We start from the raw sequence: 57,671 nt of genomic DNA, 5'->3' as shown, positions 1-57,671 counted from the left end.
ATAGATTAAAATAAATATAATCATAAAAGTAATTGGAATAATATAAGTTAACTTTTTCATTGCTGATTCTAAATATTCACTTTGCCCTGCCCATTCAAAATAGTAACCATCTGGTAACTTTATCTCTTTTAAAATCTTATTTGCTTCATCTTTATATTGTTTTGCAGAGAAGCCATCTTTTGGTGTAATATAAATAAAATTAACATTTAATGCTTTTTCTGATTTTATAACTGATGGTCCTTCTTCATATTTTAAATCTGCAAAAAGTCTTAATGGCTGATAACCTAATTTTGTTTTTATTTGTAAATTTTCTAAAGCTTTTATATCTTCTCTTTGAGTTGTTTCAAATCTTAAACTTATAGGATATCGTTCTAATTTATCTAAATAAGTAGAAATTTGACTTCCCCCTACTCCTAATGAAACTACTTCTAATACATCTTTTTTGCTTATTCCATATCTTGAAATCATTTCATCATTTATTTCAATATTCAAATAATATCCTGAATTCATTTTATCAGCTGAAACAGATAAGGTTCCTTCATATTTTTTTAAAGCTTGTTCTATCTTTGAAGCTGTAGTTTCAAGTAATTCGTGATTATTTCCATATAGTTTTATACCTAAAGGTGTTCTAATTCCTGTTAAAAGCATATCTATACGTCCACGAATTGGATATGTCCATGAATTTATAAGTCCATTAACTTGAAGATTTTTATCCATCTCTTCCATTAGTTTTTTATATGTCATACCTTCTCTCCACTCATTTTGTGGTTTAAAAGTAATTATTGTTTCTATCATCGCAAGTGGTGCTGGATCTGTTGCAGTTTGAGCACGCCCTACTTTTGCAAATGAACTTTCAACTTCAGGAAATGATTTGATTACCATATTTGTTTTTTGTGCTAACTCTTTTGCTAAATCAATCCCAATTCCATAAGGAGTTACAGGCATATACATAAAAGTTTGTTCATTCATCATAGGCATAAATTCCCATTTTTGCTTTTCATAAACTGTTACAGCAAAAACTAAAGTTCCTACAAATATTGCTACTATTAGATATTTCAATTTTAAAGAAAGATGTAAAAGTGGTGAATAAAGTTTTATAAAAAATCTATTTAATAAATTTTCTTCCTCTTTTAATATTTTCCCTTTTATCAAAAATATCATCAAAATAGGTACTAATGTTATTGATAAAATTGCTCCACACATCATTGCAAATGATTTTGTAAATGCTAAAGGAGAAAATAGTCTTCCTTCTTGACCACTTAAAGCAAAGATTGGTAAAAAAGAGACTACAACAAGTATTAATGCAAAAAATATTGGACGTCCTACTTGTTTAGCTGATTCAATTATGATACTTACTCTTTCTTCTTTTGAAATATTTTCTTTTCCTTGTAGATGTTTATGAGCATTTTCAACCATTACAATAGTTGCATCAACCATTGCTCCAATTGCAATAGCAATTCCACCTAAACTCATTATATTTGAACCTATACCAAAAGCTTTCATTAGTAAAAAACTAATTAAAACGGTAATTGGTAAAGTTATGATGATAATTAATGCACTTCTAAAATGAAATAAAAATAATCCAGCAATAATCATAACAATGATTGATTCTTCAACCAATGTTCTTTTTAATGTATCTATAGCTTTATCAATCAAAGAACTTCTATCATAAACTTCAACAACTTCAACATCAGGAACATTTAGAGTTTTTAGTTTTTCTTTAACTGCATTTATTACTTTATATGGATTTTCACCAAATCTAACTACTACTATTCCTCCAACTGTTTCACCTTCACCATCTAAATCAGCCATTCCTCTTCTATTTGTTGAAGTGATATTAACAGTTGCAATATCTTTTATTTTTAGTGGTGTATTATTTAAAGTTTTGATTGTAATATTTTCAATATCCACAACTGATTTTAAGTAACCACGAGCAGTTATAATATGTTCATATCCATTTTCTAAAATTATTCTTCCACCAGTATCGCTATTGTTTGCTTGTAATACTTTTTTAATTTCATCAATACTCAAATCATATTGAACTAATTTGTCTTGATTTAGAGTTATTTCATAATTTTTTATATACCCACCAATTGATGCAATTTCACTAACTCCATCAACTCCAAGTAGGGCAAATTTATAATAATAATCTTGTAAAGTTCTAAGTTCTTCTAAACTTTTTGTTTTTGATTTTAATGCATATTCATAAGCCCAACCAACTCCTGTTGCATCTGGACCTATTTGAACAGATGACCCCTCTGGAAATGTTCCTTGAAGTGTAGATAATTGTTCTAAAATTCTACTTCTTGAATCATATAAATCTGTTCCATCTTTAAAAATAATATATATCATTGCATTTGAAAATGAACTCATTGCACGAACAGTTTCAATATTTGGCAAACTCATCAAACTTGAAATCAATGGATAAGAGATTTGTTCTTCAATTGTTTTTGGACTTTGTCCACTCCATTCAACTTGAACTATTACTTGAGGAGGAGATAAATCAGGTAAGGCATCTAAACTTGTGTTTTTTACAGCCCAAAAAGAACCAAGTGTTAATATAAAAATAAAAAATAGAACTAAAAATTTATTTCTTACGCTATATGAAATTATATTTTCTACCATGACTTTTTACCAATCTTCGTTGTCTGATTCATATAAATTATTAGTAACCGCATCTGAATCTAATAAGAATAGGGCGTTATTAATAACTTCATCGTTCTCTTCAAGCCCACTTATTATTTGATATTTATTAGAAGCAACTCTTTTTGCATTTATTTTCACTGGTTCAAACTCATCATTTGACGTTGGTTTAAATACATAAAAACTATTTGCTTTTTTTAACACAGCGGTTTTTGGAAGAGTTAAAAGAGTCTCTTTTTTGATATTTATATCAACCTTACCAAACATACTTGGAATTAACTCACCATTTTCATTATCAATAATAAATCTAACATTTACAGTTTTACTTTTTTCATCAAAAATAGGGTAGATAAAATCAACTTTTGAGTTAATCATTTTATTTAATCCATCAATATAAATCATTGCTTCTTTATCTTTTTTAACAAAAGACAAATCCTCTTGATAAATTGATGCTTCAAACCAAATCTTATCAAGGTTTCCTAATTGAAGTAGGGTAGTTCCTTTTTTAACTGCACTTTTATTATTTATATTTTTTTGAAGTAAAATTCCATTGAAAGGAGAAGTAACCACAAAACCACTATTATTTAATTTTCCATCTTTAATTTTTTGTTGATTCTCTTTTGATATATCAAAATTATCAAGCTTTAAAAGCGTTGATGAATAGATATTTTTATTTATATCTTTTGCAACTTGAAGCTCATTTTGAATAGATAATATATCATCAGAATAAATTGAATATAAAACATCTCCTTTTTTTATATTCATATAGGTTTTATTGGCATTTAGATTTGTAATATAACCATCAAATCTACTTACAATATCAACAATTGATGATTCATCAATCTTTGTTATTCCATAAAAACTTTTATTTTCAATAACTTCTTCTTTTTTTACTTTTACAATTTTTTTATTAAATAGTTGTTTTGCATCAATAATTTGAGCATTTAATACAGTAGTTAGAAATAGGGTGATTATAAGTAATTTTTTAATCATTTTATACCTTTATTTGAGTAATAAATTAATCCTGAATAGGCTTCATAATATTTTTGTTGTTCATCAATTGCTTTTATTTGATAAGTGATTAACTCATTTAGATTTTTAATACTCTCTTGAGGTTTTACATCATCAAAAGTGTTAAATGTTTCAATATTTTTTTGTATTTTTTCTTTTAAAGGAATTATCTTTTGACCAATCAAATTGTAATTTTCATAAGCATTATTTAGATTATTTTTAAGAATCTTTGATTGAATATCAAAGTTATGTTTTAATTGTTCTAATTTATCATTAGTTTCATTAGCACTCATTTTTGCCTGAACTCTTGTAACATTTTCTGTATCATAAATTGGAAGAGGAATAGAAACAGCCATATTTACGTAATCTGTAAACTTGTCATCCCTTTGAAAATATGCCAAACTTACTTGAACATCTGGAATCTTTTTTGCTCTTTCTAATTCAGCTATACTTTGTTGTTTTGATGAATTCTCTTCTAAACTTTTAAATTTTGGATGAGAAGAATTTTCAATTAATAAATCAACTTTTTTTATCTCTAATTTCTCATCAATTTTATCTATTTTTGTATATGTTATTTGTTCTAATTTTAAGTAAGAATTATCTATTAGATTTTTTAGATTTTGTTTTTGTATTTTCAACTCAACTGTTGAAATTTGAGAATTTATTATCTCATTTTGTGTTGCTTTTTGATATTTATACAAAGAACCATATAAACTCTCAAGTTTTTCTAGATTTTTTTCAAACTTTTCCAAAAGTCTATATTTTTCTTCAGCTAATAAAATATTATAAACTAACTCATTTATTTTTGATTCAAGTTCTAACTTCTTATCTTCAAAATCATAAAACTTTATATTTTTCTCTTTTGAAGCAATTTTTTCTTTAATTTCAAGTTTATCTCCTGTTGGAATCACTTGTGAAATCCCTATAAAAGAGGCTTGCATTGCCTCTTTATTTCGTGAACTAAAATCATTTATCCATAAATCATTTATTCCCATAGACAATATTGGATTCTGCCATTTTTTTGCTATTGAAATTTGATGATTAGCAACCTCTATGGATTTTTCCACACTTTTTAAATCATAACTATTTTCAAATGTAGAATTAACTAATTCATCAATTGAAATTGCACTTAAAAGTGATAAAGTTAAAGATGAAGTTAGAATTATTTTTAACATTAGATATTTACGCTTCCTCTAATTGTATGAACAACATCATCATCTGTTTTAAATTTAAGTTGATATTGCCATGTTCCAGCCATAGAAAAATTGATTTTTGTTCTATAAACACCATCAACTAACTCAGCTTTTCCTTCATATTCCATATAAGGCATTCCTGGCATTTCTGGCATAAAAAATTTTATTTTAACTTTTGCTGTTGTTATAGTTTTTTCATCTTTTGCTAACTTAATTACAAAATCATTATCTCCAACAACAAGTGATTTTTCACTAGTTAAAGTAACATTGTAACCATCTTTTTCACCATTTTGATTTATTGGTTCTGCATTTAAAAAGTTTAATGCTAAAACTAAAGTTAGAATTGTTTTGAAAAGATTTTTCATAATTTTCTCCTTGAAATATTTATGAAAAAATCTTATCAAATATTGTGTGCAGTTTGTGTGGAGTTAAAAATATAGTTTAAAAATTGTTCCTTCTTTTTCTATAGAACTAACTTCAATTTTTATGTTATAACTTTTACATATCATATTTACGATATTTAGACCTAAACCAAAACCACCATTTTGGCTTGTTGCTCTATAATATCTTTTATAAATATCTTTTAATTTATCTTTTTTTATTCCTATTCCATTATCTTTTACAGATAAAACTCTGTTTTTTAATGTTATTTCAATTTTTCCATTAATTTTATTATATTTTATGGCATTTGAAAAAAGATTGTTAAATAATCTAATAAAATCATCTTTATCTATTTTATAAATTGTTGTTTCTAAATTTGTTAAAACTTCAATCTTTTTTTTCAAAAATAAAGGTTCAAAATTATCAATCTGTTCTTTTATAATCAAAGATAAATCCAGCTCTTTTTTCTCTTTTTTTATCTCTTTATTTTCTAAAAATATATAAGTTAAATCTTTATAAATTTCACTTATTCTTTTAGCACTTAGTTTTATTCTTTCTATTTGTTTTAAAGATAAATTTTCACTTTCTGTTGACATCATAATTGCACTTATTGGAGTATTTAACTCATGTGTTGTATCTTTTATGAAATTATTTAACTTTATTCTTTCATCTTTTATTGGCTTTAAAAATAGCTTTGCAAGATAAAAACCAATTATTGTAACCAAAAAATAAAAACCTAAAAAAATTAAAATTATAGATACTTTTAACTCATAAATTTTTACTTCTAAACTAATATCTTTTAAAACAATATACTCAATTCCAAGATGTCCAACTGTTGAATTATCAACTAAAATTAATGATTTCTCATCAAAGATAAATTTCTGGCTAAAATCTACTTTTTCATTAAAATTACCATAAATTAGCTCTTTATTTTTATCATAAAATGATATTTTGTACTCTTTTGAATTTAGATATTTTTCTTTTTCAAACTTTGTACCCATCATATGGGATACAATTACTTCATTTGAAATTTTTGAAGTTACATTTTGCATATTTGATTTTATTAAATCAATAAATAAAGTTTTTTCATTTTGATAGTAAAAAAATGTTGTAATTAACATCAAAATTAATGAAGAACCTAAATATAAAAATAGAAATCTAAAGAAAGTAATTTTTTCACTTTTTGTTAAATCTATAACCAACTCCTCGTATATTTAAGATTTGTTCTTCCCCTAAAATTTTACGCAAATTTTTAATATATGTTCTAATTGTTGAAGCATTTGGTGTTTCTTCATATGCCCAAAGATTTAGACTAAGTTCCTCAATACTTACTGTTTTTGTTGAGTTATTTATCAAATATTGTAAAACCTCACACTCTTTTTTTGCAATATGAATTTTTTCTTCATCTTTTATAATCATAAGATTTTGGGTGTCAAGATTAACATTTTGTGAAATATTTATTAAAGTTAAGGGATAAATATTAAAAAGTCTTTTTAAGTTGTTTATACGTAAATCAAGCTCTTTTAATTCAAAGGGCTTTTTAATATAGTCATCACAACCACTATCAAAACCTTTTTGCATATCATCTGCCATATTTAGTGAAGTTATAAATATTGCTGGAGTTTTAATGTTTTGAACTCTTAAATCACTTAAAAGTTCAAAACCATTTATATCGGGAACATTTACATCTAAAAGTAATAAGTCAAAAGTTTGAGAATATAAAAGTTCTTGGGCTTCATTTCCATTATAAGTTGTAACAACTTCATAGTTTTGTGAAACTAAATGTTCTTCAATTATCTCGTTTAAAATAAAATCATCTTCAAGCAACAAAATTTTCATACAAATCCTTAAGTCTGAATTGTATTATAAATTTTAATCAAAATTTGGGAAGTAGGGTATACTAAAACTCCTACAATAACTAATCTATTAGTATCTACAAATATAAACTAGTTCTTTGAATAGAAGTATTAGTCTTAAATTTATAGATTTGGATGATTAACTTTTTATAAAAGTTAATTTAAAGCTGTAAAGTTTGTAGTGCAAAAGCACTACATAAACTTAATTAGAATTGTCTTCTTGGTCTTTCTTCTCTTGGTTTTGCTTCGTTAACTCTTAAAGTTCTACCTTCGCAATCATTACCATTTAAAGCTTCAATAGCTTGGTTTCCAGCTGATGCTTCTGCCATTTCAACAAAACCGAAACCTTTTGATTTTCCAGTTTCTCTATCCATAATAACTTTTGCACTTTTCACTGCACCAAACTTTGAGAAGATTCCTTCTAACTCTTTATCATTCATTTTGTATGATAAATTACCTACGTAAATATTCATCTATTCTATCCTTTTTAAAAGTTAGAACATTATGCCTGATTATTTTCAAATAATCAAGAGTTTTGAAAATTTCTTTTTAAAGCCTCGTTTAATCTAGTAGAAACTTCGTCAAATCCAAGTATAGAAATTATGTCATATACCGAAGGAGCCTGTGTTCCACCTGTTAATGCGATTCTTATTGGTTGAAATAATTGAGGGAATTTTAATCCTAATTCAGAAATAAATGGTTTAGTTATCTCTTCAATTTTTGCAACATCATATAAAATTTCTCTATTTTTTTCTAATAAAACAAGATATTTTTCTAAAAATTCTTTTGTATCTTCTTTAACAAATTTTTTAACTCCTGCTTCTTCATAATAAGTTGGAACATCAATAATATCTGTAATTGATTTTTTCAAATCAACTAAAGTTTGTGCTCTTTGTTTTCCTAAATCTAATAGTTCTGTTCTTTTTGGATGATTTGATAAATCTAAATCAAAGAATTTTAACTCTTCTATTAATCTATCATTTGATACAGCTTTAATATATTCACTATTTAACCATAAAAGTTTTTCTGCATTATATGAAGAAGCTGATTTATTGATATTTGAAGGATCAAACAGTTCTAACATCTCTTCCATAGAAAAAATTTCTTGATCACCATTTGACCAACCAAGTCTTACTAAAAAGTTTAATAAAGCTTCTGGTAAATATCCTTGATTTTTATAATCCATAACATCCATAGCACCATCTCTTTTAGATAGTTTTTTACCTTCAGGATTGTTAATCATTGGTACATGATAGAATTTTGGAACTTTAAATCCTAAGGCATTATAAACAACAATTTGTTTTGGTGTATTTGATAAATGATCATCACCTCTAATTACATCTGTCATTCCCATTAATGCATCATCAATAGCAACAACAAAGTTATATGTTGGCATTCCATTACTTCTTGCAATTACATAATCATCAACTTGATTAGCATCAAATTTCATATGACCTTTTACACCATCATCAAACTCTATTGTTCCTGTTGTTGGGGCTTTTATTCTAATTACAGGTTCAACTCCAGCTGGAATTTCTGGTAATACTTTTCCAACTTCTGGTCTCCAAGTTCCATCATATCTTGGTGTTTGTTTTGCTGCTTCTTGAGCTGCTCTTAAGCTATCCAGTTCTTCTTTACTCATATAACATTTATAAGCATTTCCATTTTCTAATAATTTATCAATATATTGTTTATAAATATCTGTTCTTTTTGATTGATAAAAAACTTCACCATCATAGTTTAATCCAACCCATTCAAAAGCATTTATAATTGCTTTCATTGCTTCTTCACTATTTCTTGCTAAGTCTGTATCTTCGATTCTTAATCTAAATTCTCCACCAGTTTTTCTTGCCCATAAATAACTATATAATGAAGTTCTTAATCCTCCAATATGTAAATATCCAGTTGGACTTGGAGCAAATCTTGTTACTGCCATTTATATTATTTCTCCTCTTTTTTATTTTGTATATAAAATCCTACACCCGTTACAATCACTACTATTGCTATAAAAATCAATAAAGATATTTCAAGAATTCCCATTTGCTTCCTTTTCTTTTAATTGCCCACAAGCAGCAGATATATCAAGCCCTTTTGACTCTCTGATTGTACAGATTACACCTTTTTGGTTTAAAAAATCTTTGAATCTTAACATATCTTCTTCAACAGGTCGCTGATATGTAGTTCCTGGATATGGATTAAAGTATATTAAATTTACTTTTGCTTGAATACCGTTTAATAAACTAACAAGTTTTCTAGCTGCTTCTATTGAATCATTTTTATCTTTTATTACTAAATATTCAAACATAACTTTTTTTCTTGTATCCACAGGAAAAGCCTTAACAGCTTCAATAATTGAAGCAATGTTATAAGCTTTATTCATAGGTATTAATTCACTTCTTAACTCATCATCAACAGCATGAAGTGAAATTGCTAATTGGATTTGTAAATCTTTTTCACCAAGTTTTTTAATTTTACTTGCAATTCCTGAAGTTGAAACTGTTTGTCTTCGTCTACTTATTGCTAAACCATCAAGTTCAGAAAAAATTTCTACTGCTTTAGTAAAGTTATCAAAGTTATCAAGTGGTTCACCCATTCCCATATAAACGATATTTAAAGCTTTATTTTCAGCAATATTATTATCTCTTTTGATATTTACAATTTGAGCAATATACTCTCCAACTGTAAGATTTCTTACAAATCCACCTTTTGCAGTTAAACAAAAACTACAGCCAACTTTACAGCCAACTTGAGAAGAAATACAAACAGTATATTTCTCACTTCTTACAATTTGTCCATCTTCATCTATCTTTTTATCTTTCATTAAAAGTAAAACTGCTTCAACAGTATGGTTATCTCTTAATTTAAAAAGATATTTAATACTTCCATCACGACTCTGCTCTTTCTTTACAATTTGCATAATATCTATTGGATAGTTTGCTTTTAAATCTTCTTTTAATTCATTTGGTAAGTTTTTCATATCATCATACGAACTAGCATACTTTTTGTAAAGCCAATTATAAACTTGCTTTGCTCTAAATGATGGTTTTAATTTTTCTTTTAATTCATCTAATGTGTAATCATATATAGATGGTAATTCTTCTTTTGCCATTATAATTTATTCCAATTTTCTATTTTATTATATTTTTTTCTATTAAATAATTTGTTAATTTTGTCATTGCCTCTTTATGATTTTTTATAAAATCTTCATGGGCATTTTCATTTGTATAATTTGTTACTACAAAAATTCCAGCAACTGGAATTTCAAACTCTTTTGCAACACTTAAAATTGAAAAAAACTCCATATTTTCAATTCCAACACCATATTCTAAAAACTCTTTACAAAGTTTTTCATTTGTTGAAATATAGTTTGAAGAGTTTACAATAGTATCATTTCTTGCAAATTTATTTTCAGATTCTAAAACATTATCTAAAGGTGTATATGCACTTTGCGTTAAAAATCCAAGTTCAATATTTGAAGCTCTTTTTGATTCAACTATATCAAAAATTTTATGTTCACCATAACTTCCTGCACTTCCAATAAAAAGTAAAAAGTCAGGTTTATCAAATAGACACATTCTTGTAAGATTTATTGAACTTTCAATTAATCCAACACCAATGGGATGAGCAAATGGAAAAGTTTCATTTCTTCCTGCACATACAATCATCTGCACTCCAAAATAAAGTTTGGATTTACTGTAATATTTTGTTCACTACTAATTGGAGCTACATCCGCAACAGATTTTGACATACTTGATAATGCCATTTCACTTCTTGCATATACTATATTTCCACCGTTAAATTCATTTATATTTATTTTTTTTACTTCACATTTTTTTGATAATTTTGAAGATAAAACATTTGCATAATTTTCAATCCAAGTAATTGCTTCAAATCTTAAATTATCAAAACTTTTATTTTGTAATTCGTCACTTACTTTCCAAGAAACATTTGAAATATTAAGTTTTATATCATCAGATTTTATTCTCTCTTTTATAGCAATTAATTCATCCATAAAACTATTTAATTCTTTTGCATCTTTTGATTCTACTGAATATCTTAGATTTCCAACATATCCTATAAATTCTTGTTTATTGTCATAATATTTGTATTTTGGACTTAAAGTAAAACTTCCATTTTTTATAATTACTTCTTTATTATTTTTAATGAAATCATTAAATTTTTCAATTTCACTATTTACTCTAACTTCATCTTTTTTTTCGACACTTATATTTACATTTGTACTTAATAAATCTGGGTTTACTACTTTTGAAAAACTTTTATTAAATTCTATTTCATATGAAAATGCCAATATTGGCAGTAATAATCCCATAAATAATTTGATTTTCATTTTATATCCTTACAGGAATGTTATTTGCTCTTAAATATCTCTTTAAATCCATAATATCTATTTCTTTAAAGTGAAAAATCGAAGCAGCAAGTGCTGCACTAGCACCATGTTCAAATGCCTCTTTTATATGTTCCATAGTTCCAGCTCCACCACTTGCAATTACTGGAATATCAACTAATTTTGAAATTTGTTCAGTAATGTTTAGTTCAAATCCAGTTTTTGCACCATCAGTGTCCATAGAAGTAAGAAGTATTTCACCAGCACCTCTATCATAAACTTCTTTTGCCCAAGCAAGTGCGTCAAGTCCAGTATCTTCACGTCCTCCTTTTACAAAAACGTGGTAAGAACCATCAGCAACTCTTTTAACATCAATTGCAACAACAATACATTGACTACCAAATCTTTTAGAACTTTCATTTATTAAATCTGGGTTTGAAACAGCTGAAGAGTTAATTGAAACTTTGTCACAACCTACATTTAAAAGTGCATAAATATCTTCAAGTTTTCTAATTCCCCCACCAACTGTTAAAGGAATAAAAACTTCTTTTGCAACTTGTTTTACAATATCAACAATTGTTCCTCTATTTTGATGACTTGCAGTAATATCTAAAAAAGTTATTTCATCTGCACCTTCTGCGTTATATCTTTTTGCAACTTCTACAGGATCTCCTGCATCTCTTAAACCTACAAAATTCACGCCTTTTACAACTCTTCCATTATCAACATCTAGACATGGTATTATTCTTTTTGCAAAACTACTCAAATAAAATCCTTCGTAATAACTAAAAATTATCTTATCTAATTATAAGTTAAAAGCAGATATACTCTTCCCAATTATGGAAAAAGTAAAAGCAAAAAAACAATACGGACAAAACTTTTTAAAAGATACGACTATTTTGGATAAAATCATCCAATCGATGCCCATGAACAATAATTATGTGGTTGAAATTGGGCCTGGATTAGGTGATTTGACCAAAAATTTAGTCAAGTACAAAGATTTAACTGCTTATGAGGTTGATACTGATTTAATCGGTATTTTGAAGTCTAAATTTGCAATAGAGATAGAAGAGGGTAAACTAAAACTGATCCACACTGATGTTTTAGAGGCTTGGGATAAGCAAAAAAGCCTACATAATGGTAAATATGACTTGATAGCAAACTTACCATACTATATTGCAACAAACATTATATTAAGAGCATTTGAAGATGTTTCTTGTGAACATATTATTGTTATGGTACAAAAAGAGGTTGCAGAAAAATTTACTGCATCTGTAAATGATAAGGAATATTCATCTTTAGGTATTATTACTGAATTAATTTCTATTGATTCTAAAATACTTTTTGATGTTCCACCTGAATCATTTGATCCTCCACCAAAAGTAACATCTTCAATTCTTTATATAAAAAAAGATATGTCTAAAAATTTTGATAAAGATTTTAATAAGTTTTTAAAAGCCTGTTTTATTCAGCCTAGAAAAAAACTTTCAAAAAATCTTACGTCACTTTTGAGTAAAGATTGTATATCTGAAATTTATAAAGAATTAAATGTAGATGATAATGTTAGACCTCATGAAGTAAGTTCATCTTTGTATAGCCAAATGTATACAAAGGTAAAGAATGGAAGAAATTAACAAAGAAGAACAAACTACAACAAGTACACAAGTTGAAACTACTGTAGAAACAAATACAAATTCAGGTGAAGCAGTAGAGGGTAAAAAACCTCCTTTCAAGAAAAGAAAACCTAAACCAAAAGTTGCAAAAGATCCACAACAAATGCAAAATAAAGGTGAAGGTTGGGTTAGTGATTTAAAAAAAGCTTACATAATCAATGAAAAAATCCATAGAGATAGGTTAAACCCTCATTATAAACTTAATCTAAATACAACAGCAAAACTAAGAATCACTCCACTTGGTGGATTAGGTGAAATTGGTGGAAATATGATGGTTGTTGAAACTGAAAACCAAGCACTTATAGTTGATGTTGGTATGAGTTTCCCAGATGGTGAAATGCATGGTGTTGATATTTTAATTCCTGATTTTACTTATATTAGAGAAATCAAAGATAAAATTGTTGCAGTAATTATTACACATGGTCATGAAGATCACATTGGTGCAATGCCATATCTATTTAAAGAGATGCAGTTCCCAATTTATGGTACTTCTTTACCACTTGAAATGATTGGTTCAAAATTTGATGAACACAAAATGAGAGAACATAGAGGATATTTTAGAGCAATTCAAAAAAGAACTCCTATAAAAATTGGAGAATTTGAAGTTGAATGGATGCATATTACTCACTCAATTATAGATTCTTCTGCAATTGCTATTAAAACTGAAGCTGGAACAATGATTCACACAGGTGATTTTAAAATCGACCATACTCCAATTGATGGTTTTCCTACAGATTTACATAGACTTGCACATTATGGAGAAGAGGGTGTTTTAGTTTTAACTTCTGATTCAACAAATTCTCATGCTCCTGGATTTACAAGAACTGAAAAAACTGTTGGACCAACTTTTGATAGAATTTTTTCTACAGCAAAAGGAAGAGTTGTAATGTCTACTTTCTCTTCAAATATTCATAGAGTTTCACAAGCAATTGAAAAAGCATTACAATATAACAGAAAAATCTGTGTTATTGGAAGATCTATGGAAAAGAATTTAGAAATAGCAATGAATTTAGGTTATATAAAATTCCCAAAAGACCAATTTATTGAAGCGCACGAAGTAAATAAATATAATGATAAAGAAGTTTTAATTGTTACAACAGGAAGTCAAGGTGAATCAATGTCAGCTCTATATAGAATGGCTATTCATGAACATAGACACATTAAAATTAAACCTGATGACCAAATTATTTTATCATCAAAAGCAATTCCAGGAAATGAAGCAAGTGTTTCTGAAATCATCAATCACCTTTTAAAAGCAGGTGCAAAAGTTGCATACCAAGATTATCCAGATATTCACGTTTCAGGACATGCTGCACAAGAAGAACAAAAACTTATGTTACGACTTGTAAAACCTAAATTCTTTTTACCAGTTCATGGGGAATATAATCATGCCCTAAAACATGGACAAACAGGTATTGATTGTGGTGTATTAGAAAGAAATGTTTATATCATGAGTGATGGTGAACAAATTGAAGTTACACCAAAATATTTAAAGAAAGTTCGAACTGTAAAATCAGGTAAAGTTTATATTGACAATCAATTAAACAATAAAATTTCAGATGATGTAATTTTAGATAGACAAACAATGGCTAAAGAAGGTATTGTTATGATTGTTGCACAAATTAATGAAAGTGATAGAACTCTTGCTCAAAGACCAAAAGTTACTTCATTTGGATTAGTTCCAGATAAACAAGATAAATACTTTGCAAAAGAGATTGAAGATTTATTATCAGTATTCTTAGAAAATGTTAAACCAGGTATTCTAAAAAACAATAAAATTCTAGAAGATGAATTAAGAAAAGTTGTTAGAAAACATTGCACAAGAAAATATAAAAAATATCCAATGATAGTACCAACTATATTTGTACAATAAGGAATAGTTAAATGGATTTCAAACAAATTGTTAGAGATGTTTTATTAACTGAAGCAAATGAACTTGAAAGAGCAGCACAAAATATATCTTTTGATATTGAAAAAGCAATTGATTTAATTATCAATTGCAAAGGTAAATTAATTATCTCTGGTGTTGGTAAATCAGGACTTGTAGGTACTAAAATTGCTGCAACATTAGCAAGTACAGGAACAAGTTCTTTCTTTTTGCATCCTACAGAAGCAATGCATGGCGATTTAGGAATGATTGGTAAAGATGATATTGTTCTTGGAATTTCATATAGTGGTGAAAGTGAAGAATTAGTACAAATTTTGCCTCATCTAAAAAGATTAAATATTCCTCTTATTGGTATGGCAAGAAGTGAAAATTCTACATTAGCAAAATATTCAGATGTTTTTATCAATATTTATGTTGAAAAAGAGGCTTGTCCACTTGATACAGCACCAACATCTTCTACAACTTTAACAATGGCAATGGGCGATGCACTTGCTGTTTGTTTAATGAAAAGAAGAGATTTCAAAAAAGAAGATTTTGCATCATTTCACCCAGGTGGAAGTTTAGGTAAAAAACTATTCATAAAAGTTGATGATTTATTAAGAAAAGAAAATCTACCTGTCGTTTCACGTGAAACTCGACTTAAAGACGCTATTTTAATAATGAGTCAAGGAAGACTTGGAAGTGTTATTATTACAGATGAAGATAATAAAGTATTTGGATTATTAAGTGATGGAGATTTAAGAAGAGCATTAATGAATGAGAAATTCTCTTTAGAATGCAAAGTTGAAGAAATTGCAACATTAAATCCTAAAACTTTAAAAAACAAAGAACTTCTGGCAAGTGATGCACTTCAAGTTATTGAAAACTACAAGATACAACTACTTATCGTTACAGATGAAAATGATAAATTAGTTGGAGTGCTACATATTCACGATTTAATCGAAGCTGGTATAAAATAATGAAAGAAAATAAAAGCCATTCTGGCAAAAAGAAAACAGAAGAGATACAAGAAGAGTTAACAAGATTAAATAAATTTTTATCTCACAACAGTAACTACTCAAGAAGAGAAGCTGATAAGCTGATAGAAGAGGGTAGAGTAAAAGTTAATGGTAAAGTAGTTACTAATCTTGCAACAAAAGTTTCATCAAAAGATGAAGTGCAAATTGGTAAAAAAAATATCAAAGAAGATAAAAATAAGATTTATACTGTAATTGTTTACAATAAACCAAAAGGTGAAATTGTTTCAAAAAAAGACCCTCAAGGAAGAAAAACAATCTATGATTCACTTGAAAAAAAATATAAACATTTTTTAAGTGTAGGAAGACTTGACTACGCAAGTGAAGGATTATTACTATTATCTGATAATGTTGAAGTTGTTGATGCTTTAATGCACTCTGATTTAGAAAGAGTTTATAAAATCAAAGTTAATGGTGTAATATCTAAATCAGTTGAAGAAGCTATGCAAAATGGAATTACAATTGAAGATGCAAGAACAGGTGCACATAAAAATAGTAAAATAAAATCTATGTCTTTTGCACCTTTTTTAGCTTATGATATTCAAACAAATGGAGAAAAATACTCTAAAATTAAAGTTGTGATTTCTGAGGGGAAAAATAGAGAATTAAGAAGATTTTTCGCTCACTTTGGTCTTGATGTACTTGATTTAAAAAGATTAGAGTATGGTGGAATCTCTTTAAATAATCTACCAACTGGAAAATCAAGATTTTTAACAAAAGAAGAATACAAAAATCTAAGAATCTTTATGAATGAAGATGATAGATCTATCTAATAAATTAAGACCAACAAGTTTAGATACATTTGTTGGTCAATCTCACATTATTGGCAAAGAAAAAGCACTTTATAAACTAATCAAACAAAAAGAGATTCCTCATCTATTTTTTTATGGTAAACCAGGAACTGGAAAAACTACTTTAGCCAAAATAATTGCTCGTGAAATAAATACAGATTATTACTATTTTAATGCTACAAGTATCAAAGTAGAAGATTTGCGAAAAGTCTTTGATAAATATAAAGGAAGTTTAATTAAACCTCTTATTTTTATTGATGAAGTACATAGATTATCAAAAAATCAACAAGAAGTTTTACTCCCTATAATGGAAAATTATGATGCAATTATTATTGGAGCAAGTACAGAAAATCCTTTTTTTACACTAACATCTGCAATTCGTTCAAGAGCTTTTCTTTATGAATTTAAAGCTTTTACAAAAGAAGAAATGAATAAGATTCTTTATATTGCTTTAAAAGATATTGATATAACTCTTACAAATGAAGCAAAAGAGTATTTGATAACATCTAGTTCTGGTGATGCAAGAGCTATGCTTACACTTCTAAATTTTGCATATAAAGTATCAAAAGATATAGACTTAACTTTATTAAAAGAGTTAAGGGAAAATGTAATAGGGGATGGAGTTTCATCTTCTGATACTCATTATGATTTAGCAAGTGCTATGATTAAGTCATTAAGAGGTTCAAATATTGATGCAGCTTTATATTATATGAGTAGATTAATAAATGGTGGAGAAAGTGTAGATTTTATTACAAGAAGATTAGTAATATTTGCAAGCGAAGATATTGGAAATGCAAATCCAAATGCTTTAAATCTAGCAGTAAATACAATGATTGCATGTAATAAAATTGGTTATCCAGAATCAAGAATCATTCTTTCTCAGTGTGCTATATATCTTGCATCAAGTCCTAAATCAAATAGTGCTTATAAAGCTGTAAATAAAGCTCTACAACAAATAAAAGATGGAAAGATACTTGATATACCAAAACATCTTGATTCACAGCATATAGGCTATTTATACCCCCATGATTTTGGTGGATATGTTGAACAAAAATATTTAAAAGAAGATTTGAATTTATATAATAATTCAAATATAGGTTTTGAAAAAACTTTAAATGATTGGTTAGATAAAATTAAAAATAAAAAAGAGGATTAAAGAATGGAATACTACACTTGGGTTTTAACTTTTCACGTTGTTGCTTTTATGTCATGGATGGCGATGCTGTTTTATTTACCAAGACTTTTTGTATATCATGTAGAAAATATAGAAAAAAAAGAGTTTGTGGAAGTAGTTAAAATTCAAGAGTACAAGATTTATAAATATATTGGAGCTCCTGCTATGTGGGCTACTATTTTTAGTGGTGCTACAATGCTTGCATTAAATCCTATTTTATTAGATTTTACTCAAAATCCTTGGATGTTAGCAAAACTTCTCTCTTTAGCTTTATTAATTATCTATTCTTTATCTTTAGAAAAATATAGAAAAGATTTAGAAAATAATACTTGTAAAAAAAGTGGTAAATTTTTTAGAATGTACAATGAAATGCCAACTATGTTATCTATTCTTATTGTTGGCTACGTGATTACAAAATCTTTTTCTATTTTATTTACTGCAATTATTGTTATACTATTTGCATATATTTCTTATGTAATAATGAAACCTAAAAAGGCTAAATAATGAATTTTGACAAATATTATGTATTAGATACAAATATCCTTCTTGAAGATGCTTCAAACGTATATAAACTCTCTCAGGAGGGGAGAAACTTAATAATTCTTCCTGAAACTGTTCTTGATGAAATTGACACAAAAAAAAGTGGTTTTGATGAAATTAATTTTCAAGCTAGAGAGTTTGCAAGGATTTTAGAGAATTCATCAATAATAAATAGTATAAAAAAAGATTCATATAAAATAATTAGAGTTAAAATTGAAAATGAAAAGAATACTATCATAGATATCATTTCAAAAGATGAATATGAAGTTAATATTAAAAATATATCTTTAAATATAATAAATGATAGAAAAATCTTAGAAATTGCAACATTTGCAAATAGTTATTATAAAAATCAAGTTGAATTTTTATCTTTAGATATCATGGCTAGAACAAGAGCTATTTCTCTTGATATAAAAACTGATGCATTAGTTGGTAAAGATAAAGATGTTTTTGATTTTGATTTTATTAAAGAGATTGATATAAATTTTGACGATTTAGAATTTATTGACAATCAAAATATCGATAAATACGACCCTGAATACAAACCTTACAATTTCTCATACTGTTTTAAAGTTAAATCATCTGATCAAGTTTTATTAGCAAATATACAAAATAAAAGAATCAAACTACTTGATGAAGCTGAAATTAGAGACCAAGTAATTACACCTTTAAATAAAGAGCAACTATTTTTTAGTGATGCTATTTTAAGTCATTTTTACAATGTATTAATTGTAGAAGCAAAAGCAGGTTCTGGGAAAACTCTTTTAGCACTAAGTGGTGCATTAAAACTTGTTCGTCAAAAATTCTTTCAAAAAATAATATATATTAGAAATTCTATTGAATCTTTAGATAAAGGTGAAGATGTAGGTTATCTTCCAGGATTAGAAGAAAAATTTAAAATCTACAATCATCCTTTAATGGATAGTCTTGATTATATAATAAGAAGTGAACATAAAAGAAAAAGAAGCAAAAAGAATCCTGATACAACAATATCTGAATTAGATGATAGAGAAGTTACAGAAAGAATTGATCAAATGATTAGTAATTATGGAATTGAAACTATGTGGGTAGGGGAGATGAGGGGTAGAACCCTTTCAAACTCATTTATAATTATAGATGAAGCACAAAATATGTCAAATAAAACAATGCAAATGGTATTATCAAGAATAGATAGTTCATGTAAAGTTGTTATCTTAGGTTCAAATAAACAAATTGATAACTTCTACGTAAATAAATATACAAATGCTCTGACAACGTTATTAAAATCAACAAAAAACGAAGATAATATTGTAAATATATTCGCAATTAAATTACAAAAAGTTCTTAGAGGTCCAATAACAGAGTGGGCTGAACAAATCTTCTCAAAATAAAAAATGCCTAGAATATATTTATTCTAGACATTTTAAACTCTTTATATAAATCATCATTAATATCATATTTTACTCTATTTAAAACAAAAAATTAAATCTTATATATTTTAAAATATTTAATTTTATAAGTCCAATTAAATTATAAATATAATACTTATTATAAATATCTCAATATTGGAATAAAATAGCTAAATATAGCACTTGTTACTATATGTTTTTTCTACAATTTTATTAATTATTAATAAATTTATTTTTAAATTATGTGTTATAATACATATTATAATACGTAAAAGGATTAGGATGTCACTATTACAATATACATCAAAAGAGATGTTTTCTTCAACAGAATTAGTAAGAAAAAGTAAAAATATCTTTGATAAATTAAATAAGAAAGAGATAGAAAAAGCAATCATTTTAAGAGATGGAAAACCAGGAATTATACTTTTAGATTTTAACGAGTATGAAAGAATTATTTCAGAATATATAAATCTAAAAGATAAAAATAAAAATCATTCTTTAACTGAAAAAGTTGAAACTAAAAAAGAGGAAATAATAGAAAAAATAGAGAGTGAAAAAGATGATTATAAAAGCACTATTGATGAACTTGAAAAATTAGAATTTGAATTAGATTATAAAAGTAATAAAGAAAAAGAAGAACCATTAAAAGAGTTTTGGGACTAAAAATGATAGATGTACTAATAATTGGTTCAGGTGGAGCAGGGTTAACTGCAGCACTTAATGCAAAAAAAAATAATTCAAATGTTTTAGTTGTTTCAAAAACATTTCCTACTCACTCTCAAACTGTACAAGCCCAAGGTGGGATTAATGCAGTTTTATATGAAGATAATGATTCAATTGAAAATCATATAAATGATACCTACAATGCTTCTCATTTGCTAGCAAATAAAAAAAATATAACTTTCTTATGTAAAAATGCAAAAGATACTATTCTTTGGCTTGACTCAATAGGTGTACCTTTTAATAGAACTAAAAATGGCAAATTCTCTCAAAGAAAATTTGGTGGAACTAAACATCTAAGAACATGCTATTCAAGTGATTATACTGGTTTAAAGATAATGCATACGCTATTTGATCAATGTCTAAAAGAGAATATTGATTTTTGTTATGAATATTTTTTATTAGAATTGATAATAGAAAATGACATTTGTAAAGGTGCAATATTTTTAGATATTAAAAATGGTAATATTGCCACAATTTATGCTAAAACAACTATATTAGCAACAGGTGGTTATGCCGGTATATATTCAAATAATACAACAAATTCTTATTCAAATAGTGCAGATGGTCTTGCAGTAGCTTTTAGAGCAGGTGTTAAACTTTCAAATATGGAGTTTGTACAATTTCATCCTACGACTTTAGTTAATACAAATATACTTATAAGTGAAAGTGCTAGAGGTGAGGGTGCTTATTTAGTTGATAAAGATGGAAATAGATTTATTGATGAACTAAAATCAAGGGATGAAGTAACAAAGGCAATTTATGAAAGAATTTTAAATAAAGAAAAAATTTTTCTTGATTTAAGACATTTAGGGCTAGATAAAATTAATGAATTAATTCCTCAAGAAAGGAAACTTGCATTTGAGTTTTCAAATATAAAAATTGAAGATGAACTTTTACCAATAATTCCCTCAGCTCATTATTCAATGGGAGGAATAAAAACAAATATCAATGGTGAAACAAATATAATTAACCTTTTTGCTGTTGGAGAGTGTGCAAATGCTTCAATTCATGGTGCAAATAGATTAGGTGGAAACTCTTTACTTGAAATAGTTACATTAGGTAGACATATTGGAACTTATGTGTCAAATAAAGCGAAAGATATAGCTAATTTTGATGAAAAAATTTCAAATCAAGAAATAAAAATGAAAGAGAAAATTTCTGAATTTTATGAGAAAAAAAGTGAAATAAACTTTTATAAAATAAAAGACTATTTGTCAAATAAACTTTTCGAAGATGTCGGAATTTTCAAAGAGAGAAATAAATTAATTGAATTTCAAAATATCATAAATGATATATCAAAAGATAGAAATAAAATGGGAATAGAGGATAAATCAAAAATTTATAATAAAAATCTTATTGATTTATTAGAATTTCTTAATATTCTTCTAGTATCAAAACTTGTTGTTTTAAGTTCATTAAATAGAGAAGAGAGTAGAGGTTCTCACTTTAGAATTGATTTCCCAAATAAAGATATAAACTACAATAAATCTTCAATAATTCAATTAATAAATGATGAAATTGTATTTAAGTTTGAGGTAGAAGATGAAAATTAATATTAGAAGATTTAACAAAGAGTTATCAAATGAATCAACTATCACTAAATATGAAGTTAATAATACAAATTTATTAAAAGCACTAATCGAAATAAAAGAAGAAATTGATTCTTCTTTATCTTTTAGATGTGGATGTAAAAGTGGTGTTTGTGGTTCATGTGCAGTAAAAGTTAATGGTGTAGAAAGATTGGCTTGTAAAGTCTTTATTAAAGATGATGATTTAATTGAACCATTAAAGAATATTGAAGTAATAAAGGATTTAATAGTAAATGTTTCACATGAAACATTACTCATCAATAAAACAAAAAGCTATATAAATAAAAATTCTAATAAAGAAATAAAGCAAGAGAATATAGAAAAAATTGATTTGCAAAGTAATTGTATTTTATGTAATTCTTGTTTTAGTTCTTGTCCAGTTTATGATGCAAAAGATAGTTTTATTGGTCCATTTGCATTAAGTAGAGCATTAAGATATGTTAATGATGAGAAATTAGAATCAAATGATGAAATTATATCTAGTATTCAAACTGATGGGATATGGGATTGTACATTATGTAGTGCATGTACTTTAGTTTGTCCACAAGGGATTGATCCAAAAGCAGATATTATGCAATTACAAAACATATCTGTACAAAAAGGTTATACTAATCCAAATTTTCAGAATTTTTCTTTTGATTTCAATGATGATTTTGGAGGAGGATTTAATCCTAATGGATTTTAGAATAGAGTATTATCTCTATTCTAAATTGTCTTTAAGATATAAAAAATCTGACATTTTTGTCCATTCTCTAACTTTTTTCATATAAGCATCTTGTGAGTCTAAAACTTCTTTTAATAAAGGATTATCTTTTGACATTTCAGTTCTTAATTCAAGATTTGCTTTTTTCATAGCATCCATAACTGGTTTTGGGAAAGTTTTTACTTTTATATTTGGATACTCTGTTTTCATTTTTTGCCATGCACTTGCATTCATATCATAATTTTGAATATACATATCATAAGCACTAATTCTCATAGCAACAACTAAAATCTCTTTTAAATCATTTGGTAATTTTTCAAACTTTTTTGTATTGATAATAAACTGCATTTCTGAAGCTGGTTCATGCCAACCAGTATAATAATATGGTGCAATTTTATGGAATCCCATACTAATATCCATAGATGGTCCAACCCATTCTAAAGCATCAATTGTATTTCTCTCTAAAGAAGTATAAAGTTCACCTGGGGCATTATTTGTAACTTGTACTCCTAGTTTTGCCATAATCTCACCTGCAAAACCTGGAATTCTCATCTTTAGACCTTTTAAGTCATCTAAAGAATTGATTTCTTTTCTAAACCAACCTCCCATTTGAACTCCTGTGCTTCCTCCAGGAAAAGATAAAACACCATGTTTTTCATAAACTTTTTGCATTAATTCCATTCCACCACCATAATAAAACCATGCATATTGTTCTGGACTTGTTAAACCAAAAGGCATAGATGTAAAAGGTAGTGTGTTTATATCTTTACCTTTCCAATAATATGATGTTGAGTGAGCCATATCATATTGTCCACCTTTAACCATATCTAAAACACCAAAAGGTGATTTATGTTTATTTGCTGCATCTATTTTAATATCTAATCTTCCATTAGACATAGTATTAGCAATTTTTGCCATATTTTTAGCTGCATCAAAAAGTGGTGAAGTAGTTTCTGTCCATGTTGTAGCCATTGATAGTTTATATACTTTTTCATCTGCTTGTAAAGTATTAATAAAACTTACACAAACAAATAAAAAAGTAAACTTTACAAAAATTCTTTTCATTTGTTCTCCTTAAAAAATAGAGAAGCATTATATTAGTAGGAGAATATTAAAAGGCTTAATTAAGTATACAATCTTTAAGTTTTTTCTCTTTATCCCAATTTAGTTTTTTTAACTCTGGTTCATCATAAAACTCTTTAGTATAACCAAAACATAAATAAGCGATAAATTTATAATCTTTTTTATTAATATCAAATATTTTATTTATTTTTTTAGGTTTTAAAATAGAAACCCAACCCATACCAATATTTAAAGCACGTGCAGTTAGCCACATATTAAGAATTGCACAAACAACAGAATATTCTCCCGTTCGTTTCATATAAGTTTGTCCTAAAATATTATTAGAACTTTTTTTGTAGTAAACAGCAATATTAATATTTGATTCTTTAATACCTTCAAGTTTCAAATTATTATATAAAGGTCTATCTTTAAATTTTTCTTTACTCTTTTCATATGATTTGCTAAAGTGTTTATATACTAAAGAGCGTTTTTCTTCATCAACAATTATAAATCTCCAGGGCTGAGAATAACCAACTGAAGGTGCATGAAGTGCAGATTCTAATATAGTATTAAGTTTTTTACTTGATATTTTTTTATTTATGAAGTTATTGCCTCTAACATCACGTCTTGAGGCAATAATATTTGTAAGTGTTTTTAAATCTTTTTTATTAAATTTCATTAAACTGTAAAATCGTGTAAATCTTTAAATAAAAAAGCTTCAACAATTTCATCTATACTTTTTTGAGTTGGTGCAATTAGAGCAATTATACCTTCATCCATAAATGGCCAAACATATTCAAGTTCATTTATTACAACTACAGCATCTATCCAACAAGTGATATCTTCTCGTCTATCAAAAAACTCAACTTTTGCTATTTTACCTTCATCTAAAGTAACAAATGCCCAAGCTTTATTTTCTTCAATAGAAGAGATTATACATTGATGTCTATCTTTTGAATCTACTGGTATTAATATAGTCATTTTAATTCTCTTTTTATTAATTATTATATGATTTATCTGATTTTACAATCTTTTATCTTAAGATAAAAATTCCTTTTTGAACCATAAAGAAAAAACAAAAAGTGAATAAAGATGTTGTTTGAATTTATTTGATTTTGACAACTCATAAATATGTAAAATATATTCATGATTAAAAAGATTTGTTTGATTATTTACTTCAACTATCACATCAAGAATTTTATTTTTGTACTCTTTATTTAACCATTCATTAAATGGAGAATTAAAACCTTTTTTTGTTCTGTTTATTATAGTATCTGGAATATATTTAGAAGCAATCTTTTTTAATAAATATTTATTTGTATCTCCAACTTTTATACTTGATTCAACACTAAACATATAATTTACTAAATTAAAGTCCAAAAATGGTGTTCTAACCTCCAAAGAGTTTCCCATAGAGATTCTATCAACTTTACTCAATAAAGCTTCTCCTAGCCAAATCTTTAAGTCTATATAACTCATCCAATCAACAGGGTCTTGTTTTGCTGTTTCACTTTTAAATGTTGGAATTTTTTTAAACAATCTTTTTCTTTGAATATCAGTGTAAATTTCTCCAAAAGAGTTATAAAGATTTTGTTTTTTTACAATTCTTCTTAAATATTCACTCTCTTTAGTATTATTTTGTAAAGCTCCAATAATATCATTTAAAAAAAGATTCTGTTCATTTGATAAACTTTTTTCAAACTCATAATATTTTAAAAACTTTGCATAGTTATCATAACCTAAAAATATCTCATCACTACCTTCACCTGATAATATAGTTTTTATTCCAGCTTTATGTATCTGTTTTGTTAAAATATTCAAGGGAATTGCTGCACTATCTCCATGAGGTTCTTCAAGTATATCAAGTGTTTGTTCAAAATGATTGATATACTCTTTTTGATTTATGATTAATGGATTATGATTTGAGTTTATGTGACTTGCAGTGATTTGTGCAAAATCAAGTTCGCAATAATTTTTATATTCATCATATCCAACACTAAAGGTATTTATCTTTTTACCTGAGATTTTTGTATAAAGTGCAGAGATTAATGAACTATCAATTCCACCACTTAAAAGTGAAGCTACTTCAACATCACTATTTAGTCTATACTCTACACTTTTAAATAAAAGCTCTTCAATATCATTTAAAGCTTGTTTTTCGTCTTTTATTGCTTTATAGGTATTTATCTTATAATATTTCTTCTTTTGAAGCTCAAGGCTCTTATTTGGCTCATAAATCATATATGTAGATGCTTCAAGTTTATAAATGTCTTGATAGAAAGAATCTTCACCAAAAGATACAAAGTATTGCATATATTTAGAAAGTGCAACTTTATTTAGATTTGGTTTGTAATCAAGTAGATTTAAAATTGATTTTACACTCGATGAGAAAATAAATTTATTATCTTTAAAAAAGTAAAAAAATGGTTTTTTACCATATCTGTCTCGTGCACAAAAATATAACTCTTTTTTCATATCGTAAATACAAAATGAAAACATTCCATTTAGTTTATTTAAAAAATCAAATCCATATTTTTGATAAAGACGAATTAATACTTCAGAGTCACTTTTTGTTTTACACTCTAAATGTTCCACGTGAATCAATTCTTTATAATTATAAATTTCACCATTAAAAACAAGTAAAATATCATCAAAAATCATAGGTTGATTTGCTTCTTCATCTAAATCAATAATTGCAAGTCTTGTATGTCCAAATTGTTTATTATCAATTTTTACAGAATTTTGAAAATCTGGACCTCTATGATGTAAAAGCTCTAAAGATTTGTTAAATCTTTCACTTAAAAAATTTGTTCCTATTATTCCACACATAAAATCTACTTTATAAAATATTCAATAATTTGAATATAAAAATATAACATACCAACAAATAAAGCACTTGAAACTAAAATTGTTGAAGCTACTGCAAAAGGTTTGCAGTTGTATAAAACTGCAAAATTAACATTATTAACAGCAAGTGGAACCATTAACTCCATAATCAAAATTGAAGCAACAAATGAATTAAAATCTGTAAACCAGATTATAATAAAAATTCCAATCAATGGTAAAATAAAATGTTTTGCAAAACTTATATGTAAAGATAATTTCCAAGGAATTGTTTTTATTCTAACACTATATAAATAAACTCCAAAAATAAAAAGCTGAATTGTTAAAGAAGTATATGCACCCATATCTAAAGCCATTAAGATATGTTTATTTATTGGAATTTGATAATAATTTAAAAACAAAGCAAGTGAGGCAAACCAAATTGCTGGGATTTTAAATATTGATAGTATTGCTTCTTTTAAAGAGAATTGTTCTCTTGCAAAAAAATAGACTGAAATTGTATACATAAAAAATACATTTGCAATATTAATAATACTTGTATAAGGAACAGATTCTACTCCAAAAAGTGCAATTCCTAGTGGAATACCTAAATTTCCTGTATTTCCAACTAAAGCTGTACCTAAATATATTGATTCATCTGTACGAGAACTAAAAACTATTTTTGAGATAAAAATTAAAATAGTAAGTGTAGTTAGAACAATAATTAAATAAAAAATCGGAGACATAATAAATTCATAATTTATTGGAGTTTTTGTTAATCCCCAAAGTATTAATATTGGTTGGAAAAAATATAAAGATAATAAAACTAAAGTTTTTTCATCTATTTGAGTAGTAAATTTTTTTTTTGCTAAAAAACCTAATAAAATAAAAAAATAGACTGGTAAAACTGAAAATATAGCTTCGATAATAAATCCTAAAATTTTTTAAGAGATTTTATCATTAATGAGATAAATAAAAAGAAGTTTTGCATAGGAAAATTCCTATGCAGTAACCATAATACCCTTAATCATAAAGAAAATTGCAGCAGAAAGAATTGCAGCAGCAGGCACAGTAATAATCCAAGCAGCAACTATTTTTTTAATTGCATCTCTTTTTACATATTTTGTACTTTTTGCATCTTTAACATCTTTTCTTTCTTGTTTAACAAGATTTTCTCTATCATCAATTTTTTTATACAATTCAACAATTTTCATATAATGAGCTTTAGATTTATCTTTTATCAATTCAAGTCTATCTAACTCTTCTTGCATAAAATCTAACTCTCTTTTATGTCTTTTAAATCTTTTTCTTGTTTCTTGCAAAAATCTTTTTTCATTATTGTCTAAAATTTCTCTTAAAAATCCTACTCCAAAAACTCCTCCAACAGCAATGTGTGTTGAAGATACAGGAAGACCTAATTGACTTGCAACAATAACAGTAAAAGCAGCTGACATTGCAATTGAATAAGCTCTCATTTGGTCTAACTCAGTAATTTCAGAACCAACCGTTTTAATAAGTTTTGGACCATATAACATAAGCCCAACAACAATACCAAATGCACCAACAGCCATAATCCAAAATGGAATAGCTACTTTGCTTGAGATTTCAACATTTATAATTGCATCATTAATTGCTGCAAGTGGTCCAATTGCATTTGCAACATCATTTGCACCGTGAGCAAATGATAATAAAGCTGCAGCAAAAACTAAAGGAATATTAAATAAAGTATTAACAGAAGATCTTGTATTTGATAATTTTAAAGATGATTTTGCAATGATTGGTTTAACAAAAAAGTAAACAGCAACACTAATAAGAAATCCTATAATTGCAGCTGTAATAAAGTTTAATTCAACTAATTCTTTTAAACCTTTTAAAATAATATATGTACTAAAAGTCCAAGTCATAATTGCAATTAATACAGGAACAAATTTTTTTGATGCTTCTAACATATTATCTTGATAAACAATTTGTTTTTTTATAAAAAATAAAAATGCAGCTGCAATAATTCCACCAAGAAGTGGAGAAACTATCCAAGAAGCAACAATTTTTCCAACTGTATCCCAAGAAACAATTGCAAAACCAGCTGCTGCAATTCCTGCACCCATTACCCCACCAACAATTGAGTGTGTAGTTGAAACAGGAGCACCAATAGAAGTTGCAAAATTTAACCATAAAGCTGCTGATAATAAAGCAGCTGTCATTGCCCAAATAAATATTTCAGGATTTTCTATCATTGAAGGATTAATAATTCCATCTTTGATTGTTTTAACAACATCCCCACCAGCAATAAAAGCACCTAATGACTCAAATATAGCAGCAATCATTATTGCACCTGTTAAAGTAAGTGCTTTTGAACCAACAGCTGGCCCAACGTTATTTGCAACATCATTAGCACCAATATTCATAGCCATATAAGCACCAAAAACAGCACCAATAATTAAAAACATATTGTTAGGAAGATTTCCATGAGAAGCATATGACCATAAGAAAACTACAACAATAAATAGAAGTGCTAATGATAATTTAGCAAAGCCAGGTAATGTTTTTGCTTGCGCTTTTTCAAACCTGTTAATCGTTTTAATATCCAAAGTAAACCTTTTGTAATTATTTTGTAACGTAAGTAGGATAATATTATAGTAGGAAATTTCTTATTAAACCTTTAAAAAAGCTTAAATTTATTATAGTTAAAAGTTATTATTTGAAGAGATTATATATATTTTATAGAGAATGTTTTAGAAAAAAGGATTAATCCCTTTTTCTACTTCTATCACCTGATGGTCTTGAAGGTCTGTCACCTCTTGGAGCTCTATCTCCACTTGGTTTTCTATCTCCTGATGGTCTTGGAGCTCTATCACCTCTTGGTGCTCTATCTCTATCTCCACCTCTTGAGTTTCTGTCACCGTTTCTATCACCGCTTCTTGAACCTCTATCTCTATCTCCACCTCTTGAACCAAATCGTCCACCTCTTCCACCTCTTGAATTTCTTCCAGAGTCTTCTCTATCATTTCTTGAACTATTTTCAATAAGTCTTTTAATATCACTTTCAGATTTTCCGATATTATTATTCCCTTGAACATAAGTTGATGCAGAAATCATTGAAGCTAATTTGAAAGCAATTGTAGAGATATCAAACTCTTCTTTTAACTCTTCAACTAACTCTAAAGCATAATCTTTTACTTCTTGCTCAATTATTTGTTGTTTTAAATCAGCAAATTTTTTCATTTTTACAGAACTGATATTTGGAACTGTTTTACCTTCTAATTTTGTACCGATATTTTTTTCAATTTTTTGTAACATTCTAAATTCATGTGGAGTAACAATTGAAACAGCAACACCTTCTTTACCAGCTCTACCTGTTCTTCCAATTCTATGTACGTATGACTCAGAATCAAATGGTAAATGATAGTTAAATACATGTGAAACATCATTTACGTCTAATCCTCTTGCTGCAACGTCTGTTGCAATTAAGATTTCAAGTTTAGAAGTTTTAAATGCTCTAATTGCTTCTTCTCTTTGTCTTTGTTCCATATCACCATGAAGACCTTTTGCCATAAATCCTTGAGAAACCATAAATGTTGATAATCTATCAACTTCTTTTTTAGTTCTACAAAAAATAATTGATTTTGTTGGATTTTTGTAATCATAAAGTCTAATTAATGCATCATCTCTCTCTTTTTCATCTACAACATAAAAAGTTTGAGTAATTTTTGCATTTGTTACATCACTTTTTGTTAATGTAATAAATTCTGGTTCTTTTAAAATTGTTTTTGCAAGATTTTTAATTGCTGTTGGCATAGTTGCAGAGAATAATAAAGTTTGTCTATTTTCTGGTAAGAAAGTAAAAATCTCTTTAATATCATCTAAAAATCCCATATCAAGCATTTCATCTGCTTCATCAAGAATAACAAAATCTGGTTTTATATCAATTTTATCACCTCTTAAAAGATCTAAAAATCTTCCAGGAGTTGCAATAATAATACTTGCATTTTCAATTAATTTGATTTGTCTAGCATAAGCTTGTCCACCATAAACAGTTGCAGTGTTAATTCCTAAGAATCTTCCAAATCTATATAATTCATCTGAAACTTGCATTGCAAGTTCTCTAGTTGGAACAATTACAACTGCTTCAACACCTGATTTTCCCTTTAATTTATTTAAAATTGGAAGTCCAAATGCTGCTGTTTTTCCTGTACCTGTGTGAGCTTGTCCAACAATATCTTTTCCTGATAAAATAACTGGAATTGCTTGTTCTTGAATTGGACTTGGTTCTTTAAATCCTGCCTCGTCGATTGCTTTTTGTAATTGTTCTTTAAAATTGAATTCGTTAAAAGTCATTTTTTTACCTTTGTATATAATTTATTAAAAAATACACACGGTTATATAAGTTAGATTTAAATCTCCCATAAAAGTACAATTAAAACGCAATTTGAGTCTTGCAAGTAAGTCAGTTTTGAAAAATGAATCTTTGATAATCCATCAAAGTAAAATGGGTATATAAATGTGTATAATTTTGGCGGAGTATATCTAATTTTAGATAAATTTAAGCTTTAAGAAAAAGAGCAAAGCTCTTAATCTTATAAATCCTCTAAACCTTTGTAGTTTTCTAAGTATTTAGTATCATAGTTATTTGAGATAAAATCTTCATTTTCCATCATTTTTTGGTGGAATGGAATTGTAGTTTTAATTCCTTCTACTTCAAATTCAGCTAAGGCTCTTTTCATAATGTTTATAGCTTTATTTCTATCTCTTCCCCAAACGATTAGTTTTCCAATCATTGAGTCATAATAAGGAGGAACTACATAGTTTGTATAAACATGAGAATCTACTCTTACATTTCTTCCACCAGGAACCATCCATTGAGTTACTTTTCCTGGACTTGGTAAAAATGTATTTGGATCTTCTGCTGTAATTCTACACTCAATTGCATGACCTCTAAATTTAATTTTTTCTTGTGGAGGAACTTTTTCACCCTCAGCAACTTTAATCATTAGTTCAACAATATCAATTCCTGAAACCATTTCAGAAACTGGATGCTCAACTTGTAATCTTGTATTCATTTCCATAAAATAAATATTTTGTTGGTCATCAGCTAAGAATTCAAATGTTCCTGCACCTTCATATTTTAAATATTTAGTAGCTTTTACAGCAACTTCATGAAGTTTTGCTCTAGTTTCATCATTTAATAAAATTGCAGGTGACTCTTCAATAACTTTTTGATGTCTTCTTTGTAAAGAACAATCTCTTTCACCAATGTGAATAGCATTACCGTGAGAATCTCCAACAACTTGAACTTCAATATGTCTTGGATTATTAATAAATCTTTCAAGATACATAGTTCCATCGCCAAATGCAGCTAATGCTTCACTTGATGCTGCCATAAATAGTTGGTCAAATTCTGACTCATCTTTAATAAGTCTCATTCCTCTTCCACCACCACCAGCAGCAGCTTTTGCCATAATTGGGTAACCAATTTCAGCAGCAACTTTTTTACCTTCAGTTACAGAGTGAACAGCACCTTTACTTCCTGGAACAACTGGAACACCAGCTTTAATCATCTCTTCTTTTGCTTTTGATTTATCAGCCATTTTTTCCATTACTTCAACAGATGGACCGATAAATTTGATATTGTGTAATCTACAAATTTCAACAAAATCTTGATTTTCAGATAAGAAACCATATCCTGGGAAAATTGCATCACAACCTGTCATTTCAGCAGCTGTTATAATTGCTGGAATATTTAAGTATGACTCACTTGATTTTGCACCACCAATACATACAGCTTCATCTGCATGTTTTAAATATGATGCATTTTTATCACCAGCACTATAAATAGCAACTGATTTTTTTCCCATTTCTCTTATTGTTCTAACAGCTCTTTGAACGATTTCTCCTCTGTTAGCTATTAAAATTTTTTTAATTTCTGCCATATGTAACTCTTATAATTTTTCAACAACAAAAATTGGCATATCATACTCAACAGGAGAACCATCTTTAACAAGAATCTCTAAAATTTTACAATCAAATTCAGCTTCAACCTCATTCATAATTTTCATTGCTTCTAAAATACAAAGAGTTTGACCTTTTTTTACAGTATCACCTACATTTACAAATGCTGGAGATTCTGGAGAAGGTGAAGAATAAAATGTTCCTACCATTGGAGAGTTAATCATATCTCCACTCTTTGCAGTTGTTGCTGTTTCTGTTGAAGCTACATTTACAGTTGCAACTGGTGCGCTAACAGCTGCAACAGGAGCAGCAACTGCAGGAGCAGCTGATACAGTAGTTACAACACCTTCAAAACCTCTTTGCATAGAGATTTCGAATTCACCCTCTTTAACTTTTAATTTGTTAAGTTCGCTTTTGTCGAAAACTCTAATTAATTCTTTGATGTCTTTAAAATCCATACTTAGCCTTTATATTTAGTAAAATTTTTTCTCATAATAGCACAATTTTTCTGATAAATATATTTTTGTTAAATTAAATAAGCTTTATTTAAGTTTAGGAATAAAATATCTTTGAAATATCTTTTTGATATAATTGAAAAAAATTAATTAGGAATATTATGTTAAATGATAGAAGTTTTATAAACATTGCAAAAGAGATTGCAATGGCTTCAAAATGTGTATCAAAACAAGTAGGAGCTGTTATTGTAAAAGATGGAAGAATACTTTCAACTGGATACAATGGAACACCTGCTGGTTATAAAAATTGTAGTGAACACTGGAATGGAGAATATACAAAAGAGCATCACAAATGGTCAAAAACTTATGAAATTCATGCTGAAATGAATGCGATTATTTGGGCAGCTAGAAAAGGGATTCCTATAGAAGGTGCAACAATTTATGTAACTTTAGAGCCTTGTAGCGAATGTTCGAAAAATCTAATTGCAAGTGGAATAAAAAGAATTGTATATGAAAAAGCTTATGAACACACAAATTCAGAAGTAATCTCAAAATTCATAAAAGACAATGGTGTAGTTATTGAACAAATTTCAAAATAATAAAAATACTCTATTTTATGAAAAATCTGTAAGAAGATATGGAGTTAGTGCCAAAGGTGTTCAATGGAATTCAAAATACACTCAATATAAAAGATTTGAGATTCTAACAAGTTTTATTCAAAATATAGAAAATCATTCTTTAATAGATGCTGGTTGTGGATTTGGAGAATATTATAACTATTTAATTAAAAATAATAAATCTCCTAAATCTTATATAGGAATTGATTGTGAAAAAATGATGATTGATTTAGCTTCAAAAAGATTTTCAAATATAGATTTTAAAATCCAAAATATAATAAAAGATGAGTTACAAATAAGTGATTATTATATTTGTAGTGGAGCTATGAACATTTTAAATTTTGATGAAATTTCAATTTTTATACAAAAATGTTTTAACTCATCTAATATTGCTTTTGTATTTAATTTTTTAAAAAATGATTCTCTTACAAATATAAAAGTGGATGAAATTTTAACTTATTGTAGAACTTTGACAAAAAAAATAAAAATAAAAGAACACTATTTAGAAAATGATATAACTATTTATTTGGAAAAATAAAATATCATATTTATTTCATACTTTAAATATAAAATTATGTTATTAAATATAAGGAGAAAGTATGAAAATTGGTTTATTTATTCCATGTTTTATGAATGAATTGTATCCAGACATTTGTAAAGCAACATACAAACTACTAAAAAATCAGGGTTTAAATATTGATTACCCTTTAAGTCAAACTTGCTGTGGACAGCCTATGGCAAACTCTGGCTGTTCAAAAGATGTAAAAACTTTAGCTATAAATTTTGTAAAAACATTTAAAGATTATGATTACATTGTAGCACCAAGTGGTTCATGTGTTTCAATGGTAAAAGAGCATTATGCAGAATTTTTTAATGACGATAAAGATTTTAATAAAGTAAAAACTTCGATTTATGAAGTTTGCGAATTTTTACATGATGTAATTAAACTTGAAAATATTAAATTTGACCACTCTTTCCCTTATAAAGTTGGAGTTCACAACTCTTGTCACGGACATAGAGTTTTAAAACTTGCAACTGCAAGTGAACTTAATATTCCTTATAATTCAAAATTAAAAAACCTATTAAATAAAGTAAATGATATTGAATTAGTTACATTAAGAAGAGAAGATGAGTGTTGTGGATTTGGTGGAACATTTAGTGTTGCAGAAGAAGCAATTTCAGTTGCAATGGGAAAAGATAGAATCAAAGACCACATAGATTCAGAGGCTAAAATCATAACAGGTGCTGACATGTCGTGTTTAATGCATATGGATGGAATTATAAATAGAGATAAAAATCCAATCAAAGTTATGCATATAGTTGAAATTCTTGCAGGAGTTAGACCATGAGTACAAATCACAACCACTCAGATAATGCAACAAAGTTTGTAGCTAATGATGAAAGAATGCATTGGCATGACCAAGCATTATGGTTTGTAAGAGAAAAAAGAGATAGAGCTAGTAAATCTATTCCTGAATGGGAACAATTAAGAGAATATGCAAATCAAATAAAAACTCATACAATGGCTAATTTAGATAAATATCTATTAGAGTTTGAAAAAAATGCAACAGCAAAAGGAATTACAGTTCACTTTGCATGTGATGCCAAAGAGCACAATGAAATTGTTCACAAAATTTTAAGTGAAAATAACGTGAAAAAAATCGTTAAATCTAAATCAATGCTAACAGAAGAGTGTCACTTAAATCCTTACTTAGAAAGTAGAGGAATTGAAGTAATTGATACAGATTTAGGTGAAAGAATTGTACAGCTTAGAAATGAACCACCTTCACATATCGTTCTTCCAGCAATTCACTTAAAAAAATCAGATGTTTCAGATACATTCCATGAAAAACTTGGAACTGAAAAAGGAAACTATGACCCAACTTATCTTACACGAGCTGCACGTGCTGCGCTTAGAGAAGATTTTTTAACTGCTGATGCTGGATTAACTGGAGTTAATTTTGCAATTGCAAATACTGGTGGAGTTGTAGTTTGTACAAATGAAGGAAATGCAGATATGGGAGCGAGTGTTCCTAAACTTCATATTGCTTCAATGGGTATTGAAAAAATTATTCCAAGACTTGAAGATTTATCTGTATTTACAAGATTATTAGCAAGAAGTGCAACTGGACAACCAATTACTTCATATACTTCACATTTCCATGGAAGTGTTGAGGGTGGAAAAATGCACATAATTATTGTTGATAATAAAAGAACTCAATTCTTATCATCAACAAAAAATAAAAGAGCATTAAATTGTATTAGATGTGGTGCATGTATGAATACATGTCCTGTTTATAGAAGAAGTGGTGGTCACTCGTATGAATATGTAATTCCAGGACCAATTGGTTCTATTTTAGGAAGTGCAAGACATCCAGAACTTCATAACTCTTTACCTTTTGCATGTACATTATGTGGTTCATGTTCAAATGTATGTCCAGTTAAAATTGATTTAGATTCACAACTTTATAGTCTAAGACAAGATTTAGGAAATGCTGATTTAATTGATAGCAAAAAGAAAATGATTATGAAAGTAACCACTTGGGTGATGAGTAAACCTGCGTTATTTGACTTTGCTGGAAAAATGGCAAGAATTATTGTTCCAAAACTTCCAAATTTTATACTTTATAATAAAGCAAATGTTTGGGGGAAACAAAGAGACTTACCAAAATTCCCACCAAAAAGCTTTAAAGAGATGTTCAAAGAAGGAGAATTAGATGACAAGTAAAGAAAAAATATTAAATGCAATAAAAGCAAACAATGTTGTAAAAGATGTAAAACTTCCTTCATATGATAATTTTGGAATAAAGTTTGAAGATAAATTTAAAACTTTTTCTACAATGCTTGAAAGTGTTGGTGGGAAAGCTTTAATTATTGATAAAAAAGATTTAGACAAAACGATAAAAGAGTTATATCCTGAAGAGAAACAAATAGCATCTAATGTAGATTTTTGTAATTTAGGAAATTTTTATGCAAATAGCTTTGAAGATGCTCATGATTTAAAAGATATTGATTTAGCTATTGTAAAAGGAAATTTTGCAGTTGCAGAAAATGGTGCAATTTGGATGAAAAATCCATCAAATAGACATAGAGCTTTATACTTTATTGCACAAAATATCGTTATTGTTATAGATGAAAATGATATTTTAAACAATATGCATGAAGCATATGAAAAAATCTCTTTTGAAAACCAAGGTTATGGCGTATTTATTTCAGGTCCATCTAAAACTGCAGATATTGAACAATCATTAGTTATTGGAGCTCATGGTCCAAAATCAGGATATGTGATTTTTGTAAAATCTTGATATAATTGCTAGATAGGGGATTTTAATGAAATATATTTTACTATTTAGCTTACTTTTTTTTAATTACCTCTTTGCTTCTAGTAAAGAGGTACTTTTAATTCACTCTTATCATAAAGGTTATATTTGGACCGATGATATATCAAAAACAATTGAAAAAAATTTCAAACCACTAAAAGATGTAGAACTAACTACAATTTATATGGATACGAAAAGAATTGACACACCTGAGTATCTATCAAATCTAGTAAAACTTTATAAACAACAATTTGAAAATAGAAAATTTGATTTAATAATAATAAGTGACAATAATGCATTTGATTTTATAATTAAATATCATGAATATCTTTTCAAAGATGTACCAGTCGTTTTTTGTGGAATAAACAATTTTGACAAAGTATTGCTTCATGAAAATGATATGAAAGATATTATGACGGGAGTTGCTGAAGAAGTTGATGTTGAAAAAAATATTGAATTAATTTCAAAACTACATCCAAATCTAAAAAATTTATTAATTATAAACGACCGTTCTGCAACAGGAAATGCTGTAAAAAGAGATTTAAATCCTATTATTGAAAAATATCAAAAGAAATTTAATATTGAATATACAGATAACCTAGAGATTTCAAATCTAAAAAAGAAAGTATCAAATTTAGATAAAAAAAATAGTGTAATTTTATTTGTTTTACTTTTTAAAGATACAACGGGAAAATATTTTACATACAAACAAAGCTTTCAAGAGGTAAAAAAAGTAAGCGAAGTTCCAATTTATGGACTTTGGGATTTTTATCTAAATGATGGAATTGTTGGAGGTCTTTTAACATCAGCAGTTGCTCAAGGTGAGGCTGTTTCAAAAATGGCATTAGAAATTCTAAATGGTAAAAAAACGACAGATATTCCTATTTTAGAAAAATCTCCAAATCTTTATATGTTTGATTATAATGAATTAAAAAAATTTGATATAAATATCTCTGATTATGTAAATGACCCAATTATTATAAATGAACCTTCATCAGTTTATAAACAACATTATAAATTTTTTATCATCTCAATTTTGATTATTTTAACTCTTAGTATTATTGTTTTGATTTTAAAAGCAAATATTCAAAGAAGAGAAAAAGTGGAACTTGCTTTATCAAATAGATTAGAGTTTGATAAAGTTTTACTTGATACTATTCCAAATCCTATATATTATAAAAATATTGATGGAAAATTTTTAGGCTGTAATACGAGTTTTGAGACTTTGGTAAATAGTACTAGAGATGAAATTATAGGGAAAACTGCTTTTGATTTTTTTCCTTATAAAATAGCTTTAGCAAATACAAAAATTGATAAAGAGTTATTACAAACTTTTTCAACAAGTACCTCTGAATTTACATTTTACACTCCTTCAAATGAGATGAAACATATTATTTTAAACAAAGCTGTTTACAAAAATATAGATGGAACAGTTGGTGGAATTGTTTGTATTATGGATGATATAACTGAAAGAATTCAACAAAAACAATTTTTAATCCAACAAAGTAAACTTGCTGAAATGGGTGATATGATTGCAGCAATTGCCCATCAATGGAATGAACCTTTAGTTGAATTATCAGCTCTTGTTCAAGATATACAAACTTCATATTTATTAAATGAATTAAAAGAGGTAAATGTAAAAGATTTTGTAAATGATTCTATGGTTCAAATAAAATATATGTCAAAAACATTAAGTGATTTTAGAAACTTCTTAAAACCCTCAACAAAGAAAAAACTATTTTCTATTTCAAAAGCTTTAAATGAAATAAATGAAATTATTGGAAAACAGATATTTTATTCAAATATAAAAATGAGTTTTAACTACAAAAATGAGAATGAAGAACTATTAATTTATGGCTATGAAAATGAATTTAAACAAGTTTTATTAAATCTAATAAATAATGCAAAAAATAAAATTGTTGAGAATTACAAAGATTCCCAAGAACATGCAAAAATTGATATAAATATAGAAAGATGCCAAAATTATAATACAATAGAAATTATTGATAATGGTGGTAAAATTGACGAAAAGATAATAAATTCTATTTTTGAACCTTATTTTACAACTAAAGAGAGTGGTACAGGGCTTGGTCTTTATATGGCAAAAGTTATTGTTGAAGACAAAATGAGAGGAAGTATAAAAGTAAGAAATGAAGGTGAAAATGTTGTTTTTACAATAAAACTTCCTCATAAAAAGGTATAAAATGAAGATTTTACTTTTAGAAGATAATAAAAAATTAAATGAAGCAATTACAAAAAGATTAAAACTCAAAGGCTACAATGTTTTATCATTTATTGATGGTAAAGAAGCCTATGAAAAAATCACAGAGGGATTTTCATGTTTTATTTTGGATATAAATGTTCCAAATATAGATGGAATAAAAATATTAAAAAAAATAAGGGAATTTTATAGTTCACTACCAGTAATTATAATCAGTGCTAGTGTTGAACTTGATGTTATAAAAGAGGCATATGATTTTGGTTGTAATGATTTTTTGAAAAAACCTTTTTTTATTGATGAATTAGAGATAAAAATAGAAAAACTATGTAAAATCCAAAATGATAAAATCTATTTTGATGAAAACTCTTATTTTGATTTTAAATCTGCGTTAGTTGTAATAAATAATCAAGAGATTAGATTAACAAAAAAAGAAAAACTATTAATAAATCTATTTTTAACTAAAAAGAATCAAGTTATCTCTTATGAAAGTATAGAAAATTATGTTTGGGAAGGGAACTTTGCCTCTTTAGAATCAATTAGAAGTTTAATAAGAAGAGTTAGAAAAATACTTGAAAAAGATTATATTCAAACTGTTGTTGATACAGGTTATATCTTCAAAATTACATAAATATTACATAATTATTAAAAAAATATCATAAAATTTTCATTTCTAATAGTTAGAATTTAAAATAACAAATCTAAGGAGAAATGAAATGTTACAAAAAACTACGAAACTACTTGTTACTACTGCACTTATTGCAGGATTAGCAACTGTTGCAAATGCTGCAGAAAAAGTAAAATGGACACTTGCTACAACTTGGGGTTCAACACTAAATCCGTTTATTGACTCACCAACAAATATGGCTAAACTTGTAGAAGAGATGTCTGATGGAAGATTTAAAATCAGAATTGATGCTGCAAATAAACACAAATCACCTCTTGGTATTTTAGATATGGTTAAAGGTGGTCAATATGATATGGGTCACTCTGCTTCTTATTACTGGAAAGGTAAAGATATTGAAACATTACCATTCACAACAATGCCATTTGGATTAACTGCACCTGAGCAATATGCATGGTTCTACTACGGTGGTGGAATGGAATTAATGCAAAAAGCTTATGCTAAACATGGTGTTTTATCTTATCCAGGTGGAAATACTGGAAACCAAATGGGTGGTTGGTTTAGAAAAGAAATCAACTCTCTTGATGACTTAAAAGGTCTAAAAATGAGAATTCCAGGATTTGCTGGAGAAGTTATGGCAAAATTAGGATTAACAGTTACTAATATTGCTCCAGGTGAACTTTATACTTCACTTGAAAGAGGTACTATTGATGCGTTAGAATGGGTTGGCCCAGGTATGGATATTTCTATGGGATTCCACAAAATTGCACCATATTACTACACAGGTTGGCATGAACCAGCAACTGAATTACAATTTATGGTAAATGAAAAATCTTATGAAAAATTACCAAAAGATTTACAACAAATTTTATTAACAGCTATGAGAGTAAGTGCTTATGATATGTATATTCAAAACTATCATATGAGTAGTGAAGCTTGGTCAACAATGTTAACTGAGTTCCCAAATATCAAAGTTAAAACTTTCCCAAAACCAGTTATGGATGCTATGAAAAAAGCTAATGATGAGTTATTAACAGAGTTAAAAGCTCAATCTCCATTATTAAAAGAGACTTTAGAATCTCAAGAAGCATACCAAAAGAAATCAAGAAAATGGACAGAAATGTCTGATTATTTATACTTAAAAGACAATTTATAAAATTAACTAACTCTCTTCCTGAGAGTTAGCTACTTAACTTAAAATAGATATAATAAGTTTAATAAATGTATTAACCGTTTATATTTATTTAACTTATCGAGAAATTTCAAAAGGATTATTATGCTGTTAAAACTAGAACGTGGTTTTGATAAATTTGCTGATATGATAGGCTACACTACTGCTTTTGTAATGGTACTTATGATTTTAAATGTAACTTATGATGTTATTATGAGATACTTTTTTAATACAGGAAGTATTGCAATGCAAGAGATGGAGTGGCACTTATTTTCAGTAATTATACTTTTAGGTATATCTTACACATTAAAAGAAGATGGTCATGTAAGAGTTGATTTAATTTATGATAGATTAACTCAAAAGAAAAAAGCCAAAATTAATATGGTTGGAGTAGTTTTATTTATTATTCCTGTTGCTTTACTAATTGCTGCTGAATCTATTCCATTTGTAATAGAATCTTTCAATTCAAATGAACAAAGTGGCGATCCAGGTGGTCTTCCTTATAGATGGTTAGTAAAATCTTTAATACCTTTATCATTTTTCTTATTGATTATTACATCTATTGGATTTTTTATAAAAAATCTAAATGTTTACAAAGGTTTACATGATATGGATGAATATAATTTAAAAGGTGAAATTGAAAATTTAAAAAATGAATTAAACGAACATAAACATCATGTAGTTGACATTGATGGAAAAGAGGAAAACAAATGATTGGTATAATTATGTTTTTTGCCTCATTAGTAATGTTACTATATGGTTTTCCTGTAGCATTTACTTTTGCGGCTGTTTCTTTACTATTTGGTGTAATTGCAGGTATTGTTGAAGTTGGTTTTGATGACGGTGTTTGGCAAGGTATAGTTGATGGACTTGATGAAGGTCTTGGGATGTTTGATTTCATGCCATTTAGAATTATGTCTATTATGCAAAACACTATTTTGATGTCTGTTCCTATGTTTATTTTTATGGGAATTATTTTACAAAAAACTGGACTTGCTGAAAAACTTTTAGAATCTATGGGATTCTTATTTGGAGAAATTAGAGGTGGAGTTGCCATTTCGACTGTACTTGTAGGAACACTTTTAGCTGCTTCAACAGGAGTTGTGGGGGCTAGCGTTGTTGCAATGGGTGTTATTTCACTTCCAGTAATGATGAAATATAAATATAACTTACCATTAGCAACTGGAACTATCTGTGCTTCTGGAACTTTAGGACAAATTATTCCTCCTTCTATTGTTTTAATTATTTTAGGAGATGTTTTCCAAGTACCAGTTGGTGATTTATTTGAAGCTGCTGTTTGGCCAGGTTTATCTTTGGTTGCAGCTTATATTTTATTTATTTTAGTTGTATCTTATATCAAAAAAGATTTTGCCCCTGCAATTCCAAAGGACCCATCAAGAGGAAGCAAATCAAAACAAGTAATAAATGCTTTATTGGCAATTATTCCTTCTTTAACTCTAATTGTTTTAGTTTTAGGTTCAATTTTTGCAGGAGTTGCAACACCAACTGAATCATCAGCGGTTGGTTGTATTGGAGCAATTTTACTTGCAGTTTTATATAAAAGTTTTTCAATAAATATGGTAAAAGAAGCTGCTTTTGAATCTGTAAAAGTAACATCAATGGTATTTGGTATCTTAATAGGAGCAACTGCTTTCTCAATGGTATTTACTTATACTGGTGGAGATGAGATTGTTGAACATTTTATGACAAATTTACCAGGGGATGAAAAAATTGCCTTCATTTTATTTACTATGTTAGCAATATTTATTTTAGGATTCTTTATTGATTTCGTTGAAATTTCATATATCATTGTTCCAATTCTTGTACCAATTGCAGATACATTAGGAATAAGTCCAGTTTGGTTTGCAATTTTAATTGCAATGAATTTACAAACATCATTCTTAACACCTCCGTTTGGATTCTCACTTTTCTATTTAAAAGGAGTTGTGCCAGCAAGTGTAAGAACTATTGATATTTATAAAGGTGTTTTACCATTTATTCTAATACAAGTAGCTGTATTATTAACAATTGTATTTTTCCCAGAATTTTTTGGAATAAAACCATAATTAAGTAAGAGTTTTTCTCTTACTTAAAAGAAAAGAAATGAAAAGAAACAATTTTTTTAAACTTATTTCAAATATAATCTTTAAAACAAAAGATAGAATGTACTCTTTTGTAAATGATCCTCAGCAAAGAATTTATACTGTACCAAGACTTGAATAACATCTATATTTTTTTAACAAAAATAAATATATAAAAAAGGATAAAAAATGTTAGATAGTAAATACCAAAAATTTTTTGATGAGATTTCATTAAAAATCTCAAAAGATAAAATCTTCACAGATAAACTTCATACATTAGCTTATGGAACTGATGCTTCATTTTATAGGTTAATTCCAAAAATAGTAATCAAAACAGATAATGCAAAAGAGGTTCAAGATATTATTGAACTAGCAAACTCTATGAATTTAAGTATTACTTTTAGAGCAGGTGGAACTTCACTTTCAGGTCAAGCAATAAGTGATTCTATTTTAGTTATAACTTCTAGAAACTTTTCAAACTTTAAAATAGCAAGTGATGCAAGTTATATTTCATTAGAACCAGCACTAACTGGTGCTCAAGCAAACGGATTATTAGCAAGATATTCTAAAAAAATAGGTCCTGATCCAGCAAGTATAAATGCTGCTATGATTGGTGGAATTGCTGCAAATAATGCTTCAGGAATGTGTTGTGGAATTTCACAAAATTCATATAAAACTCTAAAATCTATGAAATTGATTTTTGCAGATGGAACTAAACTTGATACGGCTTGTGAAGAGAGTAAAAATGAATTTAGAAAAACTCATGCAGATTTCCTAAAAGATTTAAAAAGCTTTTCAGATGATACAAAAAACAATGAAGAGTTAAGAGCAAAAATTGAAAAGAAATTTAAAATCAAAAATACATGTGGTTACTCAATAAATGCTTTAATTGATTTTGAAGATGAGTTTGAAATTTTACAACACTTAATCATCGGAAGTGAAGGAACTTTAGCCTTTATTGAAGAGATAACTTATTATACAGTTGAAGATTTAAAAGATAAAGCAAGTGCTTTGATTTATTTTAAAGATATGAAAGAAGCCTGTACAGCTGTAACAAAACTAAAACTAGCAAGGGATTCGAAACAAATAGTTGTTGATGCTGTTGAACTTATGGATAGAGCAGCTTTAAGAAGTATAGAAAATGACCCAGTTATGCCAAAATTTATTAAAGATTTTGATGATGAAGTAACAGCACTTTTAATTGAAACAAGAGCAATTAGTGATGACCAACTGAATATCCAAATAACACAAATAGAAGAGTTATTAAAAGAGTTTTCTGTTGTAAGAGATATCTATTTTACAAAAGATGAACAAGAATATACACTTTACTGGAAAATTAGAAAAGGATTATTCCCAGCTGTTGGAGCTGTAAGAGTTACTGGAACAACTGTTATTATTGAAGATGTTGCCTATCCAATTGAATGTTTAGCAGAAGCTACACTTGAACTTCAAGGATTGTTTCAAAAATATGGTTATAGTGAAGCTTTAATTTTTGGACATGCGTTAGAAGGAAATTTCCACTTTGTATTTACTCAAGATTTCTCAGATACAAAAGAGGTAAAAAGATATGATGATTTAATGAATGAAGTTGTTAATTCAGTTGCAGTTAAATACCAAGGAAGCTTAAAAGCAGAGCATGGAACTGGGCGAAATATGGCTGCATTTATTGAAGTAGAGTGGGGATTAGATGCTTATATTATGATGAAAAAAATCAAATCACTATTTGACCCAAAAGGTTTATTAAACCCTGGAGTTATCATAAATGATGATAAAGAAGCTCACTTAAAAAATCTAAAAACACTTCCAGCAACAAACGAAATTGTTGATAAATGTATTGAGTGTGGTTTCTGTGAGCCAACTTGTCCATCAAATGAATTAACACTAACGCCAAGACAAAGAATTGTAATAAATAGAGAGATTTCAAGACTTGAGAGTATTGGAAATCATAAAGAGGCGAAAGAATACAAAAAACTATATCAATATGATGGAATAGAGACTTGTGCAACATGTAGTTTATGTTCAACTGCTTGTCCTGTTAAAATTGATACGGGAAGTTTAACAAAACATTTAAGAGCTGAACAACTAACTCCTGGAGCAAAATCAATTGCAAATTTTGTTGCAAATAATTTTAGTGCAACATTAAAAGGTGTAAGATTTGGTCTTCATAGTGCAAACTTTATGCATAAAGTTTTAGGAACACCAAGTATGGAAACTTTTACTAAAACTATGAGAGATTTAAGTGGGAAAAGAGTTCCAAAATGGTCAACTTATATGCCAAAAGGTACAAATGTAAATCTTAATTTTGAACAACAAGTAAAAGATAAAAAAGTTGTATATTTCCCTTCTTGTATTAGTAGAAGTATGGGTGTAAACGATATGTCAAAAGAGGAAAAAGAGTTATTTGATGTAACAATTGAACTTTTACAAAAAGCTGATTATCAAATCATTTTCCCACAAAATTTATCAAATCTTTGTTGTGGTATGCCATTCTCTTCAAAAGGATTTAATGAAGCAGCACATACAAAGTCAAGTGAACTTGAAGAGGCACTTTTAAACGCAAGTGAGTTTGGTGAATATCCAATTTTATGTGATACAAGCCCTTGTACTAAAAAAATGATGGAGAGTTTTTCACATAAATTATCTATTTATGAACCAATAGAATTTGCCTTAACTTTTTTAACAAAAGATTTAGAATTTACTCCTATTGATGAAGCAATTACTATTCACACAACTTGTAGTTCAAGAAAAATGGGATTAGAGGATAAATTCAAAAAATTAGCACAACTTTGTTCTACAAATGTAATCATCCCAGCAGATGTAAAATGTTGTGGATTTGCAGGGGATAGAGGATTTAATTTCCCTGAACTAAATGATTCAGCTTTAAGATATTTAAAAAAGCAAACAAATGGTGCTAAAATGGCATTCTCTACATCAAAAACTTGTGAAATTGGATTAAGTGAAAAATCTGGACTTGATTATAACTCAATTTTTTATCTAATAAACAGGGTTACAAAAGCTAAAAATTTATAATCTTCTTTATACAAAAACAGATATTTACCATTTTTTTGGTAAAATATCTGCTTTACGAAAGAAGGAATTATTATGTACAAACTTTTCTTATCTCTAATTGTAGGTTCAAGTCTTACTTATGCAGCAATGGTAAATGGTATCGCATTAACTGTAAATGATGAGCCAATCACACTTTATGACATTGATAGAACGATGGCTGTAAACAAAGTAGGTAAAAATGAAGCAGTAAGTTATTTAATTGATAAAATTTTATATGACCAAGTTGTTCAAGAGAACAATATCACAGCAGATGTTTTTGATGTAAATGATTATATTGAAAAACTTGCGAATGCAAATGGTATGGATATTTATACTTTTAAATCAATAGTAAAACAAAAATATCCAGATTATTCTGTTTTTGAAAATGAAGCAAAAAATGCAGTAATTAGACAAAAACTTGTTCAAAAAATAGTAAAAGGTCAACTTGCAATTGCAACGGAAGAGGATATGAAACTTTACTATGAAAAAAATCAAAATCAATTTTTAACAGCAAAAAGTTTTGAAGTAGTTCAATATAGTTCAAAAAATAAAGCTGCTTTATTAGAGACTTTAAAAAATCCATTAAGTGTTTCAGCAGATGTTGAAAGAGCACCTATCACATTAGAAACACAAAGTTTACAACCTCAAATGCAATATTTATTAAATGAAACAAAAATTAATTCATTTACACCAATATTTACTGCAAATAAACAATTTGTTTCACTTTTTTTAGTTAGAAAAAATGGAACAACAGCTCTTTCTTTTGAAAGTGTAAAAGCAAGAATTTTTAACGATATTATGAGTACAAGAGAGAAAAAATATCTTAAAGATTATTTTGAAAAACAAAAATTAACAGCAGATATAAAAATAGTTAGATAAAGGAAATAGATGTCAAGTATGTTTGAAGTAATTATAGGATTAGAAGTACACGCACAATTAAATACGAAAAGTAAACTATTTTGTTCTTGTGCAACAAGTTTTGGAGAAGAACCAAATACAAATGTATGTCCAACTTGTTTAGGATTACCTGGAGCACTTCCTGTTTTAAATAAAGAAGCTGTTCACAAAGCAATTATGCTTGGAACTGCACTAAAAGCTCAAATAAACCAAAAATCAGTTTTTAATAGAAAAAACTACTTCTATCCAGATTTACCAAGTGGTTATCAGATTTCTCAATTTGAAGTGCCAGTTGTTGGACTTGGTGAACTAACTATTGATTTTCCAGATGGAAGACAAAAAACTATTGGAGTTACACGAGCTCACTTAGAAAATGATGCAGGGAAAAATATCCATGCAGGAAGTGTTTCTCACGTTGACTTAAATAGAGCAGGAACTCCACTTTTAGAAATAGTTAGTGAACCTGATATGAGAAGTGCTGAAGAGGCTATTTTATATCTAAAAAAACTTCATTCAATTGTTAGATACCTTGGAATTTCTGATGCGAATATGCAAGAAGGGTCATTTAGATGTGACGTAAATGTTTCTATTAGACCAAAAGGTGACACAAAGTTCTATACTAGATGTGAAATCAAAAATATGAACTCATTTAGATTTATTGAAAAAGCAATTCATTATGAAGTAAATAGACATATTGAAGCTTGGGAAGATGGTGTTCACTCAACTGAAATCGTTCAAGAAACAAGACTTTTTGACCCAAGTACTGGTGAAACAAGAAGTATGAGAGGAAAAGAGGATGCTGCTGATTATAGATATTTCCCAGACCCTGATTTACTTCCTTTAATTATCACTGATGAAATGGTAGCTGAGTATTCAAAAATTCCTGAACTTCCTGATGAGAAAAAAGAGAGATTTGTAAAAGAGTATGGATTAAAAGAGTATGATGCTTCTGTTATCACTGCTTCACTTGAAATGGCAAATTTCTTTGATGAAATGATGAGTGAAGGAATCAGTGCTAAAAATGCAACTACTTGGCTAACTGTTGAATTACAAGGAAGATTAAAAGAGGGTGTTACAATTGAGCAATCTCCAATAACTTCAAAAACTTTAGCAACAATAGTAAAAAGAATTGAAGATAATACAATCTCTGGAAAAGCAGCTAAAGAAGTTCTTGATTATTTAATGGAAAATGATAGTGACGTTGATTCTGTTATCGAAAAACTAGGACTTAAACAAGTTTCTGATGATGGAGCTTTATTAGCAATTATTGATGAAATTTTAAATGCAAATCAAGATAAAGTAGCTGAATATAAATCAGGAAAAGAAAAAATGTTTGGATTCTTCGTTGGACAAGCTATGAAAGCTAGTAAAGGTAGTGCAAATCCAAATAAAATCAATGATTTATTAAAAGAAAGATTAGCTTAATGAATCAGAAATCTATTGCAGTAATAGGTGCAGGGAAATGGGGACAAGCTCTTCATTTTGCACTAAATCAAAGACAAAAATGTTTTATCACTTCAAGAACAAAAAGAGATATTGAAAACTTTGTTGATTTAAAAACTGCTTTAGATTGTGATTATTTAGTAATAGCAATTCCGGCTCAAGAAATAAGAAGTTGGTTAAAAGAGAACTTTGTATTTAAAGGGCAAAAAATACTTGTTGCTTCAAAAGGAATTGAAGCTACAACGGGAGAATTTCTAAATGAAATTTATGCCTCGTTTGTTCCTGATGAAAATATAGGATTTATTTCAGGTCCTTCCTTTGCAGCAGAAGTTATAAAAGGTCTTCCTTGTGCTTTGGTAATAAATACTATTTCAAAAAAACTTTATGTTGAATTTGAAATGTTTTTCCCAGATTTCATAAAAACTTATTACAGTGATGATGTAATTGGTGCAGAAATAGCTGGAGCATATAAAAATGTTTTAGCAATTGCAAGTGGAATTTGTGAAGGATTAAATCTTGGAAAAAATGCACAAGCTTCTTTGATTGCACGAGGTTTAGTAGAGATGCAAAGATTTGGGAAACACTTTGGTGCAGATGAATCCTCTTTTATAGGTTTAAGTGGTGCTGGAGACCTGTTTTTAACTGCAAACTCTACAATGAGTAGAAATTATAGAGTTGGTCTTGGATTAGCACAAAATAAAAAATTAGATGAAATTCTTATTGAATTAGGAGAAGTTGCAGAGGGTGTAAAAACATCAATTGCAATAAAAGATTTATCAAAAGAGCATAATATTTATACTCCCATTGCAAATGAAGTTTATCAAATAATAAATGGTAAAAATCCAAAAGATAGTCTAAGAGATTTACTTAAAAACTAAATTATAAATTTATGAATAGATTTATAATTTTTACTTCGTTTATTTTAGTTTTATCCTTACATTTAGTAGTTTTTACCTACTATAAAAACAATCAACAAAATAAAATTTCAACTTTAGAAAAAAATCAACCTTTACAAATTCAACTAACAAAAGCTTATCAAAAAGAACAAATAAAAGAAGAACTTAAAATTTTTGAAAAAAAAGTTGAAGAAAAAAAGCCCTTAAAAGAAAAAATAAAAAAACCTAAAGAGATAAAAAAAATTGAACCTATAAAACAAAAAGAGACTTTTGTAGAAAAAGAAACTACAACAACACAAGAGATAAAAAGTGCAACTAAAGAAATAAAAACAGAAACCAAAGATAAAAATCAAGAAGAGTCTAAAATACAAATATCAAATCTAATAGATGAATATGGTAAAAAATTAAGAGAAGAGATAAATAAAAATAAAAACTATCCAACTGTTTCTAAAAAACTAAAGGAACAAGGCAAGGTTATAATACGATTTAAAGTGCTCAAAAATGGAATATTTGAAGATATTAGTATTCTTATATCAAGTAACAAAGAAAGACTTGATAAGGCAGCTTTAAATGCTGTTTATGATACAAAAGAGTTTATTCCTTATGATGATAGAATCCAAAAAGAGTTTTTAGAATATGATTTACCTTTAGAATTTATACTAAACTAAAATTAACTATTCAATTTTTTGTGGCTATCTCCCCAAAGATAGAGTTGTTTTAAAATAGGTTTTAAAGTTTTTCCATATTCAGTTAAAGAGTATTCAACTTTTGGTGGAACAACTGGATAAACTTCCCTATGAACTAAACCATCCATTTCTAGCTCTCTTAATTTTTGTATTAACATCTTTTGAGTTGCATTTGGTAAAAGTTTTTCAAGTTCACTAAATCTTTTTTTTTCATCTTTTAAATACCAAATAATCAATATTTTCCATTTTCCAGTAAGTACGTCAATTGCTGTTTCGACAGGACATTTAAAATCTTTATCTAAATTATTATCAAGTTTTTTATTCATATTTGTCTCCAAAAATATCTTTTTAGATAGTACCTTACTTTAAAGTTAGTTCTTGTTCTTTTAAAATATTTTAGCTAAAGTTATATTCAAAGTAAACAAAATAAGGAGTACTATGAAAGCTTTTGTAGTTGAGAAAATTGGAGAAAGAGAATTTACAACAGATATAAAAGAGTTACCTATTCCTAAATGTAAAGAGAATGAAATAGTAATAAAAGTTAGTTACTCATCACTAAATTATAAAGATGCATTAAGTTCAGTAGGAAATCCTGGTGTAACAAGAAAATTTCCTCACATAACAGGTATTGATGTAGCTGGAACAGTATATGAATCAACTTCTACAATATTTAAAGTTGGAGAGAGAGTTTTAGTAACTGGTTATGATTTAGGGATGAATACAGATGGTGGACATGCTCAATATGTAAAAGTTCCAGCTTCTTGGGTTGCTAGAATTCCTGATTCAATTACAGATAAAGAGATAATGACTTTTGGAACAGCAGGATTAACAGCAGCTTTAAGTATAAATGAACTAATCTCAAATGGCGTAAAAGCAGAATCAGGAGATATTTTAGTAACAGGTGCAACAGGTGGAGTAGGTTCAATTGCTGTATCAATATTAAGTAAATTAGGTTATAACGTAACTGCACTTTCTGGGAAAAAAGAGAGAATCGAATACTTAAAAAGAATCGGTGCAAATGAAGTAATCTTAAGAGATGAATTCCTTGATTTATCTAATAGACCATTATTAAGTGAAAAATATGCAGGTGTTGTAGATACAGTTGGTGGAGATATATTAGCTCAAGCACTAAAACAGATAAAATATGATGGAGTTGCAACTTGTTGTGGACTTACATCTTCTCATGAATTAAATACAAATGTATTTCCATTTATTTTAAGAGGTGTTAGATTAATTGGTATTGATTCTGTTGAATGTAAATTAGAGAAAAAACAAGCTGCTTGGGAAAAACTTGCAAGTAGATGGAAAATCAACACTTTAAGTAATATAACAAATGAAATCACACTAAATGAAATTAAAGATGCTTATGAAAACTTATTATCAGGGAAAGCTGTTGGAAGATATGTAGTAAAAATAAAAGAGTAGATTAAATTTTTTAATCTACTTCTATCTCTCCATCCATTACCTTTTGACTATAAATAGTCTCACTTCCAGTTTGAAGTATTTTTGCTTGGTCAATCCATTGATTATTTTTAGCACATCCAGGTATTACTAAATAAGCCTCTACCCATTCTGCATTTTTATTTGACCATTTTGCAATTTGGTCAAAATGATAAATTCCTAGATTGTTCAAATCAGCTTCTATTTTAGAGTTAATTCCTTTTATTTTTTTAAGATTATCTTTACCTGTTGGTCTTGGAAAACTTAAAACTAAAGGTTTGAAGTGTAAAGGTGAACTTCTTTTAAATATAGGATTTATAGCTGCTATATTTTTTGCATCAATTTTTATCTGAAATGAATCATCATTTTTCACAGTTTTTATAGCTGGATTATATGATTTTGCAACAATATACCCTAAAATAAATCCAATAATAAGTGCAATGAACAAATTTGTTACTATTAATGAAGCAACTTCAAACATTATTTTATTCTCCTAAAATATTAAATTCAACTCTTCTATTTATTTCAGATAAACCATTTTCATCATCTTTTGCAATTGGGAATTCTTCTCCATAACCAACAGCTTTGATTCTATTTTCATCTATTCCTAATCCAACTAAAAACTCTTTCACACTATTAGCTCTATCTTGTGAAATTTGTTTATTTAGTTCATCTTTTCCTCTTGAATCCGTATGTCCTGCCACTTCAACTTTTAGAGTTGGATTTTCTTTTAAGATTTTTGAGATATCTAAAACAACTGCTTTTGACTCTTCTGTCATAGATGAACTTCTTCTTTCAAAAGTAATTTTTTTAACTTTTAAAATATTATTAATTTCAGCTTGAATATCTTTAATATTTGGTGCAGTAACTTTAGAGATAATCTCTTCTACTTTTTTCTCTTTTGCTAACTCTTGTACTGTTTTATTTTCAACTATAGGTTCTACAGCATTTTTATTTTCTACAACTTCATCTTTTTGTTCAGTTGTCTCAGCCAATTTCTCTTGTAATACTTCATTTGGAAGTTTTATATTAGTTTTTAAATCTAAATTTACTCTTGTAAAAAGAGTATCCAACAAATCTTTATAATTTGCATCTTTTAAAACACCTGAAATAGTAACTTCATTATTACTTACTACAATTTGCGAATCATCAGCAAAAAAATCTTTAAAAGGGGTAATTAGAGTAACTAAATTTTCTACTAAATTCTCATCTGAAACTCTATTCTCTTCAAATTTATAGTCACCTTCTCGATTTACTGTTAAAAAATCTGCAATTTTTTGTGCATCAGATTCATTTCTAAAAATACCTGACATTTCAAGCACACCATCTTTTTTAACTAAGGTAAAAGTGAAAGGTTTATCTTCATCTTCATCTCTAAAGACATTGAAGATTTTATCTGTAAAACTATCATCACTTAAAGAAGTGTTATTTTTATTTTCAAAATATTCTTTGTAATCAAAACCATAAATTGAAAAAACATTTAAAAGAAGAAAACATACGAGTAAAAAAATTATTTTTCGTACAAGAGACATTAAAACCCTTTTTTTAATATAATCTACTAAATTATATCTTTAAATAACTAACTATAAGTTGAATTGATATCTAATTAAAACTTAGTAAAATAAATTAATTTTAAAATTTAATTTATTTGTTATAATTACATATAAATTTTTTAAAGAAGAAGATTATGCAACATATTATAAATTCTGCTCAAACTTGCCTTGATTGCAAAAAACCAAAGTGCCAAACTGGCTGTCCTGTAAAAACACCAATTGCTGATATGATAAGACTTTTTTTAAGTGGAAACATAAAAGAAGCTGGTGAAATGGTATTTAATAATAATCCTTTATCAATAATTTGTTCACTTGTTTGTCCCCATGAAAAACATTGTGAGGGTCATTGTGTTTTAAATAAAAAATCAACTCCTGTAAATGTTGGTGGAATTGAAAACTATATTTCAACTTATTATATGAATTATAGGGAATTTGAAAAGCCTGAACTTAATGGAAGAAATTTAGCAATTATTGGTTCAGGACCAGCAGGAATAAGCTTAGCTATGATGATGGCTTTAAAAGGTTACAATGTAACAATGTATGAAGGAAATAATCAAATAGGTGGAGTTTTAAGATTTGGTATTCCTGATTTTAGACTTGATAAAACTATTCTTGATAAAATCGAAGAAAATCTAAAAAAACTTGGTGTAAAAATCAGAAAAAATATAATGATTGGTAAAAATATTACCCTTGATGATTTACAAAGAGATGGTTTTGATGCAATATTCATAGGAACTGGTGTTTGGGCTCCTAAAAAACTTGGAATTAAAGGTGAAAGTTTAGGAAATGTACATTTTGCAATTGATTATTTAAAAACACCTAAAGCCTATGATTTAGGGAAAAAAGTTGTAGTTGTTGGAGCTGGAAATGTGGCTATGGATGTTGCTAGAACTGCCATACGAAATGGCTCACGGGAAGTTTCAGTGATGTATAGAAAAGGTGAAGACTCAATGCCTGCTGAAAAAATAGAAATTGAACACGCAAAAATTGATGGTGTAAAATTTAATTTATATAAAAATCCTTTAGAGTTTACAGAAGAGGGAATAAAATATGAACATACAAATCCAGATGAAATGTATGGATTTGGGTTTGAAAAAGCTGATTCAATTTTAGTTGCCATTAGCCAAACAGCAAGGGATTTAATCGTAAAAAACAATACAGGATTAAGTCTTGGAGAAAATGGTTTATTACAAAGTGATGAAAATGGAGTTACAACAAGAAGGGGAGTTTTTGCATCTGGTGATGTAGTAACAGGTGCAAGAACTGTTGTAGAAGCAGTCGCTTTTTCAAAAAGAGTTGCAGTTTCAATAGAAGAGTATATAAGTACTCTTCCACCGAAAATAAAGCCTTATTAGGCTTTACTTAGGATTTCTAACCAAAAATATTTATTTGCTACACCTTTTTCTACTGGTTTCCAACCATAGGTTATAGAATGTAAATATAAAACATCATCTAATAATTTAAAAGTTAATTCTTTATTTGTATATTTGCCTAAAATTTCTGAAAAAATTGCATAAACATGATTCTCATCTTCATCAACTTTATAATTAAAATTATCCAAATTTTCTAATTGTTTATCTAAAAAATCTATGATTCTATCTTTTGACATAATTATCCTTTTTAATGAAAGGGCGTATTGTATAGTTTTATAACTTGCAATTATATAATTTATAAGCAATTGATTATAATCAATGATTGACAAAAGCTAAATTCATATAATTCCCCAAATTTTTTAAAGGATTATATATTATGAGTATGTTTTGTTATCAATGTGAAATGAGTCAAAAAGGTGGTTGTGGAAGCACGGGAGCAACAGTAGGAACGTGTGGAAAAGATGAAAATCTATCAAGATTACAAGATATTATGATTTTTGGTTTAAAAGGTCTTAGTGCATATAGAGAACATCTAAACACTTTTAAACCAGAACTTACAAAAGAGATAGATGATGTTATGAGTGAAACACTTTATTTTACACTTACAAATGTAAATTTTAATTTTAATGACCACATAAAACAATTAATGAAAGTTGGAAGTGCTGGTGTTAAAGTAATGGAGAGTTTATCAAATACTCACACAGCTAAATTTGGTATTCCAACACCTGTTAAAATTCCTCAAAACAAAGTTGAAGGAAAAGCTATCTTAGTTTCTGGACATGATTTAGAGATGTTTGAAAGATTGTTAATAGCAACGGAGGGTAAAGGAATCAATGTTTATACGCACTCTGAAATGTTACCAGCTCATGGTTATCCAGAACTTAGAAAATATCCTCACCTAAAAGGAAATGTTGGAAAAGCATGGTTTGACCAAGCAAAACTAATGGAAAAATTCCCTGGAACTTTTGTAGTAAATACAAACTGTATTGTTCCTCCAAAGAAAAATTGTGGATATTTAGATAGATTATTCACTTACAAAATTGTAGGTGTTGAAGGTTCAACTCCAATTGAAAATGATAACTTTGATGCTTTAATTAAAAGAACTTTAGAGTGTCCTGATGCAAATGGAATTGATTTTAATGAAGATACAACATTAGTTACAGGTCACCACTATAAAACAGTTCTTACTTTAGCGCCACAAATTTTAAAAGCTTTAGAAGAGGGAAAAATCAAACAATTCTTTGTAGTTGCTGGTTGTGATGCACCAGGAAAGGGTGGAGAGTATTATAGAGAATTAACTTCATCTTTACCAAAAGATTGTGTAATCATCACTTCATCTTGTGGAAAATTCAGATTTAATGATATTGATTTTGGAGAGATTGAAGGAACTGGGATTCCTAGATATTTAGACTTAGGTCAATGTAATGATAGTAATGGTGCTGTTCAAATTGCAACTGCTTTAAGTGGTGCTTTAAATACACCTATCAATGATTTACCAATCTCTATTGTTTTATCTTGGATGGAGCAAAAAGCAGTGATTATTTTACTTGCTTTATTCTCACTTGGAGTAAAAAATATTTATTTAGGACCAAAACCACCACAATTTGTAAATGAAGATATTTTCAACTTCTTAGCTGAAAATTTTAATCTTACACTTACAACAAATGTTAAAGATGATTTGAAAAAACTTCTTATTGCATAAAAATAAAGGGATTTATTTCCCTTTATTTTTTCCAGTTTTTATATGGATTTTTCATCAAATTTGAGTTGTAATATCTTTCATCAGAGGTAACTTCTTCTTTTATCCAAGAAGGGAGTTTTATAGTTTCATCTTCACAACTTAGTTCAACTTCAGCAACAACTAAACCTTCATTTTCACCATAAAAAATATCTAGTTCAAAAGTATGATTTTCATACTCAATTAAATATCTTGTTTTATCAATAACTGGTTTTTGACAAAGTTTATCAAGCATCTCATTTGCTTCATCTAAAGGAATTTCATATTCAAACTCTAATCTACTAACTCCAACATTTGAGCCTTTTATTGTTAAATAGGCTTTATCATTTTTTACTCGAACTCGAACCACTGCCTCTTTATTTGTTGATAAATAACCTTGTTTTATTCTATTTCCAGTTTGTAAAGTTCCAAGTTTTTCCAAATCAACTAAATATTTTCTCTCTATTTCTAAAGCCATTTTCTCTCTTTTTTAGTTTTTCTAATTTTATCGAAAAAATTTATTTGAAACTATTTTTTTGTGATAGAATTAAAAAAAGGAGTTACCATGAAAACAATAGTGAGTTTATTTGTGTTTTTAAGTGCTGTTTTTGCTTCAGAACTTCCTGAAGAATTTGACAAACTTCTTTACGAAAAAGGTGAAAAAGTTTTTGAAAAAAAATGTATGGAATGCCATGAAAAATATATGGATATTCCCCTTTTAATGAAAAATTTTATAGAAGAAAATAACAAACTTTTAAATCTAAAAGCTCCAACTGGAAATGAAATCTCTTTTAGATTAAAACAACAAATTGGAAGCCGTGATGATATGGAGTTTCATCTGCACCAAACAAATGACTTTTTAAAAGATTATTTATACAATCCAGATTTATCAAAAACTATTTGCCTTGAAGGAGTTATTAGACACTTTAAAGTAATGCCAAGTATGAAAGGTAAAATAACAGAAGAAGAGATAGAAGAGGTTAATCACTTTTTATACTTTTTAGAGGGATTTAATGGTGTTAATAACTACTTTCATAAAGAAGAATTAGAATTAAAATAAGGAGATATGATGAAAAAATTTGTTTTATCAATGGTTACTTTAGCCTCACTTGCTTTTGCTGATGGAAATATTACTTATAAAATAGATGGAAAAGATTATGAAGCTTATTATGTAAATGCAACAAAAAATGCACCTTTGGTTTTTATGGTACATGATTGGGATGGAATTACTGATTATGAGATAAAAAGAGCTTCAATGTTAAAGGAGTTAGGTTACTCTGTTTTTGCAGTTGATTTATATGGGAAAGGTGTTCGTCCAACTGAACTTGCTGATAAAAAAGCCATGACAAAATCTTTATATGATAATAGAGAAGAGATGAGAAAAAG

The 57,671-nt window shown here is 27.7% G+C and carries 56 protein-coding genes (2 of these 56 cut by a window edge); 30 read left to right on the top strand and 26 right to left on the bottom strand.

Annotated elements, in window-relative coordinates:
* From AELL_RS00600 to hisF, 12 genes are all read right to left on the bottom strand, one after another.
* Nucleotides 1-2,625 carry the 5' portion of an efflux RND transporter permease subunit gene (locus AELL_RS00600; RefSeq protein WP_118916078.1) on the bottom strand. 477 nt of this gene lie to the left of the window's left edge, so the window shows 2,625 of its 3,102 coding nt (coding positions 1-2,625); it begins with the start codon at nt 2,623-2,625; its stop codon lies off the left edge, out of view.
* A gap of 6 nt (nt 2,626-2,631) precedes the next feature.
* The gene (locus tag AELL_RS00595; RefSeq protein ID WP_118916077.1) at nt 2,632-3,636 is read right to left on the bottom strand and encodes an efflux RND transporter periplasmic adaptor subunit; all 1,005 of its coding nucleotides are present in this window, start codon (nt 3,634-3,636) and stop codon (nt 2,632-2,634) included.
* Nucleotides 3,633-4,829: a TolC family protein gene (locus AELL_RS00590; RefSeq protein ID WP_118916076.1), complete on the bottom strand. Its 1,197-nt coding sequence runs from the start codon at nt 4,827-4,829 to the stop codon at nt 3,633-3,635. Before AELL_RS00590 ends, AELL_RS00595 begins: the two co-directional genes overlap by 4 nt.
* Nucleotides 4,829-5,212 carry a FixH family protein gene (locus tag AELL_RS00585; RefSeq protein ID WP_118916075.1) on the bottom strand — a complete coding sequence of 128 codons (384 nt, stop codon included), beginning with the start codon at nt 5,210-5,212 and terminating at the stop codon, nt 4,829-4,831. Before AELL_RS00585 ends, AELL_RS00590 begins: the two co-directional genes overlap by 1 nt.
* A gap of 63 nt (nt 5,213-5,275) precedes the next feature.
* On the bottom strand, nt 5,276-6,430 hold the full coding sequence (locus AELL_RS00580) for a sensor histidine kinase (protein WP_129096284.1): 1,155 nt from the start codon (nt 6,428-6,430) through the stop codon (nt 5,276-5,278).
* Nucleotides 6,405-7,067 (bottom strand): response regulator transcription factor, encoded by a 663-nt coding sequence (locus AELL_RS00575; RefSeq protein ID WP_118916074.1) that lies wholly within the window; start codon nt 7,065-7,067, stop codon nt 6,405-6,407. The genes AELL_RS00580 and AELL_RS00575 overlap by 26 nt, the downstream gene beginning before the upstream one ends.
* Before the next feature lie 223 nt (nt 7,068-7,290).
* Nucleotides 7,291-7,557, bottom strand: coding sequence for an RNA-binding regulator (rbp, locus tag AELL_RS00570; RefSeq protein WP_118916073.1), 267 nt, complete (start codon nt 7,555-7,557; stop codon nt 7,291-7,293).
* Nucleotides 7,558-7,610: 53 nt separating this feature from the next.
* Nucleotides 7,611-9,020, bottom strand: a complete 1,410-nt coding sequence (gltX, locus tag AELL_RS00565) for a glutamate--tRNA ligase (RefSeq protein ID WP_118916072.1) — start codon at nt 9,018-9,020, stop codon at nt 7,611-7,613.
* Nucleotides 9,021-9,110: 90 nt separating this feature from the next.
* Complete coding sequence (rlmN, locus tag AELL_RS00560) at nt 9,111-10,193, bottom strand: dual-specificity RNA methyltransferase RlmN (protein ID WP_118916071.1); 1,083 nt, start codon at nt 10,191-10,193, stop codon at nt 9,111-9,113.
* 19 nt (nt 10,194-10,212) lie between these two features.
* Nucleotides 10,213-10,749: a phosphorylase family protein gene (locus tag AELL_RS00555; RefSeq protein WP_118916070.1), complete on the bottom strand. Its 537-nt coding sequence runs from the start codon at nt 10,747-10,749 to the stop codon at nt 10,213-10,215.
* Nucleotides 10,746-11,432 (bottom strand): SIMPL domain-containing protein, encoded by a 687-nt coding sequence (locus AELL_RS00550; protein ID WP_118916069.1) that lies wholly within the window; start codon nt 11,430-11,432, stop codon nt 10,746-10,748. Before AELL_RS00550 ends, AELL_RS00555 begins: the two co-directional genes overlap by 4 nt.
* Before the next feature lies 1 nt (nt 11,433).
* Nucleotides 11,434-12,195 carry an imidazole glycerol phosphate synthase subunit HisF gene (hisF, locus tag AELL_RS00545; protein WP_014472862.1) on the bottom strand — a complete coding sequence of 254 codons (762 nt, stop codon included), beginning with the start codon at nt 12,193-12,195 and terminating at the stop codon, nt 11,434-11,436.
* 73 nt (nt 12,196-12,268) lie between these two features.
* On the opposite strand from hisF, the gene rsmA reads away from it, so the two are divergent.
* From rsmA to AELL_RS00495, 10 genes are all read left to right on the top strand, one after another.
* On the top strand, nt 12,269-13,063 hold the full coding sequence (gene rsmA / locus AELL_RS00540; RefSeq protein ID WP_118916068.1) for a 16S rRNA (adenine(1518)-N(6)/adenine(1519)-N(6))-dimethyltransferase RsmA: 795 nt from the start codon (nt 12,269-12,271) through the stop codon (nt 13,061-13,063).
* Nucleotides 13,050-14,975 (top strand): ribonuclease J, encoded by a 1,926-nt coding sequence (locus AELL_RS00535; RefSeq protein ID WP_118916067.1) that lies wholly within the window; start codon nt 13,050-13,052, stop codon nt 14,973-14,975. Before rsmA ends, AELL_RS00535 begins: the two co-directional genes overlap by 14 nt.
* An 11-nt stretch (nt 14,976-14,986) precedes the next feature.
* On the top strand, nt 14,987-15,949 hold the full coding sequence (locus tag AELL_RS00530; RefSeq protein ID WP_118916066.1) for a KpsF/GutQ family sugar-phosphate isomerase: 963 nt from the start codon (nt 14,987-14,989) through the stop codon (nt 15,947-15,949).
* The gene (locus AELL_RS00525) at nt 15,949-16,779 is read left to right on the top strand and encodes a pseudouridine synthase (RefSeq protein ID WP_118916065.1); all 831 of its coding nucleotides are present in this window, start codon (nt 15,949-15,951) and stop codon (nt 16,777-16,779) included. Before AELL_RS00530 ends, AELL_RS00525 begins: the two co-directional genes overlap by 1 nt.
* Nucleotides 16,763-17,953, top strand: coding sequence for a replication-associated recombination protein A (locus AELL_RS00520; RefSeq protein WP_118916064.1), 1,191 nt, complete (start codon nt 16,763-16,765; stop codon nt 17,951-17,953). Before AELL_RS00525 ends, AELL_RS00520 begins: the two co-directional genes overlap by 17 nt.
* A 3-nt stretch (nt 17,954-17,956) precedes the next feature.
* A complete protein-coding gene (locus tag AELL_RS00515) occupies nt 17,957-18,475 on the top strand; it encodes a CopD family protein (protein ID WP_118916063.1) in 519 nt (172 codons plus the stop codon).
* Nucleotides 18,475-19,881 carry a PhoH family protein gene (locus AELL_RS00510; protein ID WP_118916062.1) on the top strand — a complete coding sequence of 469 codons (1,407 nt, stop codon included), beginning with the start codon at nt 18,475-18,477 and terminating at the stop codon, nt 19,879-19,881. The genes AELL_RS00515 and AELL_RS00510 overlap by 1 nt, the downstream gene beginning before the upstream one ends.
* A gap of 300 nt (nt 19,882-20,181) precedes the next feature.
* Complete coding sequence (locus tag AELL_RS00505; protein ID WP_118916061.1) at nt 20,182-20,562, top strand: hypothetical protein; 381 nt, start codon at nt 20,182-20,184, stop codon at nt 20,560-20,562.
* 2 nt (nt 20,563-20,564) lie between these two features.
* Complete coding sequence (locus AELL_RS00500) at nt 20,565-22,175, top strand: FAD-binding protein (RefSeq protein WP_118916060.1); 1,611 nt, start codon at nt 20,565-20,567, stop codon at nt 22,173-22,175.
* Nucleotides 22,165-22,896: a succinate dehydrogenase/fumarate reductase iron-sulfur subunit gene (locus tag AELL_RS00495; protein WP_118916059.1), complete on the top strand. Its 732-nt coding sequence runs from the start codon at nt 22,165-22,167 to the stop codon at nt 22,894-22,896. Before AELL_RS00500 ends, AELL_RS00495 begins: the two co-directional genes overlap by 11 nt.
* Before the next feature lie 15 nt (nt 22,897-22,911).
* Here the strand turns inward: AELL_RS00495 and AELL_RS00490 are convergent, their stop codons facing one another.
* The 9 genes from AELL_RS00490 to accB all read right to left on the bottom strand — a co-directional run bounded on the left by AELL_RS00490 (nt 22,912) and on the right by accB (nt 33,203).
* A complete protein-coding gene (locus tag AELL_RS00490; RefSeq protein ID WP_118916058.1) occupies nt 22,912-23,979 on the bottom strand; it encodes a TRAP transporter substrate-binding protein in 1,068 nt (355 codons plus the stop codon).
* 55 nt (nt 23,980-24,034) lie between these two features.
* Nucleotides 24,035-24,655 (bottom strand): 5,6-dimethylbenzimidazole synthase, encoded by a 621-nt coding sequence (gene bluB, locus AELL_RS00485; RefSeq protein WP_118916057.1) that lies wholly within the window; start codon nt 24,653-24,655, stop codon nt 24,035-24,037.
* Nucleotides 24,655-24,957 carry a hypothetical protein gene (locus AELL_RS00480; protein ID WP_118916056.1) on the bottom strand — a complete coding sequence of 101 codons (303 nt, stop codon included), beginning with the start codon at nt 24,955-24,957 and terminating at the stop codon, nt 24,655-24,657. The genes bluB and AELL_RS00480 overlap by 1 nt, the downstream gene beginning before the upstream one ends.
* A gap of 57 nt (nt 24,958-25,014) precedes the next feature.
* The gene (gene asnB / locus AELL_RS00475; RefSeq protein ID WP_118916055.1) at nt 25,015-26,805 is read right to left on the bottom strand and encodes an asparagine synthase (glutamine-hydrolyzing); all 1,791 of its coding nucleotides are present in this window, start codon (nt 26,803-26,805) and stop codon (nt 25,015-25,017) included.
* A 5-nt stretch (nt 26,806-26,810) separates the two neighbouring features.
* Nucleotides 26,811-27,716, bottom strand: coding sequence for an AEC family transporter (locus AELL_RS00470; RefSeq protein WP_118916054.1), 906 nt, complete (start codon nt 27,714-27,716; stop codon nt 26,811-26,813).
* A gap of 84 nt (nt 27,717-27,800) precedes the next feature.
* The gene (locus tag AELL_RS00465; protein ID WP_118916053.1) at nt 27,801-29,387 is read right to left on the bottom strand and encodes an inorganic phosphate transporter; all 1,587 of its coding nucleotides are present in this window, start codon (nt 29,385-29,387) and stop codon (nt 27,801-27,803) included.
* Nucleotides 29,388-29,544: 157 nt separating this feature from the next.
* Nucleotides 29,545-31,134 (bottom strand): DEAD/DEAH box helicase, encoded by a 1,590-nt coding sequence (locus tag AELL_RS00460; protein ID WP_118916052.1) that lies wholly within the window; start codon nt 31,132-31,134, stop codon nt 29,545-29,547.
* Between the two features lie 239 nt (nt 31,135-31,373).
* The gene (locus AELL_RS00455) at nt 31,374-32,726 is read right to left on the bottom strand and encodes an acetyl-CoA carboxylase biotin carboxylase subunit (protein ID WP_118916051.1); all 1,353 of its coding nucleotides are present in this window, start codon (nt 32,724-32,726) and stop codon (nt 31,374-31,376) included.
* A 9-nt stretch (nt 32,727-32,735) separates the two neighbouring features.
* Nucleotides 32,736-33,203, bottom strand: a complete 468-nt coding sequence (gene accB, locus AELL_RS00450; RefSeq protein WP_118916050.1) for an acetyl-CoA carboxylase biotin carboxyl carrier protein — start codon at nt 33,201-33,203, stop codon at nt 32,736-32,738.
* A 158-nt stretch (nt 33,204-33,361) separates the two neighbouring features.
* On the opposite strand from accB, the gene AELL_RS00445 reads away from it, so the two are divergent.
* The 15 genes from AELL_RS00445 (at nt 33,362) to AELL_RS00375 (ending at nt 50,184) form a co-directional block, all read left to right on the top strand.
* Entirely contained in the window at nt 33,362-33,799 is a 438-nt protein-coding gene (locus tag AELL_RS00445) for a deoxycytidylate deaminase (RefSeq protein WP_118916049.1), read from the top strand.
* Nucleotides 33,780-34,355, top strand: coding sequence for a class I SAM-dependent methyltransferase (locus AELL_RS00440; protein ID WP_118916048.1), 576 nt, complete (start codon nt 33,780-33,782; stop codon nt 34,353-34,355). Before AELL_RS00445 ends, AELL_RS00440 begins: the two co-directional genes overlap by 20 nt.
* A gap of 61 nt (nt 34,356-34,416) precedes the next feature.
* On the top strand, nt 34,417-35,166 hold the full coding sequence (locus AELL_RS00435; protein ID WP_118916047.1) for a (Fe-S)-binding protein: 750 nt from the start codon (nt 34,417-34,419) through the stop codon (nt 35,164-35,166).
* Nucleotides 35,163-36,545 carry a lactate utilization protein B gene (locus AELL_RS00430; RefSeq protein WP_118916046.1) on the top strand — a complete coding sequence of 461 codons (1,383 nt, stop codon included), beginning with the start codon at nt 35,163-35,165 and terminating at the stop codon, nt 36,543-36,545. Before AELL_RS00435 ends, AELL_RS00430 begins: the two co-directional genes overlap by 4 nt.
* Entirely contained in the window at nt 36,535-37,122 is a 588-nt protein-coding gene (locus tag AELL_RS00425; RefSeq protein ID WP_118916045.1) for a LutC/YkgG family protein, read from the top strand. The genes AELL_RS00430 and AELL_RS00425 overlap by 11 nt, the downstream gene beginning before the upstream one ends.
* A gap of 25 nt (nt 37,123-37,147) precedes the next feature.
* The gene (locus tag AELL_RS00420; RefSeq protein ID WP_118916044.1) at nt 37,148-39,340 is read left to right on the top strand and encodes a sensor histidine kinase; all 2,193 of its coding nucleotides are present in this window, start codon (nt 37,148-37,150) and stop codon (nt 39,338-39,340) included.
* Nucleotide 39,341: 1 nt separating this feature from the next.
* The gene (locus AELL_RS00415; protein WP_118916043.1) at nt 39,342-39,986 is read left to right on the top strand and encodes a response regulator transcription factor; all 645 of its coding nucleotides are present in this window, start codon (nt 39,342-39,344) and stop codon (nt 39,984-39,986) included.
* 85 nt (nt 39,987-40,071) lie between these two features.
* The gene (locus AELL_RS00410) at nt 40,072-41,136 is read left to right on the top strand and encodes a TRAP transporter substrate-binding protein (protein WP_118916042.1); all 1,065 of its coding nucleotides are present in this window, start codon (nt 40,072-40,074) and stop codon (nt 41,134-41,136) included.
* 120 nt (nt 41,137-41,256) lie between these two features.
* Nucleotides 41,257-41,865 (top strand): TRAP transporter small permease subunit, encoded by a 609-nt coding sequence (locus AELL_RS00405; RefSeq protein ID WP_192941205.1) that lies wholly within the window; start codon nt 41,257-41,259, stop codon nt 41,863-41,865.
* Complete coding sequence (locus tag AELL_RS00400) at nt 41,862-43,217, top strand: TRAP transporter large permease (protein ID WP_118916041.1); 1,356 nt, start codon at nt 41,862-41,864, stop codon at nt 43,215-43,217. The genes AELL_RS00405 and AELL_RS00400 overlap by 4 nt, the downstream gene beginning before the upstream one ends.
* 204 nt (nt 43,218-43,421) lie before the next feature.
* Nucleotides 43,422-46,262 carry an FAD-binding and (Fe-S)-binding domain-containing protein gene (locus AELL_RS00395; RefSeq protein ID WP_118916040.1) on the top strand — a complete coding sequence of 947 codons (2,841 nt, stop codon included), beginning with the start codon at nt 43,422-43,424 and terminating at the stop codon, nt 46,260-46,262.
* A gap of 72 nt (nt 46,263-46,334) precedes the next feature.
* Nucleotides 46,335-47,159, top strand: coding sequence for a peptidylprolyl isomerase (locus AELL_RS00390; protein ID WP_118916039.1), 825 nt, complete (start codon nt 46,335-46,337; stop codon nt 47,157-47,159).
* 18 nt (nt 47,160-47,177) lie between these two features.
* Nucleotides 47,178-48,602 (top strand): Asp-tRNA(Asn)/Glu-tRNA(Gln) amidotransferase subunit GatB, encoded by a 1,425-nt coding sequence (gatB, locus tag AELL_RS00385; protein WP_118918587.1) that lies wholly within the window; start codon nt 47,178-47,180, stop codon nt 48,600-48,602.
* Entirely contained in the window at nt 48,602-49,498 is an 897-nt protein-coding gene (locus tag AELL_RS00380) for an NAD(P)H-dependent glycerol-3-phosphate dehydrogenase (RefSeq protein WP_118916038.1), read from the top strand. The genes gatB and AELL_RS00380 overlap by 1 nt, the downstream gene beginning before the upstream one ends.
* 11 nt (nt 49,499-49,509) lie before the next feature.
* Nucleotides 49,510-50,184 (top strand): energy transducer TonB, encoded by a 675-nt coding sequence (locus AELL_RS00375; protein ID WP_118916037.1) that lies wholly within the window; start codon nt 49,510-49,512, stop codon nt 50,182-50,184.
* Nucleotides 50,185-50,186: 2 nt separating this feature from the next.
* Here the strand turns inward: AELL_RS00375 and AELL_RS00370 are convergent, their stop codons facing one another.
* Nucleotides 50,187-50,528, bottom strand: coding sequence for a winged helix-turn-helix transcriptional regulator (locus tag AELL_RS00370; protein ID WP_118916036.1), 342 nt, complete (start codon nt 50,526-50,528; stop codon nt 50,187-50,189).
* 112 nt (nt 50,529-50,640) lie between these two features.
* Here AELL_RS00370 and AELL_RS00365 point away from each other — a divergent pair, with 112 nt between their 5' ends.
* Nucleotides 50,641-51,627, top strand: coding sequence for a YhdH/YhfP family quinone oxidoreductase (locus tag AELL_RS00365; protein WP_118916035.1), 987 nt, complete (start codon nt 50,641-50,643; stop codon nt 51,625-51,627).
* A gap of 10 nt (nt 51,628-51,637) precedes the next feature.
* Here the strand turns inward: AELL_RS00365 and AELL_RS00360 are convergent, their stop codons facing one another.
* Both AELL_RS00360 and AELL_RS00355 read right to left on the bottom strand, forming a co-directional pair.
* Nucleotides 51,638-52,123, bottom strand: coding sequence for an NADH-quinone oxidoreductase subunit E (locus AELL_RS00360; RefSeq protein WP_118916034.1), 486 nt, complete (start codon nt 52,121-52,123; stop codon nt 51,638-51,640).
* Between the two features lie 4 nt (nt 52,124-52,127).
* On the bottom strand, nt 52,128-53,174 hold the full coding sequence (locus AELL_RS00355; protein ID WP_118916033.1) for an OmpA family protein: 1,047 nt from the start codon (nt 53,172-53,174) through the stop codon (nt 52,128-52,130).
* Nucleotides 53,175-53,329: 155 nt separating this feature from the next.
* Here AELL_RS00355 and AELL_RS00350 point away from each other — a divergent pair, with 155 nt between their 5' ends.
* On the top strand, nt 53,330-54,550 hold the full coding sequence (locus AELL_RS00350) for an NAD(P)-dependent oxidoreductase (RefSeq protein WP_226805997.1): 1,221 nt from the start codon (nt 53,330-53,332) through the stop codon (nt 54,548-54,550).
* Here AELL_RS00350 and AELL_RS00345 read toward each other — a convergent pair.
* The gene (locus AELL_RS00345; RefSeq protein WP_118916031.1) at nt 54,547-54,804 is read right to left on the bottom strand and encodes a hypothetical protein; all 258 of its coding nucleotides are present in this window, start codon (nt 54,802-54,804) and stop codon (nt 54,547-54,549) included. The genes AELL_RS00350 and AELL_RS00345 overlap by 4 nt on opposite strands.
* A 140-nt stretch (nt 54,805-54,944) precedes the next feature.
* Here AELL_RS00345 and hcp point away from each other — a divergent pair, with 140 nt between their 5' ends.
* Nucleotides 54,945-56,270, top strand: a complete 1,326-nt coding sequence (gene hcp / locus AELL_RS00340; RefSeq protein WP_118916030.1) for a hydroxylamine reductase — start codon at nt 54,945-54,947, stop codon at nt 56,268-56,270.
* A gap of 22 nt (nt 56,271-56,292) precedes the next feature.
* On the opposite strand, the gene AELL_RS00335 is transcribed toward hcp, so the two are convergent.
* Complete coding sequence (locus AELL_RS00335; RefSeq protein ID WP_118916029.1) at nt 56,293-56,763, bottom strand: CYTH domain-containing protein; 471 nt, start codon at nt 56,761-56,763, stop codon at nt 56,293-56,295.
* Nucleotides 56,764-56,850: 87 nt separating this feature from the next.
* Here AELL_RS00335 and AELL_RS00330 point away from each other — a divergent pair, with 87 nt between their 5' ends.
* Both AELL_RS00330 and AELL_RS00325 read left to right on the top strand, forming a co-directional pair.
* Nucleotides 56,851-57,345: a hypothetical protein gene (locus AELL_RS00330; protein ID WP_118916028.1), complete on the top strand. Its 495-nt coding sequence runs from the start codon at nt 56,851-56,853 to the stop codon at nt 57,343-57,345.
* Nucleotides 57,346-57,354: 9 nt separating this feature from the next.
* Nucleotides 57,355-57,671, top strand: the 5' end (the start) of a protein-coding gene (locus AELL_RS00325) for a dienelactone hydrolase family protein (RefSeq protein ID WP_118916027.1). Its footprint extends 412 nt past the window's final position; 317 of the gene's 729 nt are visible here — the first part of the coding sequence; the start codon lies at nt 57,355-57,357; its stop codon lies off the right edge, out of view.

This window comes from Arcobacter ellisii (assembly GCF_003544915.1).
In the GTDB taxonomy this organism is placed as follows: domain Bacteria; phylum Campylobacterota; class Campylobacteria; order Campylobacterales; family Arcobacteraceae; genus Aliarcobacter; species Aliarcobacter ellisii.
Note: the sequence above shows the minus strand (reverse complement) of the source record. Positions and strands in the feature narration are given on the sequence as shown.

Coding starts and splice junctions, on each gene's coding strand:
- AELL_RS00595 (WP_118916077.1), bottom strand. CDS start 3,636: ATGATTAAAAAATTACTTATAATCACCCTATTTCTAACTACTGTATTA.
- AELL_RS00590 (WP_118916076.1), bottom strand. CDS start 4,829: ATGTTAAAAATAATTCTAACTTCATCTTTAACTTTATCACTTTTAAGT.
- AELL_RS00585 (WP_118916075.1), bottom strand. CDS start 5,212: ATGAAAAATCTTTTCAAAACAATTCTAACTTTAGTTTTAGCATTAAAC.
- AELL_RS00575 (WP_118916074.1), bottom strand. CDS start 7,067: ATGAAAATTTTGTTGCTTGAAGATGATTTTATTTTAAACGAGATAATT.
- rbp (WP_118916073.1), bottom strand. CDS start 7,557: ATGAATATTTACGTAGGTAATTTATCATACAAAATGAATGATAAAGAG.
- gltX (WP_118916072.1), bottom strand. CDS start 9,020: ATGGCAGTAACAAGATTTGCTCCAAGTCCAACTGGATATTTACATATT.
- rlmN (WP_118916071.1), bottom strand. CDS start 10,193: ATGGCAAAAGAAGAATTACCATCTATATATGATTACACATTAGATGAA.
- AELL_RS00555 (WP_118916070.1), bottom strand. CDS start 10,749: ATGATTGTATGTGCAGGAAGAAATGAAACTTTTCCATTTGCTCATCCC.
- AELL_RS00550 (WP_118916069.1), bottom strand. CDS start 11,432: ATGAAAATCAAATTATTTATGGGATTATTACTGCCAATATTGGCATTT.
- rsmA (WP_118916068.1), top strand. CDS start 12,269: ATGGAAAAAGTAAAAGCAAAAAAACAATACGGACAAAACTTTTTAAAA.
- AELL_RS00535 (WP_118916067.1), top strand. CDS start 13,050: ATGGAAGAAATTAACAAAGAAGAACAAACTACAACAAGTACACAAGTT.
- AELL_RS00530 (WP_118916066.1), top strand. CDS start 14,987: ATGGATTTCAAACAAATTGTTAGAGATGTTTTATTAACTGAAGCAAAT.
- AELL_RS00525 (WP_118916065.1), top strand. CDS start 15,949: ATGAAAGAAAATAAAAGCCATTCTGGCAAAAAGAAAACAGAAGAGATA.
- AELL_RS00520 (WP_118916064.1), top strand. CDS start 16,763: ATGATAGATCTATCTAATAAATTAAGACCAACAAGTTTAGATACATTT.
- AELL_RS00515 (WP_118916063.1), top strand. CDS start 17,957: ATGGAATACTACACTTGGGTTTTAACTTTTCACGTTGTTGCTTTTATG.
- AELL_RS00510 (WP_118916062.1), top strand. CDS start 18,475: ATGAATTTTGACAAATATTATGTATTAGATACAAATATCCTTCTTGAA.
- AELL_RS00505 (WP_118916061.1), top strand. CDS start 20,182: ATGTCACTATTACAATATACATCAAAAGAGATGTTTTCTTCAACAGAA.
- AELL_RS00500 (WP_118916060.1), top strand. CDS start 20,565: ATGATAGATGTACTAATAATTGGTTCAGGTGGAGCAGGGTTAACTGCA.
- AELL_RS00495 (WP_118916059.1), top strand. CDS start 22,165: ATGAAAATTAATATTAGAAGATTTAACAAAGAGTTATCAAATGAATCA.
- AELL_RS00490 (WP_118916058.1), bottom strand. CDS start 23,979: ATGAAAAGAATTTTTGTAAAGTTTACTTTTTTATTTGTTTGTGTAAGT.
- bluB (WP_118916057.1), bottom strand. CDS start 24,655: ATGAAATTTAATAAAAAAGATTTAAAAACACTTACAAATATTATTGCC.
- AELL_RS00480 (WP_118916056.1), bottom strand. CDS start 24,957: ATGACTATATTAATACCAGTAGATTCAAAAGATAGACATCAATGTATA.
- asnB (WP_118916055.1), bottom strand. CDS start 26,805: ATGTGTGGAATAATAGGAACAAATTTTTTAAGTGAAAGATTTAACAAA.
- AELL_RS00460 (WP_118916052.1), bottom strand. CDS start 31,134: ATGACTTTTAACGAATTCAATTTTAAAGAACAATTACAAAAAGCAATC.
- AELL_RS00455 (WP_118916051.1), bottom strand. CDS start 32,726: ATGGCAGAAATTAAAAAAATTTTAATAGCTAACAGAGGAGAAATCGTT.
- accB (WP_118916050.1), bottom strand. CDS start 33,203: ATGGATTTTAAAGACATCAAAGAATTAATTAGAGTTTTCGACAAAAGC.
- AELL_RS00445 (WP_118916049.1), top strand. CDS start 33,362: ATGTTAAATGATAGAAGTTTTATAAACATTGCAAAAGAGATTGCAATG.
- AELL_RS00435 (WP_118916047.1), top strand. CDS start 34,417: ATGAAAATTGGTTTATTTATTCCATGTTTTATGAATGAATTGTATCCA.
- AELL_RS00430 (WP_118916046.1), top strand. CDS start 35,163: ATGAGTACAAATCACAACCACTCAGATAATGCAACAAAGTTTGTAGCT.
- AELL_RS00425 (WP_118916045.1), top strand. CDS start 36,535: ATGACAAGTAAAGAAAAAATATTAAATGCAATAAAAGCAAACAATGTT.
- AELL_RS00420 (WP_118916044.1), top strand. CDS start 37,148: ATGAAATATATTTTACTATTTAGCTTACTTTTTTTTAATTACCTCTTT.
- AELL_RS00415 (WP_118916043.1), top strand. CDS start 39,342: ATGAAGATTTTACTTTTAGAAGATAATAAAAAATTAAATGAAGCAATT.
- AELL_RS00410 (WP_118916042.1), top strand. CDS start 40,072: ATGTTACAAAAAACTACGAAACTACTTGTTACTACTGCACTTATTGCA.
- AELL_RS00405 (WP_192941205.1), top strand. CDS start 41,257: ATGCTGTTAAAACTAGAACGTGGTTTTGATAAATTTGCTGATATGATA.
- AELL_RS00400 (WP_118916041.1), top strand. CDS start 41,862: ATGATTGGTATAATTATGTTTTTTGCCTCATTAGTAATGTTACTATAT.
- AELL_RS00395 (WP_118916040.1), top strand. CDS start 43,422: ATGTTAGATAGTAAATACCAAAAATTTTTTGATGAGATTTCATTAAAA.
- AELL_RS00390 (WP_118916039.1), top strand. CDS start 46,335: ATGTACAAACTTTTCTTATCTCTAATTGTAGGTTCAAGTCTTACTTAT.
- gatB (WP_118918587.1), top strand. CDS start 47,178: ATGTTTGAAGTAATTATAGGATTAGAAGTACACGCACAATTAAATACG.
- AELL_RS00380 (WP_118916038.1), top strand. CDS start 48,602: ATGAATCAGAAATCTATTGCAGTAATAGGTGCAGGGAAATGGGGACAA.
- AELL_RS00375 (WP_118916037.1), top strand. CDS start 49,510: ATGAATAGATTTATAATTTTTACTTCGTTTATTTTAGTTTTATCCTTA.
- AELL_RS00370 (WP_118916036.1), bottom strand. CDS start 50,528: ATGAATAAAAAACTTGATAATAATTTAGATAAAGATTTTAAATGTCCT.
- AELL_RS00365 (WP_118916035.1), top strand. CDS start 50,641: ATGAAAGCTTTTGTAGTTGAGAAAATTGGAGAAAGAGAATTTACAACA.
- AELL_RS00360 (WP_118916034.1), bottom strand. CDS start 52,123: ATGTTTGAAGTTGCTTCATTAATAGTAACAAATTTGTTCATTGCACTT.
- AELL_RS00355 (WP_118916033.1), bottom strand. CDS start 53,174: ATGTCTCTTGTACGAAAAATAATTTTTTTACTCGTATGTTTTCTTCTT.
- AELL_RS00350 (WP_226805997.1), top strand. CDS start 53,330: ATGCAACATATTATAAATTCTGCTCAAACTTGCCTTGATTGCAAAAAA.
- AELL_RS00345 (WP_118916031.1), bottom strand. CDS start 54,804: ATGTCAAAAGATAGAATCATAGATTTTTTAGATAAACAATTAGAAAAT.
- hcp (WP_118916030.1), top strand. CDS start 54,945: ATGAGTATGTTTTGTTATCAATGTGAAATGAGTCAAAAAGGTGGTTGT.
- AELL_RS00335 (WP_118916029.1), bottom strand. CDS start 56,763: ATGGCTTTAGAAATAGAGAGAAAATATTTAGTTGATTTGGAAAAACTT.
- AELL_RS00330 (WP_118916028.1), top strand. CDS start 56,851: ATGAAAACAATAGTGAGTTTATTTGTGTTTTTAAGTGCTGTTTTTGCT.